Below are 57,671 nucleotides of genomic sequence, written 5' to 3'. Positions count from 1 at the left end.
TGTTCTGGCAATGGCGGCTATTTTTTCCGCAATAGCCTTAACTCACCGGGGCTGGCGATTTTTTGCCATCTGTCGATACAGCGTACTGCGCGAGATACCTAAATTTTTTGCCGCCAGACTGACGTTGCCGTTGGCGTGTTCGATGGCATCCAACAGCGTCTGTGGTGAACGGTACACGTTCAGTGTACTTTCAATCGGTTGTGGTGGTAGCTGAAGCTGCGCAGGTAAATCGTTAACGGTGATGACGGCGTGATCCTCCGCCAGAGCTAACAGGACTTTCAAGGTGCTGAGTAATTGCCGCACGTTCCCCGGCCAAGGATGGCACACCAATACTGCCATCACCTCTGGCGTCAACGAAATGCCACGCTGATCTGCGCCAAGTTCAGACCATAAGTGCTGGATAAAGCGGTCACGCTGTGGCCGATGCCGGAGCGGCGTGATGCAGATACTGAATTCTTGAATGCGATACAATAAATCCTCACGGAATACCCCCTCCGCCACCAACTGCGACAGTGACCGATGCGTGGCACAAATCAGCGCAAAATCCACTTTATACGCCTCTCGGCTGCCCAACGGCGTGACGGTTTTTTCCTGTAGCACTCGCAGTAATCGTGCCTGTATGCTGAGTGGCATATCGCCAATTTCGTCCAGAAATAACACGCCACCGTCTGCCTCACGGATTTTCCCTGCGTATCCCTTGGGATGTGCGCCGGTAAACGCGCCCGGTGCATAACCAAACAGTTCAGATTCAATCAACGACTCCGGTAACGCCGCACAGTTAATCGCCACAAACTGGCCTTTGTGCCATTTGCTTTGCTGGTACAAACAACGACTAAAATGCTCTTTGCCACAGCCTGTTTCACCGGTAATGCTCAAAGAAAGCCCGGCATTCAAAATACGTAATGCTTTTTGTTGCTCGAGTTCTTGCGCGGTAAGCCGTGGTGAATGGCGGACGGGCTTATCCCACTGAGCGTAATACTGGCGATTATTGGTGGCAACAGCCAGATGCGGTATCTGTAAGGGGTGACGCGGTAACGCGGGGAATAAATGCGTGAGGCTCGTCGCTCCTAATGATGCTGGCGTGAGTTGGAACTCCTGCATTGCCAAACGGTTAGCACTGATCAGCCGTTCATCGCTAAACACCAAGACTAACTCATGCACCGTACCCAAAATCCGGTAATCTTGATGTAAGCGCAGTACCCAATTGCCAGATGAAACCGTACTCGTCACCCAATGGTGCTCTACATGGCGTATGACCTGTAACAGTGTACTTCTGGCGTTAAAATACGGCGTTTGCACCGGCGTGGAAATATCCAGCACGCCGGCAATATGACCATCAGGCAGATAGATCGGGGCGGCAGAACACCATAATGCCGCGTTACGTTGTAAGTAGTGTTCGCTGCCGTTAACTTCACACCATTCTCCCAACGCTAACGCGGTGCCAATGGCGTTGGTGCCGCGCTGTTGCTCACTCCACTCATTGCCAGGCGATAATGACAAGTGCGAAGCCTGATGCAAAAAGCGGTTGTTACCGTACGTTTCTAAAATTAACCCACTCGCATCGGAAATCACCATTATCGTAGGCTGCCGGTGCCACGCGGCGCAATAACGCTCGAGCAATGGCTGAAGCCGCTGCACTACCCAATGGTTATGATCGCGCTGCTCTTTCAACAGCGCAGCGGAGGCGAACGCACTGCAATGGTCGCTACGATGGAGTCCATAGTGCTGGCTACGTTGCCATGAATCAGATAACTGTCTGGTGAGCGCATGATTCTCAGCATCGTTAACCATGCCGGTAAAGTCTGGCGATAGCTTCGGTAACATACTGTTTTCCTTCAGACAGAGTGTTGCGATTTTGTATCACGTAAGTGTCGCATGTGTTGCGATGCGGGACACAAAAAAGACTAAAGCAGCTCTGCGATGAGATCTGTTTACGCTGACTATTATCTAACATTTTGATTTTTAATTTATTATTTTTAAATTCTTTTATTCCCACAATGTGGCATGAGCAATGCTTATACCCTCTGTAACCGAGTGTTGAACACTCAGGTGCCCTACGTTTATCCAGAGAGGTACATAATATGAAATACATCCACCCTGGTTTACCCGGTTCGCGCGTTTCTTTTAAACAGCGATATGGTAATTATATCGGCGGCAAGTTTGTTGAACCGGTCAATGGCCGTTATTTCACCAACACCACACCGGTGACCGGTCATGCTATTGGCGAATTTCCCCGTTCAGATGCGCAAGATATTGAGTTGGCATTGGATGCCGCGCACGCCGCTGCTGCGGATTGGGGCAATACCAGCGCACAAGAGCGCGCTAATGTGTTATTGGCTATTGCCGATCGCATGGCGTCACAACTAGAACTGTTGGCGCTGACTGAAACCTGGGATAACGGCAAACCGATTCGCGAAACGTTGAATGCCGATATTCCATTGGCCATCGATCATTTCCGATACTTCGCCGGTTGCTTGCGAGCACAGGAAGGCAGCATGGCGGAAATCGATCCTAACACCGTGGCTTACCATATTTACGAACCGCTCGGTGTTGTAGGACAAATAATCCCTTGGAATTTCCCCCTGTTGATGGCCGCCTGGAAGTTGGCGCCAGCGTTGGCGGCCGGTAACTGTATTGTATTAAAACCTGCAGAACAAACGCCATTAAGCATCTGTGTGTTGCTGGAACAAATTGGCGATTTACTGCCACCCGGCGTCCTGAATGTGGTACATGGTTTTGGGGCTGAAGCTGGTGAAGCCTTAGCACGGAGTAAACGTATCGCCAAGATCGCCTTTACCGGATCAACGCCGGTTGGCCGCCATATTCTCTCTTGTGCGGCAGAAAATATCATTCCGAGTACGGTTGAATTGGGCGGCAAGTCGCCGAACATTTTCTTCGCCGATATTATGCAAAGTGAACCTGAGTTCATCGATAAAGCGATTGAGGGTCTACTGCTTGGCTTCTTCAACCAAGGTGAGGTGTGTACCTGTCCTTCGCGTGCACTGGTTCAACGTTCGATTTATCCGGCGTTTATAGAGCGAGTCTTGTCACGCATCGAGTCCATTCGTCACGGTGATCCGTTTGATACCGATACGATGATTGGTGCGCAAGCGTCACAAGCGCAATTCGACAAAATTTTATCCTATATCGAGATTGCCAAAAATGAAGGCGGCAAGATTATCGCTGGCGGCCAACGTGCTCGTCAGACTGAAGACTTGCAGCAGGGCTTTTATCTTTTACCTACGTTGATTACGGGCGATAACAGTATGCGTTTCTTCCGTGAGGAGATCTTCGGCCCGGTTATTGGCATCACTACATTTGAAGACGAAGCCGAAGCGCTGGCATTGGCTAACGATACCGAGTTTGGCCTAGGGGCAGGTCTTTGGACACGTGATACTAATCTGGCGTACCGCATGGGGCGAGCGATTAAAGCCGGCCGCGTTTGGACTAACTGTTATCACCTGTATCCGGCACATGCGGCTTTTGGTGGTTACAAAAGTTCGGGGGTCGGCCGTGAAACCCATAAAGTCGCCCTATCGCAATATCAGCAGGTGAAGAATTTGCTGGTGAGTTACGACAATAAACCGCTTGGATTGTTCTAGTCTTTTTAACGGATAGAAGCAGGATAGTCGTATCACGCTGCGAGCATGCCAAGACCCGTTCAGTAGCCGAAAACATGATTTATCGGTCATGACGTACATTGTCAACGTCTATGGCCGACGTTAGTGCCCCGCCCGATGAGAATGTCGGGTCAGGTTTCTTTGTTCACGGCGCTGCACTTGTTTATCGTTTTGCTGCTTCCATTCTTGCTGCCACATGTTTTGACAGCCGGGTTCGCTGGGTGTCAGGCAGTGGTGGCTCTCTTTGTGTTCTTGCCGCTGCTGTTCTTCACCCCAACTGAGCGTTTTTGCGGGCGGTTGCGGCTGGGCTACCACATCAGCATATTTAGGGATATTTGCATGGCGTTCTGCCGCGCTGGCATTCAGCCCGGCCAATAATATGCTACACACTAACCATCGATTAAACATAGGTTCCCCTTCCGTTGATGAACAACCACTCCAGATGATAACGACGGGATGTTCAACAAAATACAAATAGAGTGGTCATTATTGGCGCCTGAGTGTCGAACCCGAGGTGATTAGACAACGTTATTTAGGGTGTTTTCGACGCCGTTTATCATATCGCTTACCGTTAACGTGCCAGATAAAGGCAAATAACAGCAAAGAGCCGGAGAAAGTCAGCAGCGCGCTGATAACAAAATCGACATTGTCTGTGGTGCTGAAAAAGATTTCATGAATGCCAACGGAGAGCATAAGAATGGCGTACAGCAGAGCGAAAATGGAAATAGACATAATAGAGCCGCGCGGAATACCGCCTATTTTAATCGGTTATGGCGTCCTCCCCGAAATAAAGCCCATTATATCGGGGAGGACAGGACTGGGTGGATCATTAAGATTCATTTAATCATCCCATTTGGTGCTCATATACGCCGCCAGCAGCCCTAAGGTGCTGATGATGCCCAAAAATCCGATAAATACAGTCATGTTTCCCATTTCACTATCCTCAATTAATGATTTCGATAAATACCTCGCTTCGTCGCATTAAGGGTTTCAACCTCCTATTCATCCTACAGAATGGTTCTGCATCGCGATTATAACCGTAGGTCAGCCCGCATTGCTGAAGAATAAGCACATCGTTTATTAAACATTTAGATAACTTTTTATTAAGCTGAGCCTTTGCCGCTTTAAATCGGCGATAGCGGGTGGCATCGGCACACCGCAGCGTGAAGAGAACCCGTCCCGCCTAAATATTGCCTTAAGAGCCTGGCTCCGTCTTCAACGATACCACCACCGGCTCTGGCCGAATACGCATGGCATAAATGACCCCGCCGATCAGGCAGCCGATACCGCCTAGGGTCAGCAGCGGCGGCCACGTCTGGCGAAGAATGAAGGTATACGCCAGCCCTGCCAGAATTTCGAAAACAATCAACGGCCCGACCAAAACGGTAGGCAGGCGCTGGCTGGCTTCATTCCAGCACAGAGCACCAATCCATGAGCAACACACGCCAATCACAATCATCAAGGTGACAAAAACCCACGGCCTGGGGCCGAACGGTAAGGCGAATTCCGGCTGGGTTAACGCCAGTTGACCGCAGACGAGCAGATAGCCCAACAGAGCAATAGGCAATATCACCACACCTTGTGCCGTCGCCCAGGTAGTAGGCCGCTTATCTGGATTTTCACGCAGCCAACGCGCGTTTCGCAGTGGGAACCACGTCCAACAAGCCACGGCCAGCAGCGCAAGCGCCAGGCCACTGCCGTACCGCCATGCATCGACAGGCGCATCATTGCCTTTCAGTTCAGCGATGTTAACTAACAACAGACCGAACGCAATCAACACCAGCGCGGGAGTCAGTTTTCGCCAAGCGAGACGCCCCTCCTGTTGGCCATACAATAGGTTCGCGGTGACGGAAATCACCACCGGTAAGGTACCAATAATCATGGTAGACACCGGTGCCCCGGTTCGTTGAATTGCGCTGGCTAAGCACAGGTAATAGAGGAGATTGCCGATCGTTGTCAGTTTTAACGCCTCCAGCCAGTCTTTACGCTGTAACTGCTTCAAACGGCGTCGGTCAAGCCATGCCAGCGGTAATGCAATCAGGCCAAAGGCTAAATAGCGCCCGGTGGATTGCAAGGCGGCAGGATAATCCGGCACTATGATCGGCCCAACAAAAATTAGCCCCCACATCAGGCCGGCAAATAGTGCAAATATCACGCCAAAAAACATAAAGACTCCACATCCTGGTGCAGGTTTGAAAGGTGTCACTCTAAACGCTGAGGGCACGTGAAAATAGAAAAATTGCGCGGTTACCCAACGTACTGACGACCAAGTGTTACACTGTAACAACTAATTTATGCCATAAACATGAGGCGGTTAGGTCGAAACGAGCATCACGCAACGGTCGCTGCGCGATAAATTACTCTCCACCGCGCAATGTCCTCGGAATGCGTCACAATCAGTCATACTAGCCGCCATCACGGATTGCGTCTGCTTATCACAGCGAAAATGCCTACCGTTGTTCACGATACCAGCAAGTATTCACCTTATGTGCGGTTCATACATCACATAAAAACGCTAGGCTAGAATTAGTGTGGCGAACATGCCACTCTAATCGACTGGTCTAATTTACTTTGAAGGAACCCCATGATGAAAATTCTAATGGTGCTCACATCACACGACCAACTCGGCAATACCGGCAAGAAGACCGGCTTCTGGCTGGAGGAATTTGCTGCCCCCTATTACATCTTTAAGGATGCGGGCGCGCAACTGGTGCTGGCGTCCCCCGCCGGTGGCCAACCGCCACTGGATCCAATAAGCAATCAAGACGATGCCCAAACGGAGGATACCCGTCGCTTCGTTAATGATGCGACGGCTGTTGCCGCCCTATCTGCCACCCGCAAACTGTCGCAAATTGTCCCGCGCGACGTTGACGCGGTGTTTTATCCAGGTGGGCATGGCCCGCTGTGGGATTTGGCAGAAGATAAACATTCGATCGAATTGATTCAAAATACCCTCGCCAGTGGCAAACCGGTAGCGGCTGTCTGCCATGCGCCCGGCGTGCTGCGCCATGCTAAAACGCCCGATGGGCAAGCGTTGGTGAGCGGCAAAGCAGTGACCGGTTTCAGTAACAGTGAGGAGGATGCCGTCGGCCTGACCGATGTGGTGCCGTTCCTCGTCGAAGATGTTCTGAAGCAAAATGGTGCTAAATACAGCAAAGGTGCCGACTGGGCCCCTTATGTGGTGACTGATGGTCTGTTAGTGACCGGCCAAAACCCAGCGTCGTCAGCGGAAACCGCGCGCGCATTGCTGGCGTTATTAAAGCAATAATCCATCGCAGAATGGAGTCCGTTAACCCGAAAGTAAGAGGCAACAATGTATTCAAATACACAATTGTATATTGACGGTGAATGGCGCGATGCCATCGCGGGTAAAACCCTGGCGGTCAATAATCCGGCGACTGATGAAACCCTTGGCCACGTTGCCCATGCGGGGCAAGCCGATCTTGATTTAGCGCTGGCGGCAACCGAGCGGGGCTTTAACGTTTGGCGGACAACCCCTGCGTATGAGCGTGCTAACCTCATGCGTCAGGCCGCAACCTTGCTACGTGAACGTGCGCCGCACATTGCAACGCTGATGACTCAAGAGCAAGGCAAGCCGGTGGCGCAAGCGAAGATGGAAATTCTCGGTGCCGCCGACGTGATCGAATGGTTTGCCGGCGAAGCCAGCCGTACTTATGGGCAGATCATCCCATCGCGTCAACAAGATGTGCAACAGCAAACGCTGAAACTGCCGGTTGGCCCCGTTGCCGCTTTCACGCCGTGGAATTTCCCCATCAATCAGATTGTACGTAAATTGTCAGCGGCCTTGGCAGCAGGCTGTTCCATTATTATTAAAGGTCCAGAAGAAACTCCCGCTTCGCCAGCCGCATTGATTCAGGCCTTTGCCGATGCAGGTATTCCGAAAGGCGTCATCGCACTGGTGTATGGCACCCCCGCAGAAATCTCTGAATATCTGATCCCTCACCCCACGATCCGTAAAATTTCCTTCACCGGTTCGACCCGTGTGGGCAAACATTTGGCGGCTTTAGCCGGCCAACATATGAAAAAAGCGACGATGGAGCTGGGCGGCCACGCTCCCGTGCTGATTTTCGACGATGCCGATCTGGATAGCGCGGCTAAACAATTGGCAGCGGCCAAATTCCGCAACGCGGGGCAAGTGTGTATTGCCCCTACCCGCTTCCTGATTCAACAGGGAGTATATGAAGCGTTTATCGAAAAATTCACCGCGGCAGTCCGTGAAATTAATGTCGGTAATGGTTTGGAGGACGATGTCACAATGGGGCCGATGGTGCTTGGCCGCAGCGTTGATGCAATCGAAGCCTTTGTGCAGGACGCGATTGCACAAGGGGCGAAGGCCACCACTGGCGGCAAACGTCTGCCGGGTAGCGGTAATTTCTTTGAACCCACCGTGCTACGTGATGTGCCATTAAGCGCGCGCACCATGTCGGAAGAGCCGTTTGGGCCAGTGGCGTTACTGCGCTCGTTCAAGGATTACGACGAAGCCATCGCCGAAGCCAATCGCCTGCCTTATGGCCTGGCAGCCTATGCGTATAGCCGTAACATCGCCACGGTCAATGCGCTCGGTCGTGACGTGGAAAGTGGTATGTTGACCATCAACCACATTGGCTTTGGTCTGCCTGAAACACCGTTTGGCGGTGTAAAAGATTCAGGCCACGGCACCGAAGGCGGCAGTGAAGCGATCGAAGCCTACCTCGAAACGCGCTTCGTTACCGTTGCTGGCCGTTAACGTCTCGTTGACTCTAGAGGTTCCCCACCGGTCAGTAAAAACTGACCGGTATTTTTTATAGAACCATCAAAGCTAAGGATTACATTAATCAAAATTACTTACCTATGCATCCATGCTCAATTAAATCCCAAATAAGTAAAATATACTTTATAAACAGCGCACTACAATAAACAGGTAATACTTGCCTAACTCATCGGATCTCTTTTATCGTTAATCCTCCTATGCTGAAAATAACCTCACAGTAAAAAATCTTATTTATTTTCCTCTAGGATTTAACGATGACCCCACGTTATCCACGCCTAACAACGGCGACATGTATTTATCCCCAAGAATTGACAGCGGTTCCGATAATGCCAGCATTGAACAGTCCGAAAAATGTTGATGTTGTGGTGATCGGCGGCGGTTTACTCGGGCTATCTACTGCCGTACATCTTGCTGCGTGCGGTGTCGAAACAATGATAGTGGAAAAAAAACGCATAGGCGGGCGAGCATCTGGCCGCAATGGCGGCCAGTTAACACCTGGGATGGCACGTTGGAAAGCTCGCCAAATGCTGCAAACGTTACCGATTGAGACAGCACGATGGTTATGGCGATTTTCATCAACGGAAGCAATGCAACTGCTGGATAAATTACTAGACACATATCGTATTAACGCCAATCGTCGCCATGGGCATCTGACTACGGCCATACATCCTGCACATCTTGCGGCGCTGGCAGACGAACTGACTGCCCGCAATACACTCGGGGATCGCGGCGCTCATAAATTGAATCGACATGACTTGCAAAACCATCTGAATTCATCGCTTTATCACGGTGGGCTAATGGACAATCTAGGGGGGCAAATTAATCCATTGAAACTGGTTCGCGGTCTGTTACGTGCTTATTTGCGCTTGGGTGGGCAAGTTTATGAAAATAGCGAGGTTTTATCTTTAAAATCGACTGCGTCAGGCACAGCCGCTATCACTGCTGCCAGTCATATTGTGGCGCGCCGAGCCGTCGTCATGGCATTGCATACCGATACGCATAGTTTACAACCGGATGAGGGAGCCATGACATTACCGCTCTATTCGTATGTAGCCGCTACGCCGCCGGTTAAAGGGGGGATTCACTCATTATTACCGACCGACATGCCGGTTTATGACACGCAATTGCAAATCGATTATTATCGGCCCTATGAGCGAGAGCGGTTACTGTTTGGCGCGCTTGGCACCAGTTCTTTATTGCCTGATGTGTCAATCGTAGCGCGCCTACAGCAGAGAATGCGTCAGGTGTTTCCACATCGACAAGACTTAACCCCCGAATTTTTTTGGGCGGAACCTTTCGATATTACGCGCACAGGTTTGCCGGTATTTCGTAAATCGGCAGCTTCCGTACCGGTGTACAATGCTTATGGTTGGAATGGCCATGGTTTAGCGCAATCCCTGCGCGTAGGGAAAGCAATTAGTGATGATATTTTAAATTTAAATCAAGATTTTATGAAGCTCACTCAGTTCACTCCGATCGCTTTTCCTCTGTATTTTCTGCCTAGACGTTATATCGCTTCCCTAGCGATGTTTTCCGCACAAATGGTTAATTTCCTACAACCGCATAAAATGTTGTCTTCGTAATCACACTTCTCAATGACCGATTGGGAACATTTGCCCCAATCGGTTCATGGATAGCGTCGATAATCTGCATTACTGTAAATAACCGACTAATTTAGGCGATGGATTTATTACGATTGGCCATGTACTCGGCGCTGACGACCTCATAGCGCATTTTCATCTCTTGTGCCTCAAGGAAGTTGGTATACAACACTTGATAACGTTCGGCGCAGTAGATAGCGATGATCGGCAGTAGGCTGCAAAGATACAACGGCGTAAAGCTTGGCGTCATCCCTATGCCATTAAATATCAGACAGATCACAATGCTCCATATCGCGATCAACAACAGCCAAATCACCAAACGCCAAGAGCGTGATAATTTGCCGGTTACCGCCCAAGGGGTGACCGGGGCGAAATCGTCCTTAATGTTTCCAATCAATAATTCACCAAATATCACGTAACGCCGCGGACGGATCGCAAAGCAAAACATAAACAGCATCACAATCGTCAGCAGAATGATAAAGGCGACAATAAAGGCCGGGTTAGCATAACCGCCCGCTAGGCTAAACGCCGGTTTGCGTGCAATGGGTAACACCAATGCGAAGTTAATCAATAAACTGAGCAATAAATCTTCAGCCAAACAACTGGGTAACCGGCGCGGTTTCGCTTGATACTCATTGGGTTTATCATGAATTAGCAACGCATTGAGAATGCAAAATGGAATTGATTTATCTAATTGCCACAGCATCACAGCAGGCAATACTGCCCCCCCCAACAAACCGATCAGTGCGTAACGATAGGTTGGGCCGCACCACCAAATCGCCGTGCTGAGCAGTACTACCGCGCATAGCGTCAGTAAGGATGCCCAAAACGGCCGATAAAACAGCTTCGAGCGCCCTTCCAGCGTCAGTGAACGCATATAGCGCGCAATATCTTCCGGGCTTTCATACATCCGCATAGTAAAAACGCTGTAGACCCAATAGCCCCGGCCATCACGCATCATGCTCCAGACAATCGACAAACAGATAGCCCCAAGACCGGCGATGATTTCCGGCAACGTGATATTGATAACGTTACGAATCAACGATGACGTTAACAGCGCAGAAACGATCACCACCGGCAATACCGCCACGCGAATGTACTTGCTGCTGAAGGTACTAAAATTCGGAATCATGTGGCGTTACCCTACCTGCTGATGCGTGTCGCGCAGCAAATGATAATAATGCTGGATCTCTCTGCCACCTTCAGAGCCGTAATGTTCATGCAACAAATGGCTAAGCACTTTCTTATTACTGACCTCAAGAAAATGGCGATACCCCATGAGCGCCCACAGATCCATGCTTTCGCGCCAACGTACGGTATGGGTTAAGTGCAAGGCCAGATTTTCCTTGATCTGGGCAACACCGTATTCCGCTTTACCGCTGCTGTTCATGATCACCGGGCAGGTTGGTGAAGAAAACGGGAGATCCGCTAACGCTTCACGCATTTCAGCCACGCCTTCCTCCATCAACGGCGTATGCCAGGCACCGTTTACCGCCAGTTTAATAGTGGTTATGCCCTGTCTTGCTAAATGATTGATCACCTCTTTGAGTGCGTGCACATCACCACCGATGACCTGCTGCTGCTGCCCATTATCACAACTGATATTGAGCTTATCGGACAGCTGCATTTCAGCGATCAGCGTACGCAGCATCTCATGGCTACAGGGTTTGACGACGTACATTGCGCCTTTACGCTGTTCCGCTAACCGCTGCATGATGCCAGCACGCTGGGTAATGGCACAAAACAGGGTTTCTAAATCCATTACGCCGGCGGCATATAGCGCGCTGTATTCCCCAGCACTGTGCCCAGCATAACCGGTTTCGGCTGGCGCACAGCGCTCCCGCAACAGCGTTAGCATCGCCGTATTGACCGTGGTGATCGCCAGTTGTTGATAGCGCGTTTTTGTCAGGCGGGTCATCGGCCCCTTTTGGCACAGCTTTCGAACATCAATACCGGAAATATCGCTGGCACACTCCCAAACTGCCGTGGTACCCGGTGAAACATCGCACACATCGCTACCCATGCCGATCGCAGGCGCGCCCTGTCCGGGGAAAATCATCATCCAGCCATCTGCTAACGTTTGACTGATCATACGGTTACCAACTGATTCGCATACCTGCATATAGGTTTCCTTTTTCGCCGAAGGTGCCAAACTCACTCTCTTTGCTGCCGAAGCTGGCGGCAACGCCGGTATACACTTCGATATTGTGTTTTAACGGCGTACTGAGATGCAGATTGAGCACCGTGCTGTGATCGACCAGATTGGCCATGCCCGAAACAGACCAGTCAATGCGGCCGACCTGCTCCTTATTAGTACGGGTGTAAAGCGTCAGATAGTGTTTGCCGGACAGATGACCTGCACGGCCGACGTTATCCATTTCTGCCGCCATCATGCGTGAATATTGCTGATAGCCATCACGTAGCGCAGGGGTGATAAACATCGGTGGCAAAAGCGAGGTGTAACCGCCGTTGACGAACTTAATGGTGTCAAAATTATTACGCCATTCACTACGGCTATAGCCTTGGCTTTGGCCGTAATATTCCGCACCAAATTCAGTTTGGTCGTCGGTGGTATAACGCAGCCCAACGCCAATATCCCCCTCCACACCTTGCGAATGGGTACGATACGGTTCTGAACGGTAATCAAAGTTGCGCATTGCCCGCGCGGCATCGCTGTCTAAATGACGCCAGGTTTCCCCCTGCGACACCGAGCCTTCCACACTCAAGATCAACCGATCGGTCAGGTTGCCACTGGTGCCCAGCGCCAGCGTTTTCTGGCTGCCGGCCAGCAATGAAATGGTCGGGTTAAACTTATTAAGCCCGGTTGAGGTATAGCTGGCATAGTAACGATCGCTGCTGTTGGTGCGCAGTAAAGCATCCCATTCGGATGCCGCCTCACGGCGCTTATCATTACGTTTCAAACGCGGCAAGGCCGCCAGCGTATAGGTGCCTTCATCCCGATACAGCGTACTGCTGATGCCGAACGCCCCTTCGTCATACAAGTTGCGCCAACTGTCGCCCAAACCATAAACGCGAACGCTACGCATATTGCCGCTGGTATTGCGCAACAAATCTAGCGGAGCGACGGAAAATAAATACCCACTGGTTTTGCGCAATTTGCCCAAATCCACATATAAGTTATCCCGCGCCGCCCAACTGACTACCATTTCATTCAGGATGGCTAAACCTTGGTTTTGTTTATCTTCCAAGGTGCCGGGCTGATGCGCCTGAAAAGCATATTCGCCACTGGCTTGCGCTTTGATGCTCAGGCTATCGGTGAGGGTGCAACGCCCCACCACCGACGTATATAAATTCGCCACGCGATTGTTGCGAAATGCCGGATCGTCGAACGTCCATAGCGAATGGGTCGTGTGTGAGGCTATGCCTTCTATCCCGGCATAGCCACGTTGCATCAGACATTCGGCTGCCCAAGCGTTAGCACCATAGGCGCTGGCTAATAGCAGCATACCGGTAGCCGGTAAACGTTTCGTTGCACTCATCCATTGAGCCTCATGAGGTACTCTTTCTGGAAATTGCTTTCCGGCAACGACTCCAGCACTAAATTGCTGTAATGCATCGTCGTGTAATTATCTTTGCGCAAAGCATCTTCCACCACGATGGTTGCCGGGCGCATCTGCCCCAAGACCATCTGATAATCGCGGTAATACGAGCGTTTGATTAACACCCCTTCTGTCGAAAGGAAATCAACACGCACAGGATTACCGGTATCCTTTTCTACCCAATAATCGATCGCCGGATAGGTGACATACGGCCAGCGGCGTTTCAACGTCAGTTTGTAACAGGTTTTCTGCTCGCAGGCTTCTTCCCCCACCAGCGTTGAAATATACGAATAATCGAAATCTGCGGCGACAACGTCACCGTTAGAGACCTGCCCCATAAGCCGCTGTTGGCGTGAGATGGGAATTGGTCGCCGCAAATCCGGGGCGTAATACCACATTTTGTCCAGATCGGAGAGCAAGGCTTTGCCTTTGTCGCGCGCCGGAGAAACAAAGCGCACCAGGGCGCGGGCGTCACCTTTTTCTCGCTGTTCCGATGGTTTATAAAAACGCATCGAAATATCAAGCACCTGCTGATTTTCAGTCACGTCACGCCCGCCACGGTGCTCCACCAACGTCAAGGTATAGCGGAACGGTTGATCCGGCGCGCGTACCCGATCGGCACGACGAATAATTTCGCGAGCATGCTGATCTTCTTGGGTGATTTTATCCAGCTCGCTGCGCTCGAGAGAACGCGGTAGTGGTTCTGTGGCCTGTACTGCCAACGACAGGCCACCCAACACACAGAGGGCAATCAATGATCTTTTCATCGCAAGTTCTTCCCTGGTTTATGCGTTTAGGCTTCCAGCGACATGCCAAGATCGGCAATCAGCGTTGTTCCACGTAGCGCAGAGGCGCGATCGGAGATCAGGAAAGCAGCAATATTTGCCACTTCCTGCGGCTCCAGCAACCAACGACGTGGGGCATCTTCGTAACGATCGTGCAATTCTGGCCACAAGTCTTTCAAGAATTGCGCCATGTCGGTATTGACCATCCCGGCACAAAGACCGTTTACCCGAATGTTGCGCTCATACAGTTCCACTTCCAGATAGCGCACCAAATTCTCTAATGCGGATTTGGCAATACCGAGCGGATACTTGGGTAATACCCGCTGGCTCCCCATGCTGGAGATGGCACAAATACTGCCACCGGCGCTCATCATCGGCGCAATTTCCTGCACACAGGCAGTGTTGCCAATCAGGTTGGTATTGAGCAACAATTTCCAGTCGCTACGGGTCATTTCCATAAAGGTTTTGAACGGTGCAGCTGCTGCGTTCAACACCAAATGGTCAATGCGCTCGACACCATCAGCTTTCAGTTTTTTCACCATGGCTTGAATATCGCGCGGCTCGCTGATATCGGCCTTGGCCAGTTGCACATTGACGCGCGTCTCCTCTGCCACAAAGCGTTGCAGGTTGGCTGCGCTCTTCCCCTGATCTTTACGGTAATTAAGGATCAGGTCATAACCTTCATTGGCTAGCGTTTCGGCAATTGCCATGCCAATTCCACGCCCTGCACCGGTGATTAATACGGTCTGTCCCTTTGACATTACTACTGCTCTCCCTGAAGTATTAAACGAAGCGGAATGCTTCTGCGATAACCAATTTTGAAGCGCGACGCGCTGGAATAATTGAAGCAATCAACGCTGTCACCAACGGCAATGCGCAAGAGAACCAGAACAAATTAATGTCTTTATCCCACATGACGAATGCCAAATAGCCTTGGGTATAACCCGGTGACGGCGGCATGGGTATACCATTGATATTGATAATGGCGGCGATCAACATGCCGAAACTGATGCTGAGTACCGAACCAATCATGCCGATAATGATGCCTTCTAAGATAAACAGGCGGCCAATATAGGATTGGCTTAACCCTAATGCGCGTAACGTGGCAATTTCACGCGTGCGCTCCACCACGTTCATCATCAGCGTATTGCCGATCATGAACACCACGATCACGCTAACAATGGACTTGATAAACAGGAAAATACCTTCAAACAGGTTCACAACCTGATGATAGAAAATAGCCAGATCGTCCCAGGAACGCGCTTCTAATGGCAAATTGTGTTGCTTAATTAACTGGTTAATGTGCGCCAACACGGCATTAGTCTGCTCGGTGTCTTGCAACATAATGATAATCTTGCTGACGTCGTTGGTTTGCAGCAAACGCTGGGCGGTTTTCAAAGGCAATTTTATCGCCGTGTCATCATACTCCTTGATACCGGACTGGAAGACGCCACGCACCTGTGAGGAAATCGCGTTTTGTCCCCCTTCCGGGTTTACCACCAGCATATCGACCCAATCGTCATAACCGGCAGACAGCGCATTAGCAATACCAGAGCCAATGGTGATGCTCTGCTGTTCAACCCGCGACAGATCGCTGCCGGAAATAATTCGATCGAGTGACCCTAAGACCAATGACGTTTCCGGCTCAATACCGACACCGGTAAAGAAGGTCGACGAGCCAGTATCGTACTGCGAAATAATGCCGGAAAACGCCAGTTGCCCGGTAATGGTGGTGATCTTTGGTGCAATCTCTTCATCGGCCAACAGAATACGTTTCACTTCATCATAATTATTGATGGTGTATTGCAACGAATTATTGGCACCGCTGGTTAAATATCCTTTTTCATACAGCTGGATGTGCCCGAGGTTGGTACGAATGGTCTGTTCTCGCATCGCCCAGAATGAGTAATCAACAAAACCACCGAAGATAAACACCGCGACACCACCCAGCGTGATCGCCAACAACGTTACGCCAGAACGCCGCCGTTGGCGGAACAGGTTAAGGAAGGTATAGCGAATGTCGGTAGGTTTACTTAACGCCGTCACCAAAACTACCAACAATGCGTAGACGATGATGGCATTAGAAATCCAAAACAGAATATTCATCATAGCGGTGCCTCCGCCAGCGGGTGTATCAGATTGCTTAACTCTTCCGCCGACCATTCTGGTGCAGGTTTATCACGTAGCTGTGCCAAACGTTGGCCTTCATCCCCCTGTTTTTTCAACGTTGCCCAGGCGGCTTCTGCCTCCGGTTTTTTTTGACAGGTGGCCAACGCCCGTGCCGACATCAACATAATCATCGGCTGCAACGCGGTAGGCACTTGTGCATCTTGTTGCAGATAGGTGGTGTCTTTCAGCGCGACCACGCAACGGCCATTAGTGGCGGGCACAAACGCGTCCATACGTGCGCGCAGATAACGCATTCGCCAATCTTTTTCGTCGGTTTCCGCCGCTTCATCGATATAAAAGAACCCCAACTTTGACGCTTCAGCGGCGCGTAAATAGTTCTTTTTCGCTAAAAAATCAGTCGCGATGAACAGTTGTCCGTAGCCATAGAACATTTTGGCGACGCGATAGTCGGGATACTGTTCGAACAGGCTTTTCAATTGCGCCGTAGCGCTATTCAGTTCGCCAATCGGTGCTTTGGTGGTGATCGATAAAATCGTCTGCAATTGCGAATTACGCGGGGCTGGCTGTGGTGCCTGTTCCGGCGTCGTAGCTTGTGCATTGAAGACGCAGCATAGCGCTGCCACGATGCCAAGGCGTTTAAAGGTTGAGAAAATCATTTTTCAGCTCCCCGTCTTCAATTTCTAATACTCGGCGTGCCCGGTCGCGCAGTTGCAACGAGTGAGTGGAAATCACAAATGTGGTTTTCAATTCCTGATTCATGGTAAGCAGCAGATCGACGATCTCCTGGCCGGTGCGCGTATCGAGGTTCCCGGTCGGCTCATCGGCCACAATCAAGCGGGGACGCTTCACCAACGCACGGGCAATGGCCACTCGCTGCTGTTGCCCGCCGGAAAGCTCACCGGGTGGGCGCTTGTAATGCGCACTCAGCCCGACCTTCTCAATCATGTCCATCACTTGATCCTGTGCCACCCGACGGCTAAAACCATTGAGCATCAAGGGATAATAAACATTGTCAAACACGCTCAGCACCGGTAACAGATTGAAAAACTGAAACACGAAGCCAATAGCGTCAGCACGCAAGCGCGCAGTCTGCTTATCATTTAGCGTGGATAAATCGTTACCAAGCAGATAGATGTGGCCGCCGGTGGGGTAATCGATACCCGCCATCAGGTTTAACAGCGTACTTTTACCGCTACCTGATGGACCGCACAGTGCGATAAATTCGCCATCGTGAATATCAGCGGTGATCGCCCCCAGCGCAGTGATGGCGCCGGGGCCTTTACCGAAACGTTTGCTGGCCTGTTGCAGGGACACAACGGGCAAGGGTTGCGCGGCATGCAAAGTCATGGTCTTTTTTCCTGAACGTTGGACGGTAAGCGGGACGCCTCCGGCACCAGCCGTAAGCGATAATCCGCAGAAATTTCGTACACCAGATAGCCGTCGCGGTTGATCCACGCGCGGCGATTCATTTCTTTACGGTTGCCGGTGCTGACGATTTGGCATAAATCTTTAAGTGGCGTGGTGCTGTTGGGTAACAGCAAGTCACCGAAGCCAACGTAGTGACTGTTGCTGATCCCCACTTCACCGCTGACCGGGATCAACCAACGCACACGCGGGCGACTACCGATTTGCTCAGCCGTACATGGCGTCGGGAAGCGCAAGGCAAACAGCGACAAGTCGAAAGCACTTTTTTCCACCGCTATCGTCTGCGCGTGACCGTCGGTTTGCGAATCGATGGTCACCGCATAATCACTTGGGCGCAGCGTGCCGTCGACGAGGCGTACTTTGCCATCGTTGTTTTCACTAATGTGATAACTGAGACTGTTATCGAGGCCATAAAGCACTTCATCACGATAGTGGTACTGGTGCGTACTGAGCAGAATCTGCCAACTGAAATTGATGCTGGCACGCTGTTGATACACGAGCCGTTCCGGCAACCAGCGCTGGCTGATGCGATATTCACCAATCGGCTTGTCGCTCTTGAGCGGTAAGATCTGGTATACCGCCAGATAATCACGCATAGGTACCGCGGGCGACGCTTGTACGGATAATGTCAGTGCCACGGCACACGCTAGGGCGAAGCGTTTTAGCATGGTGGCACCTCCGTGAGCCAATTCTCCAGCAGCCATGCGCCGCCCTGCCCATCCAACACATTGAGCAAGCGATGCCCGGCCTGCGGTGCTGACTGTTGCAGATAGCGCCAGGCCAGTGCCGGATTCATGCAGCCGCTGTCACCGTAAATTTCACTCAACGATTGTTGCGCCAATGTGACGGGTAAATGCGTGAAGGCTTGCTGCTGCAGTTGGCGTAGCGCCATTGCGGGCGGCGTGACGCTCAAGACTTCGCGCGTATTAGCTCCCATGTGCTGCTGCCAGCGATCGGCCAATAATTTTGCACCTTGGCGCAGCGACGATGGCAGACGCAGGTAATCGCTGAGGTGCAGCGTAATGCCGCGCCCCGGCGCTTTTTTCAAAATCATGCAACCCACACGCTCAACGCTGACTTGGCTGTTCGACGGTGCACTGCCACGAGCGCGAGTAAATCGTGGGGTTTCTGAAAATGTCAGCACGGGAATGCTGCGGAACTGAGCGCAAATGATGACGTTATCGGCCATGCCACCATTGAGGCAGTCCTGCGCAACCCGAATCGCGGTCATCAAGCCATTGCGTTCACCACGCAGTTTGCAGGTAAAACCGTGGATGCCGTAATCACGAACGATATTCTTTGGCAGAATGTCGACGCTCAGGGTATCGCGCCAACTGTTAACCCCTTCAAACACCGAGATTTCGCCCCACGAATCGACGTAAAGCAACGCATTACGTTCATGCCGCAGACGGAACTCGCCTTTAGCGCCGAGCTGGGCGACGGCCTGCGTACAGGCGGCGCTCAGACCGTTCAGCCAATCACGGTAATTCGCTTTGCGTAACGCCTCTGTCGATAGCATGGCGTCGTCCACACCAAAACGTCGGAATAACCATTGGCGGCTGCCCGCACGCACATTGGCTTTCTTATGCTGTGACGCTTCCCAGACGTTGAACCAACTCGGCATAAATCGCCGCATCGGCGCTTTTGGCTCTAACAACGCGAACCCGACGAGATTAATGGCGTCGGCAGGAATAAGCCGATCACTTGGATTCATCCGTGTCCTCCTGACAGGCGGAAACCACCATCGCGATCACCGAGCCATCCAGCCCGATGCCAAATTTAAGAATGTGCTGTTTTTCTAACGGCAACGGTGCGCTATCGGCATGTACGGCCACTTGCAACCCCTCATCGATCGGGCTACGTGTGGTAACGGCCAACAGGCGGCGTTGTTGTAATGCATCCGCAGCCAGCATGAAATCAAGCGCGCCACTGCAGGTGGTGAGGTAACCCACTTGGCCTTTGTAACTGACCACCGGCACGCCCCGTTTACCCCATACTTTCTGCAATGCCATGGCTTCCGCTTTGTCACCGGCAACGATGCCGTTAGCATGGGGGATGGTGCAGGCGATGTCTTGCGGGGACACCTCAGCCGCCAGCAATGCGCTTTCCAGCGTTTGCGCAATGGTGCGAAAGTCGGCGGTAAAGGAACTGCTACCCCGACCACCGCTGCTCTGGCAGCACACAGAGCTGTCGATAGCAATGGACGGTGTGAACCCACGCTGGCGCGCGTGAGATTCACTTTCCAACACCAGCGCCACCGCGCCATTAGCTAACAACACGCTGGTATCATGGTTACTGAACGGCTGCGCCCGACCAGCACCAAGCATGCCTTGCCCCCCCATAAACACCACATCCTGCAACATGACTTCCATCCAACCGACCAGCAGCACCAAATCTGCCTGCCCGGCAGCAATGGTTGCCTGCGCTAAATGTAAGGCTGTCAGCGCCGAATTACTGGCGCTGTAAATGCTCGTGGGTGGCCAACAAAGGCCAAACTGCTCGACGAGTTGATGTGAAAAGCGATCCTGACCGTAGCTGTCGGCATGTAACCGTTTGATCGCGGGAAAGAACAACAGATCTTCAGCATCATTACGATCCTGATAACCGGCGAAATCGCCGATATCCGGCCGCACCCCGTTCCCCGCGACATAAACGCGTACTCGTTGCCCCTGCAAGGCGCTGGACGGCAAACTGGCCATCGCCAGTGCTTCGGCAATGACCGGTTGCACGCGTTGGAAAGGCGGTAAGCTTGACGATGCCTCCGGTACGAAGTGTGGATTTTCGTTTAACCGCAGGTCACGCCAGGATCTTTCGTTATCAAACCACGGCTGCCCGGCCACCATTTTCCCCTCGGCAATGGCGGCAGTCAGCGTAGGAAAATCAGCGGCCAGCGGGCTGACCTGCCCCCAACCGCTGGCGATGACCCGCTGGCTCACGCTACGTTCCTCAACACGATGGCATAATGGTTGCCACCTTCGGTTGAACCCAGTACCAGAGCCGTGCGTACGTCTTTGCGTAGCGGCGTAGTAACGAAATTAATATCGTCGGCACAAAACTGCTGCGTATACGGGATCGGCAAGATTTCACCGCGTTTCATGATTTCAGTCACTACCGCGATGTTCAGAATACCGATACTTGACTCCACCAGACCGAACCAACCGTTATAGTTGACAAATGGCAAGGAACGCCGCGCTTCGCCAAATGCAGACCGCATTGCTTCCAGCTCGATGGCGCTGCGCAACGGTGTGCCGTCGCTGGTGCCACATACCAAGTCCAATTCATCTGCCGCCAGACCCGCTTCCTGCAACGCTTGTGCGATCGCTGTCGCCATCGATGCCGCGCGCTCAGCAATATCTTCTGGTTTGAAGAAACAACCGTCGTTAGCTTTGCCGTAGCCGATAACTTCGGCATGGATCGGCGCACCGCGGTCTTGAGCATGTTGCATATCTTCAAGCAACAGCATCCCCGCCCCTTCACCGGGTACATAGCCACGTGGGTTTTCACTGTAAATCTGATAACCTGCGGGATCGCACGTCAGTTGTAATTCGCCGCTTAGCGCCTGTAGATAGGCGGCAAACGTACTCATGTTTTCATCCGCACCGCCGACGATCATTTGCGGCTGCAGAGACTGGCGAACGATTTCATAGCCATAAGTGAGCGCGCCAAGCCCCGCGTTAATACCGGTTGCCAGCGAGGTGTTATAGCCTTTGATACCTTCAGAGATTGAACAGAAGGTGGATATGGCGTTCATCAGCGAGCCTGGGAACTCGGAGGTACGTACTTTAGTTGGATCTGGGAACAGACTTTGCAAATAGCGGTCGACGGTGGCTTGTGGCCCTTTCGACATACCCAGGATCATCCCTAGCGTCTGGCCGTCACGCTTGATTTTCCGCCCTGCGTCATTCATTGCCTGCGTCATCGCCAACAGTGCGAAGGTACTGATGACGTTCGCCTTACGGGGATCAAAGCGGCGCAGCGTTTTACGCGGATCCAGATCGAGTATCTTATGAATGCCCGCCGACTTATCCAATTCGGCGTCAATATCGGTATCACCCAGGCGATGGCGCAAGAAGTCACGTGTCTCGTTACTTTTATTCAACGAGCCGAGAATATCGCTAAACTCCTGCCGGGTGGTTTCATCCAGCGTCACCTGATGGAGGTTTTCCAGCGGCTGGTGGTTCCACATACGTTCCAGCATCGTATGCAAGGTATGACCCACGGCCGTCACCGCGCCCATCCCGGTGATCGCTACGCGCTTAGGCTGATAGAGGCTTGGTGGACTTTGCTCTGCTTTGACACTGGCAATCACACAGCAGTTGTTACCACCAAAGGCATAGTTGTTCTTCATAAACAACTTGACCTCGCCGTCCTGGAAATCATTCGGCACGTAATTTAGATCGCAGTTCGGCCGCGGTGTCGTGAAGTTCAGCGTTGGCAGGATCTTATTTTCTGGCAACGTCAGGAAGCAGGCAATCAGCTCGATGATCCCCGCAGAACCGATATTGTGACCCACGTAGGCTTTGGTTGAACTGACCGGAATATCCATGATATTCGGGAACACTTTCTTCATCGCCAACGTTTCGCAACGGTCATTCGCTTCTGTGCCGGTACCGTGCGCGTTGATGTAACCAATATCCTGCGGTGTGATATCGGCATTGTGTAGTGCATGGCGCATGACCTGTACCGCGCCCTCTCCGCGCGGATCCGGTGCAGTTTCATGGTAGGCATCGCACGAGGTCGCGTAGGACACCATCTCGCCATAAATTGTCGCGCCACGTGCGACGGCATGCTCATACTCTTCCAGCAACAGCGCGCCGGCCCCTTCACCAATCGACATCCCCGGAGAACCAGAGAATGGGCTGGACGGCGTGCGTTTCATGGCATGCAGCGCGTAGAAGCCAGCAAAGGTCGGCAGGTAGATAGGTTCGGTTCCTACCACCAGCACCGTCGAGTTTTTACCATTCTGAATCTGGTCATAACCAATGCCCATCGCGTTGGTACTCGCGGTGCAGGCGGTTGCCACCAGCTCAAACCCCCCTTTCAGCCCTAACAGGGAGGAAACAATGGCACTGCATGATGCAAAGCTACCGGAGATAATCGCCTTCTTCAGCGAAAAGGCTTCCATACGATGTTCGAATAACGGAATGAATGCCTCTGTACCGGCGGAGGAAACGCCGATGATCAACGCCGTACGGTCACGCAGTTCGCCTGGCGGCAGTTGCCCTTGTTCCAGCGCTTCATGGCCAACTTTATAAGCCCATAGCGCAGCGTTATCCAAGGTGGCGACCATCTCATCTGTCAGATTCGGCCAGCTTAACGGCTGCAACACCTCTGAGGCGTTGGCGTCTTCAAACCATTCGAGATATTTCTCGCTCGGCTTGATGCCACACGTTTTATTGAACAGCGCCTGTTTGAACTCAGGCACATTGGAGGCGATGGAAGAGAGGTGACCCATCCCGGTAATCACCACTCGTTTGCGAGTAACTGTCATAGTGTCTTCCGTGTCGGCGAACCAGTATTAAACGCGCCATGCAGCAGCATGGCGCGTTGAGGCATCAGGCTTGCGGGGCGTTATTGGCCGCGTCCTGCTCTGCTTTCTCTTTTGCCGCTTTCTCTGCGGCTTCTTTCTCTTCTTTAATTTTTTGCCATTCGAACTGCTGCAACAGATCGCGTGGGCGCGTACTGTCAACGTAACTATGTTCTGATGGGTTCACCAAGAAGCTGTAGTTACGGGCAAACGGAACTGCCGCCGTGGTAACGGCCACTGCACCGTCGCAGGTTTCTACCTGATACGCATCCAGATCCGACCAGGCATAAGCGTCTTGCAGCATCAACCGACCAATGCAGGCATCGAGATCCTCGGAGTAACCACAGGTAATCACCTCACCGATGCACTCACCGTTAAACGTCACCTTATCGCCACGTTGTGGGATCTGCGCAGGCTTACCTGCTAACGTCATGCCAACCGCGCGCTGGGTTACGCCCTGTTCGACACGATTTACCATTGCCTCCTGGCCGGCGAATTGTTCCTTGTCGTAGCGCACTGTCCACTGCATTTGCAGTTCGATTGGGCAAGTGCTGTACGCGTTGAACATCTCCGGTTCCCAGCACGGGTTCTCCAACCGCACCTGCCGTTGGTAATCCAGCCCCCCAGTGCGCAAGTCGAATTTTTCGCCCGCTTCCACCAATTGATGCCAAACCTCTGCCAAGTCATCTCGTGGCCCCATCAGTTTGTAAGAATATTCACCATGTTTGCCGCTGCGCAGTAAGATAAGCTCATCAACGTGCATGTGTTCCTGGAACGGCAGGCCAATGACATCCATGCCGTATAATTCAGCCAACAACTCCCAGGCATACGGGCCTTCGACGTGAAGTACGCCCCATTCCGGCGTCAAGGATTCAATGGCGTCGATTTCGTCAAACTCTTCTTCGTTGCCAGCCAATTGGGCACGTAGCCGTTCGCACAACGCTTCGCCCGTCATCCATTCGGAGATCAGCAAGAAACGTTCATCGTCACAGGCGATATACAGATCGGTGACGATCTGGCCGTCCTCATCGAGGATCAAGCTGTACATGGCCTGTTCGTCACGAATTGACGATACATCGCCAGATACTACCCGGTTAAGCAACGCCCACGCGCTATCGCCGCTGATGCTGGCAATACCAAAGTGTGAATAATCGGTGAGTAGGATATTTTTACGTACCGCAGTGTGTTCCGCTTCAGCACCGGAATAGCGAAGGGGTACGGCGACGCCGTTACGTTCACCCATGATTGCGCCGTGTTGCTGATGAATGTCGGTCAGTTTCATGCCTTGTTCACCTCTTTTGCTGTTGCTGCGTTGGTTGCCGCCATTTCTGCCTGCTTGCCGACTACAAAGGAAGCGAGCGTGTTCACACTGCGCATGTAAGAAGGGTCATCGCCCTCATTCACCCGGATACCAAAGGTTTCATCCAGCAATACGATCACCTCAGTCGCGTCGACGGAATCCAGCTTTAATCCACTACCAAACAACGGTGTATCGTCGTCAATCTGCTTGACGTTCTGATACAAATTCAGTCGCTCAATCAAACCCGTTTTTATTTGCTCAAGCACCTGTTTACGCTGCTCGATCGTGGCGTTAAGCCCATTGCTATTCATGGTGGCACTTCTCCCTGTTAGTTAATCTGTATGCCTTTACTTTCTGCGATACTGCGATCAATTCGGAAATTGACGATGCGCCCGGCGCACGCGATATGACGCCCTACGCGAGCCTCTACTTCGTAGTGGTGGAAACCGTTAACATCGGCAAAGGCTAAACGGCTGTGCACCTCAATGGTGTCACCCGGATTGACCACATGACGGTATTTCACGTCTTGCGAAGCGAGGAACCCGATAATGCGGTAGCGTTCCGCGACGACGCGATCGACCCCTTCCGCGGTGCTCAACGAACGGGAAACCTCATCGAATTTTTTCAGTGTGACGCCGGTGTCACGTTCATGGCGATCGCAGTAATCACACAGCAGACTGAAATACTCGCTGGCCTGACCAAAGATCTCGGTGATCAAGACGCCCGGCATCACCGGATTGTCAGGGAAATGGCCGGGAATATAGGGCTCATTAAAGGTGACGTGTTTGATCACCGTAATTGAGCCTTTTTCTCCGGGCGTAAAATCTACAATGCGATCTACCATGAAAATAGGCGCTCGCCAGGCTCCCATCCGCAGCAATACTGAAGAAGTGACCAGGCTTTTGTTATAGTTAGCCATTCAACTTTCCTGTCGAATTAACGCATCACCAAACCACCATCTGCGATCAGGGTCTGACCGACGACGTAGCTGGAAGCGTCTGAACTTAAGAAGGCCACCACGTTGGCTATCTCGTCGACCTGACCGAGACGCTTGAGCGGGATGGCGGACATCACGGTGCGCACAATTTGGCGCGGTACTTTTTTAACCATACGCGATTCGATCATGCCGGGTGCCACCGCATTTACCCGGATACCTTTCGAGGCCATTTCTGCCGCCAGCGTACGCGTAAAACCGATAATGCCGGCCTTAGCGGCACTGTAATTCGTTTGCCCAAAACTAGACGTGACACCTGAAACTGAGGAAATATTGACCACGGTGGAATTACGAGCGTGACGTAATAAACGTAGGAACTGTTTGGTCATGGTAAACGTGCCATAAAGATTGACTTTAATTACCTGATCAAATTCCTCATAACTTAATGCCGAGAATAAATTATCTTTATATATGCCAGCGTTATTAATCAGAACATGAATAGCATGTGCTTCTTTCTCTAATTGGTCGGCTAATTTCGACACGGAATCAATATCGGCAACATCACATTGCCGAATATGCAAATGCTCACCCCGTGAATGGTTTTGCTTTAATTTATTCAACCCACTAGTGTCATGCTGATATATAGCATAAACCTCAGATTTTTGGTTAAGATACTTCTCGCAAATAGCCAAACCAATATCGCCGCTTGCACCGGTTACAAGCACATTCTTCCCGTCAAGATCAGGATACATTGACATACATATTCCTTTATAATAACAATCAACTGAATGCCGCAGCAGCAATAGCATGCGACTTGCAATGTGAAATACTCAGCGTTGCTTGGGTCAGATTATGTTGCTGCATTAATTTGGCGAATTCACCGTCAAAGAAATAATAAGGACGCCCCAATTCGTCGTGCCTGATTTCGATGTCATGGAAGGAAATACCAAAGCGGAAGCCGGTGCCAAGCGCCTTGACGGCGGCCTCTTTCGCCGCCCAAAAGCCTGCAACACGCTCGCAGTTTTCGCTGATATCACCCACCGTTAACTGCTCATGTTCAGTCAAAAGGCGCTGCAATAGTTTATCCCCGCTGCGGGATAATGCCGTGGCAACGCGATCTATTTCAATAATATCCACACCAAGATTCATACTGACTTCATCCTTAGTCATTAAATCCATCCCCTGCTCAAGGGATAATGTGATGATTATCTCACACTAAAATTAGCAATAAGCCATAGGCAGTCAGCACGAAGTTTTAAAATCAATAAGAGCGAGTCTGTTTTCTACAAAAGGGAATGTTAGCGCAAATTATTTCAAACAATCAATAAACTATAACGCAAAAAAGAGTGCAATGATCAGTTCAGCGCTATTAATCTGATAAACGCCACTATACCAGTGCCTTTTGCTTTTTCAAACGCATTTTATAGATTGATGTCGAAATTAAATGATAACGGTTGAAGTTTTCTTTTGTGAGAATATTCCTTGCGATTCAAAATTAAACGTATGGCGCAGGAAAGTGGTGGTGTTATTTTAAGAATAGACTTAATTATGTATGCAATCCATTATTACCAATAAGCAACGCTGCCAAATACCATGTCTGGTTTTAACGTAATTAACGTTTTCATTGATTTTAAAGACCGAGAATAATATGTGACGAATGCGATGAAATGCGGGCCAAATCACATTCGGCCCTGCGGTAACGAGCATGATTTCGTCATTAATTTATTGGCTAAGCTGCGTCGTGTAGTTAGCCGGCACCCACCGATAACCCTGCTCTTGCGCTTTTACATGGCCAAGCCCCGGAAACGAGATATGCGCCGCCGCAACCCAGAAACCTTCTTTGGTTGCCTGCGCCAAAATGCGTTCTCGCGTGGCGACTGCCTGTGGACGGTCAACATCAAAATGAATCGCGACTGCTGGTTCCGGCATTTGCACCGCTTTAGCATGAATAATATCCCCCCACAGCATCAGCGTTTGCCCTTGGCTCGTTATCCGATAAGTTACACTGCCCGGCGTATGACCGTACGCAGCCTGCGCCTGAATGCCTAAGGGTAAGGTTGTTGGAGCCGTAAAGGTTTTGAGTTTACCTGCCGCGATCAGCGGGTTTAGCGCGTCGGCCGACTCTTTAAAAGTGTGGCGCTGCCCCACTTCGACCTTATTCTGATTGTCGTTATTCAGCCAAAATTGTGGGTCGTGCTTATCGACATACACCACAGCATTGGGGAACGTCGGTTTACCGTTCTTCACAACACCGCCCGAATGGTCGCCGTGCACATGCGTTAACAATACCGCATTGATACTGCCTGCCGGATAACCAGCGGCCTTAAGATTTTCCAATAAATGACCGCCATGCTGACCGAACAATTTCCCGGCACCGGTATCCACCAAGACCCGTTGCTTGCCATCGTCAATGACAAAGGTGTTGATGGAGGTTTCCGCCTGCGGCGTCATGGCGTCATCGGCCATCCGTTGCGTTAACTTATCGGGATCGATGGGCACCAACAGTTGCTCAAGCGGTAACGTGACCGTGCCATCAGATATCGCCGTGATCGTCAATTTCCCCAACGGCATCCGATAAAAGCCCGGGGCTTGGCGTTGTATATCGACGGCAGACGCCGCCGTGGTTGCCAACAACACACCGGCTGCGAGCATAACATCTCGTTTCATAATCATCCTGTATAGTCAAAAGCGTCGCCTTTAACGTTGGCAGATATTTTCGCCTTGTCCAATTACATCACTCAAGGTAATTGAGTTGGAGATCATAATCACGGATAGTTATTTACTACAGGTGTAACAATAAAGCTTATCGCTCGCTTTTAGCCTTCTTTAGTTGGTACATCACGGCATCACCCGCAGCGATCAATTCATCCAGACTTTGAGGTTGCTGCGGATCAAACTCAACAATACCGTAGGAAAAAACCAGCTCATATGGGGCAGATCGCGTAGCGTTAATTGCTGTTATCTGGTGTTGTAAGCGGCTGATATCTCGCTCGGTATCAGCCAGTTTTTTCCCTGTCGTCAACACCACAAACTCATCGCCACCAAGCCGTGCAATAGCGTCAACGTGGCTGAAAACGGATTTCAACAAACCTGAAAATGTGGCTAAAGCCCTATCACCCGCACTGTGGCCATAGTTATCATTAATCTGCTTGAATTTATCCAGGTCAATAAATACCAAACTCGCGCTGGTTTGATGGTACAAACAATCATTCAAGCTGAACTGCGCGAGGATCTGAAACCCGCGGCGGTTAGAAATGCCCGTCAAAACATCCGTCGTTGAAGCTTGAAACGACCGCAATTCATCTTCCACCATCGCAGCCAGATCGCGAAGCGTGTTGGCATCGTCTTCGTCAAAAGAGCGGGGTTTATCATCGATTAGACACAATGTTCCCAATCTAATATCGCGGGCATAACTCAGCGGGCAGCCGGCGTAAAAGCGTATATGGGGTGTACGTGTTACCAGTGGATTATCAGCGAAACGCGCATCTTCTAACGTATCGGGGATCATCAAAATTTCATCACCCAAGATCGCATGACCACAGAATGAAATGTCGCGCGGAGTTTCTTGCGCCGCCAGCCCACAATTGGCTTTAAACCATTGTCGATTGCCATCAACCAGCGTCACCAAGGCGATCGGCACACGAAATAAACGTCGCGCCATACGGGTAATAGCAATGCGCCGCGCCAGTTACGCCATATCATCCTAACGTTGCCGTCCGCTATGCCCAAACCGGAACGCGAACTGTTTCGCCGCAGGATGGAACACGCGATTGGTCTGGTCTGGAAGGCGCAGGAATGGCACCCGGGCGATGCTCCGTTTACAACGTCTGACGAGAAAAATGCCGGTATATGGCCCGTACCGCAGGTACAGATGGAGTGGGACGAAGCCACCTGTGGCCAAATGGTGTATTTATACAATGAAACCCAACTGAATTTTGCGGGGCACAGCGCGGCATTTTTTGCCAGCATGGCACGGCCCGATCGCCCTGCTGAGCAGCACGCCAGCGCATTACGCATCGCGTCGATTGACATCGGCGGCGGAACCAGTGATTTATCGATTACCCAATATTCACTCGACGACGGTATCGGTCATAACGTAAAAACTCTGCCTAACTTGTTGTTCCGTGAAGGGTTTAAAATGGCAGGTGACGATATTCTACTCGACGTGATCCAACGTTATCTGCTGCCCGCTGTACAACAGGCGTTGGAACAGGCGGGTATCACCCAGCCCGCCGCACTGATGGACAGACTGTTTGGCAATCAGGGGAGCTTAGACGGTTTTTCTGCGCGCCGTCAGCAGACCGCCCTGCAAGTGTTTATCCCGCTTGGCCGCGCTATTTTGCAAGCGTACGAACATTATGACCCGCTCGACAGCCACGCTGAATTGGCGGCGACGTTTGGCGAGATATTGATACAATCACCAATGGCAGACATGTTGGCGTTTATCAACGGCGAAATTCAACGTGAACTGCCAGCCGATGCCACAACCTTTGATATTCTGCAAACGCCCCTGTTGCTTCGCTTAAGCGATCTGCACACGGCGTTTTTAACCGGCCATATCCGCATCACCTCGTGCCTGCGCGCACTAGCGGAAGTGGTGGCGCATTATAGCTGCGATGTGCTGTTACTGACCGGACGCCCCAGTCGCCTACCCGGCGTACAGGCGTTGCTACGCCATTTACAACCGCTGCCCGCTAATCGCATCGTCGCGTTAGCCGGGTATCACACTAGTCGATGGTATCCTTTCCAGAGCGACGGTCGTATCGAGAATCCCAAATCTACCGCGGCAGTCGGAGCCATGCTGTGTCTGCTAGCGCTCAACTTGCGATTAGGAAGCTTTTATTTCAAGGCCGGGGATTTCCAACCCTATTCCACTATTCGCTATCTTGGCATGCTTGATGCGCAACAGACGCTGAGTGCCGATAACGTTTATTACCGCGATATCGATCTTGACCGGCCCGAATTCACGCTTGATGGCGCAACATTCCCGCTGCGTGGCCCGCTGCGGCTGGGTTTCCGCCAGCTCGATAATGAGCGCTGGCCAGCAACACCGCTCTACACGCTAACGATTCATGATGCGCAATTGGCACGCAGCCTGGCGAGCGACGGTATTTTACACGTTCAACTGCGGGTAGTTGAGGGTGAGCGGTTTGAACTGGCCGCCGCCACATTGGCCGACGGCTCGCCCGTTCCTGTGGAGCAGTTACAGCTCAAACTGAATACGCTGGCTGCCGGAGGTGACGGTGCCACACATTATTGGATCGACAGTGGGAGCGTATTCAGCAAATGAATGCATTAACTGACAGCGCCTTGTCACAACAGGCGCAACGTATCACGCACGCTATCAATAACACGGTTGAGTGGCTGGCAGAGGCGCGGCAGTGCTCAACGCGGCTGGAACGGGAAGCCGAACGCCTACATCGGGAGTTACAACGCTGTAAGATCACCGCTCATCGCCTGACTCACGCAGCATCGGAGCCTTTCAGCATCGGTCTTTACGGCCATGCTTTAGCGGTAAAAACACAGCTTGTTACCTTATTCGGCCATCAGCCGCTGACGGTCGATAACGCAATACTCGCAATCCGTTATCGCCCCGCTGCCGCCGCCACTGCACCGTGCATCACGCTGTTAACTGAATCCGATCTCATCAGGTTGTTATTTAACACTGCCGGGAAGCCTCCCATCGATGACACGCGGCTGAATGCGCAGCGGGTTACGCTGATGCGCCAGCGTCAAACCGAGATCATTGCAGGAATGTGCGCCGAACAGGTGATGGCACTGTGGGATACGCTGGCGCGTTATCAACCCCATACCGATGATGCCGCAGCATTTTGGTTCACCGCGGCCGAACTCGCGCCCTATCTCAACATCGATCAACGTGCGCAGCTCTTTTCGCCCTTGTGGAATGAACAAGCCGAATTCACCGCGCTATATCGTCAATTGGCGCATGCATTACGGCATTTTGGCGATACGCCGCAATGCTACCTGCCTGCTGATGAATTGTGCCACCTTAACGGGCTGATCGACGGGAGCCTGGCACTGCACCTTAACCTGCCAACGGACACTGATGTACAACTGCAACTGTTGAATGAACGCCATCACCAGCAATGCGATTTTTCTGGTGCAGAACTGGCGTTGTTGGCGACAGAAGTCTGTTTGACGCAGTGCCCCCACGCCAGCCCGTTTAATGAACCGATTGAGTTGTTAGATATTCCTGCTGACGTTAGCGGCAATGACCATGACAATCTTATTATGCGGGTGTTGCAAGCCAAACGTGCCTGTCTGTTGGACGAGTACAGCGCGCGTCGCCAGCCACAACGTCTGCTGGTTAACGCGGCGGTCAAACAGCAGCAAGATATCGTTCGCGTCGGCAAGGCGTTGACCTACTGGCTGCAATGCCAACGGGGGGCGCAATTGCCGCGAAGTGACGCAGACAAACCCGATTTGATTTGGCTGTTAACCGCCGATCGTCACGCAAGCGTTAATCAATCATGGGATGAGGCGGTACAGCGTTACGTTGGCACGCCGGGGATTGAATGGGGAGCGTTATTAGCCATCGATAACCAAGATATTCAACGGATGCTGGCTTACCTGACCGCGAACGCAAATGGGGCGGCACAGCGCCAGCGCCTCGCAGGACAGTGGCAGGCGTTGCAACGCCATTTGAGCGACACGCTGATGATCGGCTGGTATCAGCCGAATCCGGTCGATGAACCCGCGCTTAAACAGCAAACGGCGCAGCGTTTACTGAAAGCATTACAGGCCAGAACCGGTGTTCACGGCGAACTGCTGGAACGTCTGTTGCCTAGCCGTGACGCGTTGCGCCGTGTGCACCAGCGCACGGTCCCCCCCCCTCAGCCAGATGCCGATACCTTCAGCATTGGCATTGAGTTAGATTTGCTGAGCGAAAACACGCCGGTTTCACGCACCACAACCGGTGAAAGCCACTTTGCCCACGCCGTGTTTCAGTTCTGGATCGCGCATTTACGTACTCTTGCCAACCATAGCGCGTTGCTTCAGTTGATCGACGTTGATCAAAGCACGCTGAATTTACTGGTCGAGGAGTTGATTACTGCGGCATTTCGTCTGGAACTGCCGCAGCAATTGCAACAGGCCGTCTGTGCGGCAAAAGAAGTAGAGGAACGCCAGATTTCGCAGGCGCTCAGCGTGTTGGGCGATTTCGTCGCCTGGTTAGGCTTTCAGCAACGGCCGCTGGCACAACGCCCCGCAAGCCGTATTCACCACGGCCAAGCGATCTTTGTGATACCGGCGATGACGGATGTTGCCAACACAGCGCGCCTGACACACTTGGCGGCAACGCCGGTCAACGGCGCCGCGTTTTATATTTACGATTGGCTGGTGGGGTTAAATGCCTTGATCGAACAAAATAGCGGTTATTCTGCGGCGACAACGTTAGATGCCAGACAACGCGCGCGTCTGGCATCTATATTATCGGCATGAGGCGCGATGCCCATGCCATGGCGATCAGAAGCGGTCGATGCTGACAACCTGCTCAATTGGCAGTTTACCGATGCGTGGGTATGGCTGGCTGATGCCTTTCCCGATCGCAACCATTAACGCGATCTGGTATTGATCCGGTTTATTAATGATGCTTCCCACCGCATCAAAATCGAAACCGTCCATTGGGCAAGAGTCATATCCCTGTGCTTTTGCCGCCAACATTAAGGTTTGGGCAAAGATACCGCTGCTACGCATGATTTCATCACGTTGCACCTGCGGTTTATCACGATAATATTGATCGATAGCCGGATACATGAACTGCTGTACCGGCTCTGCTGCTTCATGCCAGATCGTTTTGACCTGCGATTCCCAACTGGATAAATCCCCGCATAAAATGACCAGCATCGATGCATCCGTTACCTGTGCCTGATTCCAAGCCACTTCGCGGATCGCGGCACGCTGCACCGGATCTTCCACCAGCAACGGACGCCAATGTTGCAGGTTAAAGGCGCTCGGCGCATTTTGTAGCGCGATATTCAACAGCGCTTTTTTCTCTTCAAGCGTCATCACATGTTGCGTATCAAATTGTTTGGTAGCCCGGCGTTGGGTAATAGCATCAAGCGTATTCATGATATTCCTTTAATTAAAATGGATTCGCGGCAGACATTATGCCTCAAAACTGGCCCGATGAAAGTGGTGTTCTGACAGCGACACACGGCTTACGCCTGCGTCAGATACGCCGCCATCTCCGCCTGCGGTACCATACCGCCACCGGTGGCCCAAACCACGTGCGTTGCATTCGCCATTTTTTGCGCATCAATACCGCGGTGCGCCAAAGCAGATTGGTTTGCGCTAACGCGCCATGGCCCCGGCATACCGGCCAGCGCGGAAGGCTCCAACTGAATGTGTTCCTGCTTATTCAACATCGCCAACAAACGGTACATTTCACCGTCGCTCAAGGTGTAGAAACCATCCAACAATCGTTCCATCGCCCGCCCGACAAAACCGGATGCGCGACCAACGGCTAGCCCATCGGCTGCGGTCAGGTTATCGATGCCCAGATCCTGTACCGCGATTTGATCGTGCAAGCCGGTATGCACGCCTAGCAGCATGCAAGGGGAATGGGTCGGCTCAGCAAAAAAACAGTGTACATGATCGCCAAACGCCAGTTTCAAGCCAAACGCGACGCCGCCAGGCCCTCCGCCGACGCCGCAGGGTAAATACACCAACAGAGGATGTTGTTCATCAACCGGGATGCCTTGTTGAATAAATTGCTGTTTCAATCGACCACCGGCCACGGCATAGCCGAGAAACAGCGTTTGCGAGTTTTCATCATCAATAAAGAAACATTGCGGATCGTTGGCCGCTTGTTTACGCCCTTCCTCGACGGCAACACCGTAATCTTGCGCGTACTCCACCACGTTAACCCCATGCTCACGCAGCTTTTGCTTTTTCCAGTCGCGGGCGTCAGCCGACATATGCACAGTGACCGAAAAACCCAGTTTGGCGCTGATAATACCGATCGATAGCCCCAGATTACCGGTCGAACCGACGGCAATACGGTATTGGCTAAAAAACTGGCGGAACGTATCAGAATCTATCTTGCCGTAATCGTCGCCCGGTTGCAGCAAACCGCCTCCCATCGCCAAAATCTCTGCGTGGGTCAATACTTCATAAATACCGCCACGCGCTTTGATCGACCCTGAAATCGGCAGATGGCTGTCTTTTTTCAACCACAGGCGACCGGTGACATCCTGCCCATAATGCGCATTCAGCGCCTGCTGCATCGCTGGGATGGCGACCAGCTCGGATTCAATCATGCCATCAGCCGCACGGGTTTCGGGAAACGCGCGGCGGATATAGGGCGCAAAGCGCGCCAGACGTTGTTCAGCCTGCGCCACGTCCTTTTCCGCCAAACCGACGAAAGGCAATCCTTCCGCCAACGTGGTCGATCGCGGGTTAAACCAATTGACCGGCTCGAGCGCAATCAGCTTGGCAACCAACGGATAGCGGGCGATCAACGCTTTAATATCACTTTGCTTCATTATTCGCGTCCTGCAAGAAAGGGTAGGTTTAGCATGGCGCAAAGCCCCAACCCGCGCAATACGCTGTTTTCCCCTCTATTATTTATCAGCCACCCATCACAGGTTGGTTAACCAATATCCACCTGCCCACGCTATCTGCGGCCGCTCGTGGCAGTTGTATGGCTGTTAGCGGCTAGCCTACACTGTAGAGCGTGTGGCACATCTTTCGCGCCGCAGCTAATGCCCGGCGACACCTTGCCAGGCCAATGAGGAGGATGTTGTGCCAAAACGCGCCCAGAGTGACTTACTACACCCGACCGCATTAACCGTTGCCATTAATCTTGGCAACAGTGTCTTAGCCCGGCTTGATGACAAAGGCCAACCCGATGGGATTACCGTGCAATTGGCGCGTAAGATTGCCGACCAGCTTGGTGTCTCAGCCCACTTTATCACCTATCCCACTGCGGGCAAGGTAGTCGATGACGCCGATAAACATCGTTGGGATATGGCCTTTCTGGCTATCGATCCTAAACGACAAACGGTACTCAGTTTTACCGAACCGTACCTCAGTATTGAAGGTACGCTACTGGTTAATGCCGCCTCGCCATGGCAAAGCGTTAAACAGATGGACCGGCCTGACGTCGTGATCAACGTAGGAAAAGGTGCCGCCTATGATTTATACCTCAGCCGAACGTTAACGCAGGCAACGCTGAATCGCTTACCGTCCTCACAACAGGCGATTAGCGCGTTTTTACAAGGCGAAGGCGATATGGCCGCTGGCGTACGCCAACCGTTGGCGCAGGCGGCAAAAAACCATCCGCAGTTTCGCGTGTTAAAAGACAGTTTTACTCAGATCAATCAGGCCATCTGTGTGCCTAATGCAAAAATGGCATTGCATGCTTACCTTTGCACCCAGATTAAGCAATGGCAACAAGACGGCACGATCACCGCGATCGTGGCCGCCGATCGTCCGGATACGTGAGCGACGTATCGTTTGACGCGGCGATGCCGCTGCGCTGAAAAAATGTTCAACAACATGGTTGAATATCTCCAAGGCTGTTCTATATTTAACCACATGGTTAAATTATCTTCCTCTCCGTTGGACACCATCTTTCATGCGCTGTCTGACCCCACACGACGTGCCATCTTGCGCACGTTAGCTGAAGGCGACCACAGCGTCGGCGAGCTGGCTGCGCCGTTTAACATGTCATTTGCCGGGGCTTCCAAGCACATCAAAACGCTGGAACAAGCCGGGTTGGTGCAACGAACCGTGCAAGGAAGAAACCATATTTGCCGACTCGACCCTGGGCCGATGGCGCAGGTCATGCAATGGCTGCAAACCTATGAACAGTTTTGGACGGAGCGGCTCGACGCATTGGAAAACACGTTGCGTCAGGCCGCTTCAGATCCCCCAAGGAGTGAACCATGAATGACTACGGTATGATGATAGAAACGGGCACGCTGCGTATTCAACGTCTGCTACCGGGCCCCATCGAGCGCGTGTGGGCCTATTTGACCGAGTCCGACAAGCGAGCAACCTGGTTGGCTGCCGGCGACATGGAACTGGAAGTCGGCGCGCCGCTGGCACTAGTGTTCCACAATGCCGAACTGGCAGGGAAAAACGAGCCACCGCCGCCGGAATTTAAAAAATTCAGCGGCAGCGTCACCAATCTGGGGCGCATTACCTGTCTGTTTCCCCCCCGCGTATTGAGCTTCACGTGGGAAGAGCAAGAGAATAGCCGCCCGTCAGAGGTCACCTTCGAGCTGACCGAACAGGGTGAGAACGTGTTGCTCACCGTCACCCATCGCCGTTTGGCAAACCGCGATCAAATGCTCAGCGTTGCCGGCGGCTGGCATACGCATCTGGATATTTTGGTCGACCGTCTGCACGATCAACCGGCACGTCCATTTTGGGCGACATTGGTTCGCGTGCAGGAGGCGTATCGCAGCAAACTGTAAGCATGATAGGCAAACCACGCCAGCATAAATCTACAACGTCGCAAGGGGCGAGTAACGATCAATCGCCCCCTGCGGCTGATTACTGTTGGCGTTGTTCTGCAACCTGTTTAGCGCTCACCGTACCCTGTTTATCTCCGAAGTGGCTCACCACATAATTTGCCACTGCCGCCACTTCTTCATCCGAATACTGTGCGCCAAACTCCGGCATAAAGGCGCGCTGGCCGCCGATGGTAATGTGTGTTCCTTTTAAAATCGCCTGCACTACGCTGCGCCCTTGGGGATCATTCACCGCTGTGCTGCCAACCAGCGAGGCATATTTGGTCTGACGACCTTCACCATCCCATTGATGGCAGCCGCTGCAATCACCGGCAAATAACCGACGCCCCAGCGTGTTGTCCTGCCCTGCGGGCAATACCGCGCTAGAGGCCAACGCCGCTTTGGGCTGCAAATTGACTGCGCTGGCACGATCACCGGCAATGGGTTCAATATTGCGCAAATAGTTCACTAGCGCCTGATTATCCGCCGGCGTTAAGAATTGAAGGCTGTGTTCCACCGCCTCCGCCATCGGGCCAGAGGCGCTGCTACGGCCGGGTGCATGGCCGTTTGCCAGATATTGTGACAGTTGCGCGTCGCTCCAACTGCCAATACCGGTCTGTTCATCCGGGGTGATATTGGCGGCAAACCACCCCTGGATCACCGCGCCGCTCAAATGCTTACTCTGCTTGAGGCCAAACCCCAGATTGCGCGGCGTGTGGCATTCACCGCAGTGCCCTAACGCGGTAGCCAAATAGGCCCCTCGATTCCACTGCTCATCGTGTTGGCGGTTTATTTCAAAACGTTTGTCGTCAAAGAACGCCAGATTCCAAAACGTCATGCCCCAGCGCTGATTGAACGGAAAAGGCAACGCGTTTGGCGGGTTAGCTTGTTTTACCGGCGGCAAACTGAACAGATAGGCCTTAATGGCGAGCACATCCTCTAGGCTCATTGCGGTATACGCGGTGTAGGGCATCGCTGGGTAAAGATTGCCATGCGGAGCAATACCCTGCCTTACGGCACGCACAAACTCCTCATCACTCCAATTACCAATACCGGTTTCTTTATCTGGCGTGATATTCGTACCATACAGCGTGCCAAACGGCAGTTTAAACGCTAAACCTCCGGCGTAGGGCGTGCCACCGGGTGCGGTATGGCAAGCCACACAGTCGGCAGCACGGGCTAAGTATTCGCCGCGCGCCACGCTACCGTTGATGCCGACAGGCGCACCGGCAATGGGGGATCTCGGTTCCGGCCCCTGTGACCGCAGCAGGGTATACACCGCAAAGCCCCCTACTATCACCACGCCAGCAATCGCCAGCCCTAATAACCCCTTCAGGAGTTTGATCATTGGTTTCCCCTTAGTCCAAGGTTTTGGCGGCCTGATGAATAGCGGCACGAATGCGCACATAGGTCGCGCAACGGCAGACATTGCCACTCATCGCCGCGTCAATGTCTGCATCGCTGGGCGTGTGCGTTTGTGACAACAGTGCGCTGGCGCTCATAATTTGGCCGGACTGACAATAACCGCACTGCACCACATCAAGGTTAACCCAAGCGTCCTGCACCGCCTTACCCTCCGGGGTTTCGCTGATGGCTTCAATGGTGGTGATTTTCTTCCCCACTGCCGATGCAATCGGTGTGACACAAGCCCGCACCGGCACACCATCAAGATGTACCGTACAGGCGCCGCACAGTGCGATACCGCAACCAAATTTGGTGCCGGTTAACCCCGCTTCATCACGCAAGAACCATAACAGCGGCATCGTCGTGTCACCGTCAAACGTCAGCGATTGTTCATTCACCATTAAGGTAATCATGTTGTTCTCCTTATTCAGACGTCGGCAGGTGAGCCGTGGGGACGATGTAATGGCAGATTCAACGACGAGCGTGGCCGCCCCAGCAGCGCGAGCGCATTCGCGACGGCTGGGGCAATGGTCGGTACACCCAGTTCGCCAACGCCGGTCGGTTTTTCATTAGAAGGCACGATGATGACCTCAATGTCTGGCATTTCATCCATCCGCAACGGGCGGAAATTGTTGAAGTTAGATTGTTCTATCAATCCATCCTTCAGCGTGATGTTGCCGTACAGCGCCATGCTTAAGCCATAGCCGATACCGCCCTCAATTTGCGCTCGAATCACGTCCGGGTTTATCGCTACGCCGCAATCTACCGCGCACCACACTTTATGAACGCGCGGAATGCCCCCTTCCCCGATCGACACCTCCGCGATTTGCGCCACATGGGTATCAAACGCTTTGGCGACGGCCACGCCACGCGCCCGTCCATCACTCACCTTCGCCCCTTGCCAGTTAGCGGCACGCGCCACCGCGCGTAGCACGCCAGCGCCGCGCGGCGTCCCCTGCATCAAGGCCAGACGTCCTTCAACCGGATCTTGGGCTATCTCCTGTAACAGTTGATCGATAAAACACTCCACCGCGTGGCCAGTATGCGTGCTGGCAACCGATCTCAATGACGTCGTCGGCACCTTGCCCGGCACAATGTGCGCATCACAGCGAAAGTTTTCAACACCATAAGGAATCACGCTGGCACCCTCGATCATCAGCTGATCAACGCCCTTATTGACCATTGATGACAGCGCACTGTTGACGGTGAATGAGTGGCCGACGATGGTGTTGGTCCAACTCACAATGTTACCGTCCCGGATCGCCGCACGCAGGCGATGTAACACCATCGGCCGATACCAGCCATTACGGATGTCATCTTCGCGCGTCCAGACCACTTTCACGCCATGTCCCGGCCCCAGCGCCTTGGCAGCGGCGGCCATATCGGCAACCAGATCGGGTCCCAATACCGGATTACCCAGATCGATACGTCGGCCAAAGCTGCCGCCGGCTAACAGGGTTTCTATGGTGACTTTTTCCGCTGGTAGTTTGAACAAATCACACAGTTGGGCGTGATCCAGCGTCTGAATTTGGCAGCCGTAGCGCGCCTTGACGCTTTCGCCATCCCAGAACAGGTAACCGTCCAGCGGTTCCATCGGCGCATGAGCCACATAGGGAAAGGTATATTCTGCTTCAATGATTCTGTCGGCATCGGCAAATGCCGCATCCGGCTTGCCATGGCTGGCGGCGACCACGCCAGGCTGCTGCGCTTTTTGCCGAAACTCGGCAAAGATCTGCGCCGTGCTGCGTTTTTCCGCCTGCGTGTCATCCCATTCGGCGCGCAGTTTTTCACGCCCTTTAATCGCCGCCCAGGTGTTTTTGGCATACACCGCAATGCCGGTATCGGTCTGTTTAACCATCACCACATCAGGGATGCTGAGCGCTTCGCTGGCATCAAATGACACCAGTTTGCCGCCAAAACGCGGCGGCTTAAGCAGCGTGACGGTCAGCATATCTGGCTCATGAATATCTTGCGCAAACAACGCGCTGCCGTTAGTTTTCGCCACGGAATCTACCCGATGTAACCCCGTTTTTTTGCCAATCAGACTGAAGTCTGCGGGGTCTTTCAGCGTTAATCGGCTGGGATCCGGGGGCGTTAACCGGGCCGCCAACGCGGCCAACTCACCGAAGCCGGTTTCCCGCCCACTGGCCGCATGGCGAATCTTGCCTTGATGAACGCGAATGTCTTGCGGGTTAACCTGCCACTGACTGGCCGCAGCCTGCACCAGCATCGCCCGCGCCATTGCGCCCATGCTACGCATCTGTTGATAAGCATTGGCGACCGAGCTCGAGCCCCCCGTGCCCTGAAAGCCAAACGACAGATTTTTATAGATGGCGGTATCGACCGGGGCGGCAATCACCCGCACCTGTGCCCAATCGGCATCCAACTCTTCCGCGACTAACGTCGCCATGCCGGTATAAACGCCTTGCCCTACTTCGGTGTGCTTACTCAGTACGGTCACGATACCGTCCTGGCTTATCTGCACGAAAGCATTAGGTTCAAAGATGTCGGCTGACGCCGTGCCAGCACGCGCCAATGCACCGCTCGCCGGCAGGTAAGCGCCGATCACTAATGCGCCGGAACTCACGATAAACCGCCGCCGCGTCAGCGGGAGTGAAGGTAGTTTCATTGCTCATCGCTCCTGAAATGCCGATCGTTAGGTTCATAACGGCAACGGAATTTTTATAGTTTAGGGTTTACGCCACGCCCACGGGCTTAAGCGCAACAGTTTTAGCGTAGTCGAATTATTTAACGGCGGTGGAATAGCGCGCGGAATGCGTTATCGCGGTTCAACGGCGCGTTTTTTGCACCATCATCGCGCTACTTGTTACCGGGTTTATGCCGTTGATAGACGGATTGCCGCATATTTGGGCCCCTGGTATGGAAATTGCTTTTCCTCACTATCACGTAAGGAGATGCAAACAATGAAAGCAATCATTATTGGTGGGGGCATTGGCGGCCTGTGCAGCGCCATTGCATTAAAACGTTGTGGTATTGAAACCGAAGTATTCGAAGCGGTTAAGCAGATCAAGCCGGTTGGCGCCGCCATTTCCCTGTGGCCTAACGGCGTAAAGTGCCTGAATTACCTCGGAATGAAAGAACAGCTGCGGGCGTTAGGCGGCGCGATGCAGTATATGGCTTATCAGGATGCGTGGTACGGCCAAACGTTGACGCGTTTTAGCCTCGATCCGTTGGTAGAAAGCGTGGGAGAACGCCCCTATCCGGTCGCACGTGCCGAGTTACAAACTATGCTGCTTGAAACCTATGGTCATGAACAGATACATTTCGGTAAGCGAGTCACCCACATCGACTCATCCTCGCAGGGCGTTACTGCCTGGTTTGACGATGGTTCACAGGCCAACGGCGATTTTTTGATCGCGGCTGACGGCACACATTCGGTGATCCGTCCTTATGTGTTGGGGCGTCGGGTTGAGCGTCGCTATGCCGGTTACGTTAACTGGAACGGCTTGGTCACCCTTGATGCGTCCCTTGCACCGGCCAATCAGTGGACAACCTTTGTCGGTGAAGGTAAGCGCGTGTCGCTGATGCCGGTTTCCGGTAACCGGTTCTATTTCTTTTTCGATGTGCCACTGGCAAAAGGGCTGGCAGAAGATCGTTCAACGGTACGCCACGACCTGCAACGCTATTTCAGCGGTTGGGCTGAACCGGTGCAAAAACTGATTGCCGCCATCGATCCGCAAACCACTAACCGTATCGAAATCCACGATATTGAACCGTTTGAACAACTGGTGCGCGGACGCGTCGCTTTGTTGGGGGATGCCGGCCACAGTACCACGCCAGATATTGGTCAAGGGGGCTGTGCGGCGATGGAAGATGCAGTGGTTTTAGCCATCGCCCTGCAAACCAACTCGTTAGGTATCGAAGACGCGCTGCTGCGCTATCAAGAAAAACGCAGCTATCGGGTGAAAGATCTGGTACTGAAAGCCCGTAAACGGTGCGACATCACGCATGGCAAAGAAATGTCCGTCACGCGTGGCTGGTATGAAGAGCTGAAAACCGAAACCGGTGAGCGAATCCTGTCGGGAATGAAAGAAACGATCCTCGGTGGCCCCTTGGCCTAGCGGTTAATACGCCGACCGCACCGAACGCCATAGCGTGACAATTGAGGCGCGAATGTTCGCGCCACGTCAGATTTACTTATTGACTCTGGTCTTTCAACCCGCGGTTGATCAACATCGGTTCGATGTTGGGCGCTTTGCCGCGCCAATCAACGTACAGTTTTTCCAAGTCCTGACTGTTACCACGTGACAATATTCCGTCACGAAAACGTTGACCGTTTTCCGCCGTCAAGCCACCGTGTTCGCTGAACCATTGAAAGGCATCATCCGCCAGCATTTGTGTCCACAGATAGGCGTAATAACCGGCTGCATAGCCGTTCCCCCAGATATGTTGGAAATAACTGGAGCGATAGCGCGGAGGAACTTGGCTAAGATTAATGTGCTCTTGTTGCAACGCGCCGCTCTCAAACCGATCGGCATCCTGCTGCGGCTGCCCTGCCGTTAGGCTATGCCAATGCATATCCAGCAGTGCGGCGGCCAATAGTTCGGTCATGTCATACCCTTTGTTGAACTTATCGGCTTTGTTAATCTTATCAACCAATGCCTGCGGCATCGCCTCGCCGGTTTGGTAGTGCTTGGCAAAATGAGCAAACACCTTGGGATCACGTGCCCAATGTTCGTTGAACTGCGACGGGAACTCGACAAAGTCGCGGGCGGTATTCGTGCCGGATAGGCTTGCATAGCGTTGTTCGGCAAACATGCCGTGCAGTGCGTGGCCGAATTCGTGGAACAGCGTGATCACATCATCATAGGATAATAGCGCTGGCTGCCCCGGCGCCGGTTTAGTGAAGTTAGTGACATTGTAGATTACCGGCTTAGTGCCATTGAGCTTGGACTGCTCGACAAAGTTGCTCATCCAAGCGCCGCCACCCTTGTTGTCGCGCTTAAAGAAATCGGTATAGAACAGCGCCAACGATTCTCCATCTTTATCAAATACTTCATAAACCCGCACGTCAGGCTGGTAAACCGGCAGATCGTTACGGGGTTTAAAACTGATGCCGTACAACAAATTCGCCGCGTAAAATACACCGTTATTGAGTACGTTATTCAGTTCAAAATAAGGTTTGATTTGTGACTCATCCAAATCATATTTAGCCTTACGCACGCTGCTCAGCGTAGAACGGCCAATCCCAGGCCGCCAAGGTAAACCCGCCTTGCTGTTGGTCGATCATTTGTTGCATATCGTTGGCTTCACGTTGCGCACGCGCGGTGGCTGCCGGCACAATATCTCGCATAAAGCTCAGCGCCGCTTTCGGCGTTTTCGCCATCTGATTTTGCAGTTTCCAGGTGGCATAATCCGGGAAGCCCAACAAACGAGCCTGTTCCGCACGCACCTTGGCCAAACGGGTGATAATGTGACGGGTATCGTTAGCGTCACCTTGCTCGGCACGCGTCCAAGACGCATTAAACAGCGCTTTACGGGTATCCCGATTGCTTAGGCTTTGTAACCCAGGTTGTTGCGTGGTGTTGTGTAAAACCAGCAACCACTGGTTTGCCAGATTGCGTTCGCTGGCAGCCTGCGCCGCGGCGGCAATCTCCCCGGCGGAAAGGCCGTCTAACTTGGACGGTTCTCTGACTGCCAGCGCCCCGTTTTTGGTCGCCGTCAGCAGTTTATTGGTGAACTGGGTGCTCAACGTGGCCGCTTCTTGATTCAATGCCTTCAGTTTGGTTTTATCCGCATCAGACAAATTAGCGCCAGCCAGTTCAAAACGTTGATAGGTCACTTCCAGTAGCCGACGAGATTCCGCATCCAGATCCAGCGCATCACGCCGTTGGTAAATGGTGTTAATACGCGCAAAAAGCTTGCTGTTGAGCATCACGGCATCATCCAGCGCCGCCAGCTTCGGTGAGGTTTCCTCATCTAGCTGTTGTAGCGTGTCGTTGGTATTGGCCGAGGTCATGGCACCAAATACGCTCATTACCCGCGTTAACAGCGCGCCGGTGCGTTCCAACGCCACCACGGTATTGTCGAAAGTTGGCGCATCAGGATTGTTGGCGATGCGCTCCACCTCTTCCCGTTTTTGTTGGATACCGGCGTCGATGGCGGGTGCGTAATCGGTATCTTGGATGCGATCGAACGGCGGGGCCTGAAACACCAACGGGCTGGGTTGGTAGAACGGATTACGGTTTTCTTTGGCTCGCGCGGTGGTATTTTGCGCCTTTGCCTGCTCACCCGGCACCACGGTGTCAGATTCCTGTTTGCTGTCTTCGGCTTGCGCCTGGGCGCTTAGCGCCATCCCCATTGCCAATACTAAAGCGGATAATCGCATCAATCGTAACTCCTCCATGTTGAATCCGGGAAAGCACGTGTTCCCAACCATCCCCAAGCTTAGGCTCAGTTGGCAGATTGAACAAAAACAATTGGATAGCCGCTTTTTGCCCAATAGGTATTAACCCGTATTGGTGTGATAACAGGCGATCACTTCTCCCGCCACTGCTACCGCGATTTCAGCAGGGAGTTTCCCTTTCACATCGGGCAATCCCAAGGGGCAACGCATAGTGGCAATGCGCGGTTGGGCAACGCCGCGTTGGGCAAGTTGATATTCGAAGCGTTTGCGCTTCGTCACTGAACCAATCAAACCGAAATAACCGGCATCGCCCCGTCTTAATATCCGTTCCGCCAACGCTAAATCCAGCGCATGGTCGTGAGTCATCACGATATAAATGCTATTGGGTGGCATGGCATCGACGGCGTCGAGCAGATCGTCTTCAACGTATTGGCAAACGTTGTCAGGTAGCCGCAGCGGAAACTGCTCCACACGGCTATCTATCCAGCGCACATGTAGCGGTAAGGTCGCCAAGATCTGCACCAGCGCCCGTCCGACGTGCCCCGCGCCAAACAACGCGACTTCCTGCCGGGGTGGAATCAGTGGTTCAAACAACAGACGGGTTGTTCCACCGCAGCACTGCCCCAGTCGAGCGGCCAGCGGAAAACCTTCTACACGCAGCGTTCTTTCGTGTTGCTGCAGCATTTCGCGGGCGATGGCTAAGGCACTGAACTCCAAATGCCCACCACCAATAGTGTCGACCGCGTGGTTCACCGTTACCAACATCTTTGCACCCCGGTTGCGTGGGGTAGAACCGTGTTCATCCACCACCGTGACCAGTACACAAGGTTCACCGCGTTGCCGCAATGCTGCCAGCTCATCAATCCACTCGTCCATCGCCGCTCTCCGCTGCATTATTTGTGACATTGTCACTATTGAGTATGTGCTGTACGCCCCACAGTACCCGCTCAGGCGTTGCCGGTGCATCAATCTGCGGCTGAATGCGGTAATCCGCCAAGCTGGCCACGGCATCGTTAATTGCACACCATACGGCAATCCCCAACATGAATGGCGGTTCACCCACCGCTTTGGAATGGAACACCGTATGTTGCGGATTCTTGCGGTTTTCCAACAACGTCACCCGTAGATCTGCCGGTACATCGCCAATGGACGGGATTTTGTAGCTGGCCGGGCCATGAGTCAGCAGCTTTCCCTGCGTATCCCACACCAGCTCTTCGGTCGTCAACCAGCCCATTCCTTGAATAAAGCCGCCTTCTATCTGACCAATATCAATCGCTGGGTTAAGCGAGTCCCCTACGTCATGCAAAATATCTGCACGCAACAGGGTATATTCGCCGGTTAGCGTATCGATCACCACTTCGGCGCAGGCTGCCCCGTAGGCAAAGTAATAAAATGGATGCCCCGCCGCCTTGTCTCGATCATAGAAAATCTTTGGCGTTCGATAGTAACCGGTACTGGCAAGCGAAACCTGATTCAGGTAGGCCGTTTGCACGACCTGTTCGAAACTGAAATAGCGATCGCCGACGCGCACCTGACCATTACTGAACACAATCTGCTCGGCATCAACCTCATGCAAGCGCGCCAACATCGCGATCAGCCGTTGTTTGATAGTCAGCGCCGCATTTTCTGCCGCTTTGCCATTCAAATCGGTACCGGATGACGCCGCAGTCGGCGAGGTATTCGGCACTTTACCGGTATCCGTGGCGGTGATCTGAATGCGTTCTATATTCACTTGAAACACGTCTGCCACGATCTGCGCCACCTTGGTATTTAATCCCTGCCCCATTTCAGTGCCGCCGTGGTTGAGCTGAATACTGCCATCGGTGTAAATCAGCACCAACGCCCCCGCCTGATTAAGAAAACTGGCGGTAAACGAAATCCCAAACTTCACCGGTGTTAGTGCCAACCCCTTTTTTAACACCGGACTGCGCTGATTAAAGCCGCGGATCGCTGCCCGCCGCGCTTGGTAATCGGCGCTATGCTGCAATTCTGTCGTGATCTCATGCAACAAATTCTGCTCGATCGGTTGCTGATAATGCGTCACGTTTCGCGTTTGCTTGCCATAATAATTGGTTTGACGAACGGCCAAAGGGTCAAGCACCAGATGGCGCGCGATATGATCCATAATGCGCTCAATCGCCATCATGCCCTGTGGGCCGCCAAAGCCGCGAAATGCGGTGTTCGAGGCAATATGCGTTTTACAACGATGACCGGTTATCACAACGTCTTGTAAAAAGTAGGCGTTATCTGCGTGGAACATCGCGCGGTCGACAATCGAACCGGATAAATCGAGTGAGTAACCGCAGTTCGCGGCCAAATCGATCTTTACCCCGTGCAGCCGCCCTGTATCGTCAAATCCGACGTCATAGCGAATATAAAAGGGATGGCGCTTGCCAGTTATCAGCATATCGTCGTGCCGATTCAGGCGCATTTTGGCGGGTCTACCGGTGAGATGTGCGGCCAGTGCGCACAAACAGGCCGGCACGCTAGCCTGAGTCTCTTTACCACCAAACCCGCCCCCCATGCGACGCATGTCGACCACTACTTTGTGCATTGGCACATCCAGCACCGACGCCACCAATTTTTGTACCTCGGTCGGATTTTGTGTAGAAGAATAGACCTGCATGCCATCGTCCTCCGTAGGCAACACCGAGGCTATCTGGGTTTCCAGATAAAAATGCTCCTGCCCACCAACGTGCAGTTCTCCCTGTAAGCGATGTTTGGCTTGTGCCAGTGCGGCATCGGCCTGGCCGCGCCGATGACAGTGGCTTTCCTGAACCACGATGCCCCGTTGCAGTGAGGTGACCACGTCCAACTGGGTGGGCAACGCCTGATAGCTCACCTTCACCACCTGCGCGGCACGCCAGGCCGTTTCGGCATCAGTCGCCACGACCACGGCCACAATTTGGCCGATGTATTCCACTTTATCCTTCGCTAATAACGGATCGCCCTCCGTTAACGGTGCAATATCCAATTGCCCCGGTACATCTTGCCAAGTTAATACCCGAACCACGCCGGGAAACTGATAGCAGGCGGAGACATCCAGCCCCGTAATATGCGCATGGGCATATTCGCTCAGCTTAGCGGCCAAATGTAACTGATTCGGGAACTCCAGCCTGTCATCAATGTATTGCGCTTCTCCGCTGACGTGTTTAACCGCGCTTTCATGTTTGATGCTACGGCCAGCGACGCTGGTCATCGGCTGGCGAAAGCGAGCGGCTAACGCGGCCTGATGGATATTTTGCTGCGGTTTATGACTCATGATGCATCACCTCGATGGCCGTTTGCGGTGCCGTAAGCGCAATGAAATAGCGGCGCAGCAAATTTTGTGCAACCAACATGCGGTAAGCGCTGCTGGCTCGAAAATCGCTTAATGGTGTGAAGTCCTGAGTTAGCGCCTGCGCGGCACGTTCAACACTCGCGCTATTCCACAACGCACCGACTAACGCCTGCTCGCATGCCGCTGCTCGCTTGGGCACCGCCGCCATACCGCCGTAAGCCACCCGTGCCTCGCGAACGACACCGCCTTCAATTTTTAGGTTGAAGGCCCCGCACACCGCAGAAATATCGTCCTCAAGACGTTTCGACACTTTCCACACCCGCAAATCGTCCGGAGCCTGCGCCGGTAGCAAAACTCTCTCGATAAACTCACCAGGCTGCAATGCTGTCTGACGATAATCGAGGAAAAACGCACTCAATGGCAGTTCACGTTGTTGCCCGCCACGGCGTAGCATCAACGTGGCATTCAACGCTAACAGCACCGGCGCAATGTCACCGATAGGTGAGGCATTAGCGATATTGCCCGCTAGCGTCCCCTGATTGCGGATTTGCTGGGCGGCAAAGCGCTGTAGCAGTTCGCCAAAGGCGGGATGATAATCCGTTAACAGCGGATAAAGTTGGCTGAGCGTTGCACCTGCACCAATACATAACCGGTCGCCAACCTCAACCTGCTGCAACGCGGCGATTTGACCGACGGCAATCATCAGCGGTATAGACTGGTGGCGCTGGGTCACCTCCAGCGCTAAATCAGTGCCCCCCGCCAATAATTTAGCCTGCGGGTATTGTTGATACAGTTCGGCCAGTTGATCGACGCTATGGGGGAACAGGCAGCGTTTGCCATTAACACGCAATTCGTCAGTCGGCGCAATTTGCCGTAGACGCTGCACGGTCAGTTGTTGTTGCCGATCAAAGCTGTCTGGCACCTTATTATCGCAAGCCTGTTGTGCGGCGGAGGTAATCGGCCGGTAGCCCGTGCAGCGACACAGGTTGCCTGCCAGCGCCTGTTGCGCGATTTGCCGTTGATAGTGATGGCTATTTTTTTGCAAACAGAACATCGACATCACTACACCCGGCGTACAGAACCCACACTGTGAACCATGACACTCAACCATGGCCTGCTGTACACTGTGCAACTGACCGTTTTGCTTCAAATCCTCTACGGTAATCAACTGTTTACCATGCAATTCGCTGACAAATGTCAGACAAGCATTAATGCTGCGATAGCGCAACACATCACCGTCTACCTCTGCCAATACTACCGTGCAGGCACCACAATCGCCCGAGGCACAACCTTCTTTGGTGCCACACCGCCCCAAGTGACGGCGCAGGTAATTCAGCACCGTGGTATTGGGGTCAAGTTGCTCTTCACTGTGCAAAGTCTGGTTCAGTAAAAACTGGATCATGCGGCCTCCTGTTGTGTCGAGGAGGAATACACCACTTTGCCATCGACATAAGTACGGTAAATGTTGCGATCGTCACCTAAAGTGATCAAGATAAATAGCCGCTCCGTTAGGTCACGACTGTTAGCATCGCGTAACTGCTGCAAGGGTGAAACTGCGGGGTCGATCACCACGAAATCCGCCTCCTTGCCAACGTCAAAATTGCCGATATGATCGTCAAGCGCCAACGCCCGCGCACCGCCAAGCGTGGCGTGATAAAACGCTTCACAGGCCGACAAGGCATAACGCTGCAACTGTGCTACTTTGTAAGCTTCCCCTAACGTTTTCAGCATGTTGAACGTTGTTCCTGCGCCAACATCCGTGCCGATACCCAGATTTACTCGCTTGCGCCAAGCTTGATTGAGATTGAATAACCCGCTGCCAAGAAACAAATTAGACGTGGGGCAAAAAGCAATCGAGGAGTGGCTGGCGTACAGGCAATCCCATTCTGGCTCTTGCAAATGCAGGCAGTGGGCAAATACGCTTTTTTCCCCGGTGAGTCCGTAATGGTGATAGACATCCAGATAGTGGCGGTGCTGTGGGAACAGTTGTTTCACCCACGCAACTTCATCATGGTTTTCACTCAGATGGGTGTGTAGCCAAACGTCAGGGAACTCGCTGCGTAACCGTTGCACCTGTTCCAATAACGCCGGCGAACTGGTCGGTGCAAAGCGCGGTGTGATGGCGTAACCCAAGCGTTGTTTGCCGTGCCAACGCAGGATCAGTTCTCGCGTTTGCTGATAGCTTTGCTGCGGTGTTTCCAGTAATTCCTCCGGCGCATGGCGATCCATCATTACCTTACCCGCAATCAGCCGCATGTTCAGCGCGATTGCGTGGCTGAATAATGCTTCGACCGATTCTGGATGCACGGTGCCAAATACCAAGGCCGTAGTGGTGCCATTGCTCAACAATTGTTGCAGAAAAAAAGATGACATTTTGTTGGCATAGTCGGCGCAACCAAATTGAGTTTCAGTTGGAAAAGTATAGTTTTTCAGCCATGCCAACAGTTGACTGCCGTAAGCGCCGATCATTTCCGTTTGCGGGTAATGAATATGTGCATCGACAAAGCCGGGCACGATCAATTTATCGCTGTAATCGGTTACGGGAAATCCATCGGGCAACAACTCTTCCCCCTGCTGCCAACGGCCAAACCATACGATACGGCCTTGATCTAATAGCAATAGGCCATCAGGAATATGCCGCAGTTGTTCATTCAGTTGCTCTGGTTGTTCAACACAGGCAGCGATATCAAAAAAATTGCCACGAATAGCCGTGGTAAATTGCATGCTCATAATGCCAGCCCTATTCTAGCCACCAAATTTTATGGCGGTTTTATCATCAATTGCAGGTAATAATTTAAAGATAGCAAGCGTTATGCCAGACTGAAGTTTTATATTTTTTATTATTTATAAACATACACTTAAATAATAAAATCATACGAATAATAAAATAAAAATAACCTTCCAAAAATAGCAAACGTTTGCCTGGGTGTTGTTTAATGTTGGCTGCACCTTCAGCGTGCAATCAATAACGCTGGTTATTTTTGCCTTAACTTCTCCCTATCGTGTGACGAAGTTTTAGTCGGTGGAGCAATGGAGGATATTTATTGTATGGGCCATCAGCAAACGCTATTGATTTGTCCCTGTGGTGGGCATTCGTTAATTTACTGAGGGTTATTCAATCAAAAATAAAATTCAGGAAGAAAAAATGTCTACTTTAACTAAAACAAAATCGCTTTATACATTACCCAATCCAGAATGGTTCAACGCCGCTGGATTAAACAAAGGCATTGGCCACGATCGCCAACATCTTGGCATTATTCTCGCAGCTGGACAAACGGTGAGAGTTCGCCAGATTAATACCGCGTTCACTGCCACTCTGAGATTACGCTTGCTGAATGATGATAATCGAACAGAGGCTGAATTCAGCGTCGATAATAACTGGGTTGAGGCCAATATCAATGCGGTATCCGTACCCTTTATCGATACGCCCTACGTGGAAGGGGAGCCTGTCGTGGAGTTTGAATATCCCGACACGGCAAAAATATTGCCGGTGTATCGTAAAGGAGAGAGCGAAAATACATTCTTTAGCCGTTGGGATGCTCAAGACGCCGAATTTGGTTTTATTGAGTCCGATTATGTTAATTTGTTGATCCCGAAAATCAGTAAGAACACGCTAAAATCACTCGGTGAGGTTAAAAATATTGATGGGTTAATCGCCTATTACGATCGAATTTTCACTTTCTATAATGCGCTCACAGGTATTTCATTTGAGGCGGAAAGAGCATCTGACCTCAATATTAACAACCGCTACTTTATCAAAGCTGATAAAAATGGTGCTGGCGCGGCGTATTATGGTCGAAATTGGACGGCAGAAACCAGCAATTCCGTCAGTAGCTTTTGGCTAACGCCAGAAGATAGCAACTGGGGAAGCCTGCATGAAATCGCGCATGGCTATCAAGGGCACTTTATGGGAGATAGGTATTTCTCGACAGGCGAAGTCTGGAACAATATTTATGCCGCCTGTTATCAGGATATTATGCTCGGCGAGCGTAAATATAAAGAAGGCTGGCTCTATGACTACGGTAATAGGGACAAAGTCGAAGGAAAAATCATTGATTTAATCGCGCAGTCCACCCCACTTAACCAATGGGATTTACGTTCTAAGCTGTACTTTATCGTGTTAATGGTAGATAAGGCAGGCCAAAAAGCATTCACGCACTTTAATCAACGCTACCGGGAAAAATGTAATACCCCAGAGTTTGTTCCGTCCGAACAGCTACTTTTGGATATGTTATCGGAAAGCTTCACAGAGGCTGGAGAGCAAATAGATGTAACGCCGTTTATCGATTTGGCTGGGGGTTATGTCAGCCAATCACAACGTGAGTATAATATGTTCAGCCATGCTCACGCGGTGTATCCGCTATATCAATTGGTCAGTGCATCACAATTAGAAACGGTGAAAGCGCAGCTAAAGCTTGAGTCATCTTTGAGTCTGGTCGACGCCTTACAATTGAAACGCTGCGGCCTAAAAGGCAATGTCACCATTAATTTTACTATTGACGATTTTGCCCAGATTTACGGCGAGGATATAATCCTGATGGAAGGTGCACGCTATGCCTATAAAACGCAGATCAACAACCCAACAATGGAATTGAATGATTTGCCGATTGGTATTTACACGCTGCGCCTTCCTACTGGTAAAGACCAAAAATATCGATTATCATCTAATTATCTTATTGTTAAACAAGGTGAAAACATTATTGATCTTGATTTCATCAAAAAAGATGCGTCATCGCTCGCCTCCCAAGAAATAACCCTATTAGGGTTGGGCGATGCTGCATTTGCTTATCTTACGATTGATCGGGCTCAATCCAAGCTAATCATTGACGTCACTACGACCACACCGCACGTCTACTATCCGAATGTCACTTATGCAAAAATTATCGTCCGCGATGCACAAAATGTAGTGTATTACAGTAATGATATACAGGGTACCCAAGCAAGCCTCACGCATGATGAAGTCCCTTTCTATGAGGACGACCAAATTGAAATTTATCATGCGGAACCACAGCGTGTGAAAGTAAACCCAGCTTATCCGAATCTCATTGACCACAACAATCAAACCAACCTGTTAACACTCATGCCAAGTGGGCTAAAAAATGTGGCACTGCAAGGCGATCCTGAACAAAATTTATTGGTTACAGTAGAATCGGCAGTAGCACAGTTACGCAACTATCAACAGGCCTATTACGCCCCCTTCTCCTCTTTCAAAGATGAGATTTATTTGGCGATTAATGCCTTTGCTAGCCCTCTGCGCGAGCAACTGCTAGTGCGCTATCAAGATTGCCTGCCGGCCAATAACGAACAACCGGATGACAGTATCGGCAATGCGTTCACACTGGTCGGCAAAGGGTTTAGCGATCGACAATTTTTAATCGGTGTTGTCGATTTGGTGAATAAAACCTTGACGGTGAAGATTAACGCAGGGATTGCACATCAATACTTCCCTGACATTTACGCCTCGATTGCTTACGAGGACGCAGACGGTAATTCGCTATACTTCGATGAGATTAACGGTAGACAAGTGCAGCAAGCTCGTTCCGCGGTGTTGCCCATTTCCGGTTATGGTGGCGAAATCATTCACTTGCGCCATGAAGAACCTGAAAACAGATTGGTGGTCACCAATGAGATGCAACAACGGCGGTTACAGCATACAGGCAAGTACCAGAGTTATTGCATCACAACGACAGGGCTAAAACGTATCACGGATTAATCAGCAAGTGGGTGCGGTGGCAAAGCTCGCCGCACCTTGTCGCCTTCTTACTGCTAACTTTTCGATACAGGATCATTGTACCGATCACCTCTCCTGAACGCACAATATAGCGGTTAGGGAAGTCACCCATTTGGCGACCTGCACAAAAATATTCGCATCTGCCAACAATCAACGTAGTATCGACGATCCGCCCCAGAAAATAGGAGGGGCAGTTCTTTGCCGTTTTGGCCTGAAAAGTGAGGTAATAATGAATCATAGTGACCTTTCTCAGTGCCGCGTGAACAGTGACCGGTTGTTGATGGCTCCCTTTACCGCCGCTGATGCTGATGATGTTTATCAGGCGATTACTCCTACGCTGACGCGTTTCATGAATTTCGAACCGGAGCCCTCGCCTGAAGCCTTTGCCTATGTTTGGCAAGGTTGGCTACCGCTATTACAAGAAGGGAAAGAAATCGTTTATGTTGCCCGTTTGCGCGACAGCAAACAGTTTGTTGGCATGGGCGGCATTCACGATTTAAACAGCCAAACACCGGAAATCGGTATCTGGATAAAAGAAAACCTGCACGGCCAAGGCTATGGCCGCGAAATGGTACAGGCGATGGCCATTTGGGCCAGTGAGCGTTATCACCCGCAGCACTTTATTTACCCCGTTGCCGAGCAAAATCTACCCAGCCGGCGGCTGGTTGAGGCGCTGGGCGGTGTCATATGCGGCCGCCGAGAGAATATAAAGTACGATTGTGTGGTTTATCGTCTGCCGGTAATGCAGCGATGATCTTCTTTGCGCCATGAGATTATGTTAATAATCTAGACAGGCATTGGGTAAAAATACTTGAGGAACAGCACGATGATCATTTTCGTTACCGGCGCGACGTCAGGTTTTGGCGAAGCAATAGCCCGTAAATTTATTCGCGAAGGCCATCAGGTGATCGCCACAGGTCGTCGCACTGCACGGCTTGAAGCATTAAAAGATGAGCTGGGCGACGCGTTGCACACCGTTTGTATGGACGTGCGTAACCGCGCCGCCATTCAGCAGGCCGTTGCTGACTTGCCCGTTGGGCTACGAAACATTGATGTGCTGGTGAACAACGCTGGGCTGGCGCTGGGGCTGGAGCCTGCCCATAAAGCGAACGCTGATGATTGGGAAACCATGATCGATACCAACACCAAAGGTCTAGTCAATATGACACGGGCGTTGTTGCCAGAGATGGTTGAACGCAATATCGGTCACGTAATCAATATCGGCTCGACCGCCGCCAACTGGCCCTACGCAGGCGGTAACGTCTACGGTGCCACTAAAGCGTTTGTCAAACAGTTCAGCCTTGGTTTACGCGCCGATCTACAAGGCACGCGGATTCGCGTTACGGATATTGAGCCGGGGCTGGTTGGCGGCACCGAGTTTTCTAACGTGCGCTTCAAAGGTGATGACGGCAAGGTGAATAAAACCTATGACGGTGCCAACGCGCTAACGCCGGAAGACATCGCCGAGTCCGTTTTTTGGGTGGCCACGCTCCCTGCACACGTCAATATCAACACGCTAGAGATGATGCCTGTCAGCCAGTCGTTCGCTGGGCTGAGTATCCATCGCGAATCTTGATGCCTTTGGCGGGCTGCGCCCCGCCGCTATCAGCGCTATGCAGTACGCCAACCGGCAACAATAATCACCATCCCCGCCAGCGCAACGCCCGCGCCTAACCAATCGAACACCGTCAGTTTCACGCCATCAACCACCCGTAACCATACCAGCGCCGTGGCAACATAAACACCGCCATAGGCGGCGTACACGCGTCCACTGGCTGCCGGGTGTAACGTCAGCAACCAAACAAACATCGCCAAACTGGCGGCGGCGGGTAACAGCACCCCTACGGAAGCGCCCTTTTTGAGCCACAAATACGGTAGGAAACACCCTATAATTTCTGCCAATGCGGTAGCAAAGAACAATAAGCCGGTTTTTAACATAACGCGGTTTTCTCTCCGAAATATAAACGAAATAGCACTCGACTGGCATGCGACAAATCAGCAGTGGTATAATCTTCACACGAATTATTCAAAGTATATATGCCCGTGTTGCGGCAAGACGCAATACTCTGATAAGGAAAACACCATGAAATTACTTTCCCTCCCACGCCTGCTGCCCGCAGCGCTGTTGCTGGTTCTGGGAAGCTGGCAGTTGCCAGCCGTGGCCGCCAACTGCACCCAAGGCAGTACCTGTATTACCGTCGATGGTCAAGATGGCGGCAGCGTAATGTCCAATGAGCGCGCACGCCAAAGCAAAGAGCAGTGGAACGATACCCGCTCTTTGCGCCATAAAATGAATACCCGCGTTGAAAAGAATTTTGACAAGCGTGACAAAGCCGTCGATGACCAAGACCGCTGTAACGAGAGCTTAAACGCAAACGCCTATTGGGAACCTTCGTCATTACGATGTCTCGACCGCACCACGGGTCGTCGGATTTATCCTTAATCTGCCGCCGTTGCGCCGTTAACATTAATCTTAATAGCGCGAACTGTTATTCTGACCAAGAAGATTGGTTCTCAACTAAGGACTGAATGATGAAACAAGCGATTGCATTAGCTGCATTACTGCTCGCTACCGCGCCACTGGCGGCCGTTGCCTCCTGTGATAGCGTGAAAGCGCAGATTTCGCAAAAAATCATCAACAACGGCGTACCGGAATCCGGTTTCAAACTGGATATCGTCCCTAACGATCAGGTCGAGCAAGCTGGGGGGCAGGTTGTTGGGCATTGCGAAAATGACACGCAAAAGATTGTTTATACTCGCCTGAGTAACAATGATGACGCGTCCCCTGCTGACATCGAACACGATCCGCAATAATCGGCAATCAGACGCAGTCCCTTGCGCCTGCTCTCACCCTTTCACATCTGTTCTGCTTTTTCACTTTCGTCCTGTGGACGATGACGCGCTGGTACCAGCATCGCCGCCGCTAAAGCCAATAACGACACCAATACCGATACGATAAACACACCGTGCAGTGACGCCGCAACCTGTTGCGTTAGGGTGACCAAGACATCCGGTGCCAAGGCGCTGCGAAGTGAGGGCTCCATTAATTGTTGTACGGGATCGGCCGTGTGGGGCAATCGTATTTGCAAATTGATATTGAGCGTCGCACCGAGAATCGCCGTACCGATGGCCGACCCCATCATCCGCGTGAATACCGTACAAGCCGTCGCTATGCCACGAATACTGTGGTGTGCCGCATTCTGGACGGAGACCAAGAAGGTGGTGTTGCATAATCCCATCCCCGCCCCGACCATCAAGGCAGCAACCCGCCCCCACAGCAACCCACCGTGCGGTTCCAGCAATAGCAGCGTCAAACAACCGCTAACCAATAGCATCGCCCCCAGTAACGCCGTAGTACGGTAAGAAGTCCATAACATGAGACGCCCACTCAACGCGCTCGCCAGCGGCCAGCCAATGGACATTAATGCCAGCGTCGTCCCCGCCTGTAACGGTGTTCCCCCCATGGTGCCTTGGATAAAAGTCGGTAAAAAGGCGCTGATCCCCATCATCGCCGCGCCAATCGCCAACCCACCGATGTTCCCCGCCACGATCACCTTACTGCGCCATAGCGCCAGCGGGAATAGCGGTTCCGGCGCACGACGCTCCTGGCGTACTAACATCACCAGAGACGCGGCTGCCAGCAGTAACATCGGAACGATCCACCACCCGAGATTCTCCGCCTGCAACAGTGCTAACAACAGGCTGGAAACAAACAGCGTTAGCCAAGCCGTTCCCGCCAAGTCCAGCGCATGTTGG

General features: G+C 52.2%; 50 protein-coding genes and 2 pseudogenes (2 of these 52 running past the window's edge). 16 read left to right on the top strand and 36 right to left on the bottom strand.

The features are described from left to right. Positions 1-35: the 3' portion of a pyrroloquinoline quinone biosynthesis protein PqqF gene (gene pqqF, locus ACQKDS_RS08325; RefSeq protein ID WP_399668150.1), read on the top strand. The gene continues 2,296 nt to the left of window position 1, outside the view; the window shows 35 of its 2,331 coding nt (coding positions 2,297-2,331); its start codon lies beyond the left edge, outside the window; its stop codon occupies positions 33-35. A gap of 7 nt (positions 36-42) precedes the next feature. Here the strand turns inward: pqqF and ACQKDS_RS08320 are convergent, their stop codons facing one another. Beyond that, complete coding sequence (locus ACQKDS_RS08320; protein WP_399668152.1) at positions 43-1,824, bottom strand: sigma-54-dependent Fis family transcriptional regulator; 1,782 nt, start codon at positions 1,822-1,824, stop codon at positions 43-45. 257 nt (positions 1,825-2,081) lie between these two features. Here ACQKDS_RS08320 and ACQKDS_RS08315 point away from each other — a divergent pair, with 257 nt between their 5' ends. After that, positions 2,082-3,602, top strand: coding sequence for an aldehyde dehydrogenase family protein (locus ACQKDS_RS08315; RefSeq protein ID WP_399668155.1), 1,521 nt, complete (start codon positions 2,082-2,084; stop codon positions 3,600-3,602). A gap of 120 nt (positions 3,603-3,722) precedes the next feature. Here the strand turns inward: ACQKDS_RS08315 and ACQKDS_RS08310 are convergent, their stop codons facing one another. From ACQKDS_RS08310 to ACQKDS_RS08295, 4 genes are all read right to left on the bottom strand, one after another. Next, positions 3,723-4,028, bottom strand: a complete 306-nt coding sequence (locus ACQKDS_RS08310; RefSeq protein ID WP_399668157.1) for a hypothetical protein — start codon at positions 4,026-4,028, stop codon at positions 3,723-3,725. 120 nt (positions 4,029-4,148) lie between these two features. Next, positions 4,149-4,352, bottom strand: coding sequence for a hypothetical protein (locus ACQKDS_RS08305; protein WP_399668159.1), 204 nt, complete (start codon positions 4,350-4,352; stop codon positions 4,149-4,151). A gap of 108 nt (positions 4,353-4,460) precedes the next feature. Beyond that, positions 4,461-4,553, bottom strand: a complete 93-nt coding sequence (gene mgtS / locus ACQKDS_RS08300; RefSeq protein ID WP_399668162.1) for a protein MgtS — start codon at positions 4,551-4,553, stop codon at positions 4,461-4,463. Between the two features lie 262 nt (positions 4,554-4,815). Further along, the gene (locus ACQKDS_RS08295) at positions 4,816-5,787 is read right to left on the bottom strand and encodes a DMT family transporter (RefSeq protein WP_399668165.1); all 972 of its coding nucleotides are present in this window, start codon (positions 5,785-5,787) and stop codon (positions 4,816-4,818) included. A gap of 420 nt (positions 5,788-6,207) precedes the next feature. Here ACQKDS_RS08295 and ACQKDS_RS08290 point away from each other — a divergent pair, with 420 nt between their 5' ends. The 3 genes from ACQKDS_RS08290 to ACQKDS_RS08280 all read left to right on the top strand — a co-directional run bounded on the left by ACQKDS_RS08290 (position 6,208) and on the right by ACQKDS_RS08280 (position 9,974). Beyond that, entirely contained in the window at positions 6,208-6,888 is a 681-nt protein-coding gene (locus ACQKDS_RS08290; protein ID WP_399668697.1) for a type 1 glutamine amidotransferase domain-containing protein, read from the top strand. A gap of 45 nt (positions 6,889-6,933) precedes the next feature. Beyond that, positions 6,934-8,367, top strand: coding sequence for an NAD-dependent succinate-semialdehyde dehydrogenase (locus ACQKDS_RS08285; protein ID WP_399668168.1), 1,434 nt, complete (start codon positions 6,934-6,936; stop codon positions 8,365-8,367). Between the two features lie 278 nt (positions 8,368-8,645). After that, positions 8,646-9,974: an NAD(P)/FAD-dependent oxidoreductase gene (locus tag ACQKDS_RS08280; protein ID WP_427673878.1), complete on the top strand. Its 1,329-nt coding sequence runs from the start codon at positions 8,646-8,648 to the stop codon at positions 9,972-9,974. A 91-nt stretch (positions 9,975-10,065) separates the two neighbouring features. On the opposite strand, the gene ACQKDS_RS08275 is transcribed toward ACQKDS_RS08280, so the two are convergent. The 19 genes from ACQKDS_RS08275 to ACQKDS_RS08185 form a co-directional block, all read right to left on the bottom strand. After that, positions 10,066-11,124, bottom strand: coding sequence for a hypothetical protein (locus ACQKDS_RS08275; protein ID WP_399668173.1), 1,059 nt, complete (start codon positions 11,122-11,124; stop codon positions 10,066-10,068). A 6-nt stretch (positions 11,125-11,130) separates the two neighbouring features. Next, complete coding sequence (locus ACQKDS_RS08270) at positions 11,131-12,084, bottom strand: ACP S-malonyltransferase (protein ID WP_427673877.1); 954 nt, start codon at positions 12,082-12,084, stop codon at positions 11,131-11,133. Positions 12,085-12,088: 4 nt separating this feature from the next. Further along, a complete protein-coding gene (locus tag ACQKDS_RS08265) occupies positions 12,089-13,492 on the bottom strand; it encodes a hypothetical protein (protein ID WP_399668179.1) in 1,404 nt (467 codons plus the stop codon). Continuing rightward, a complete protein-coding gene (locus ACQKDS_RS08260; RefSeq protein WP_399668181.1) occupies positions 13,489-14,319 on the bottom strand; it encodes an outer membrane lipoprotein-sorting protein in 831 nt (276 codons plus the stop codon). Before ACQKDS_RS08260 ends, ACQKDS_RS08265 begins: the two co-directional genes overlap by 4 nt. A 26-nt stretch (positions 14,320-14,345) precedes the next feature. Then, positions 14,346-15,098, bottom strand: coding sequence for an SDR family oxidoreductase (locus ACQKDS_RS08255; RefSeq protein WP_399668184.1), 753 nt, complete (start codon positions 15,096-15,098; stop codon positions 14,346-14,348). Positions 15,099-15,120: 22 nt separating this feature from the next. Further along, positions 15,121-16,446: an ABC transporter permease gene (locus ACQKDS_RS08250; protein WP_399668187.1), complete on the bottom strand. Its 1,326-nt coding sequence runs from the start codon at positions 16,444-16,446 to the stop codon at positions 15,121-15,123. Then, positions 16,443-17,123 (bottom strand): hypothetical protein, encoded by a 681-nt coding sequence (locus ACQKDS_RS08245; RefSeq protein ID WP_399668189.1) that lies wholly within the window; start codon positions 17,121-17,123, stop codon positions 16,443-16,445. The genes ACQKDS_RS08250 and ACQKDS_RS08245 overlap by 4 nt, the downstream gene beginning before the upstream one ends. After that, a complete protein-coding gene (locus ACQKDS_RS08240) occupies positions 17,104-17,814 on the bottom strand; it encodes an ABC transporter ATP-binding protein (protein WP_399668192.1) in 711 nt (236 codons plus the stop codon). The genes ACQKDS_RS08245 and ACQKDS_RS08240 overlap by 20 nt, the downstream gene beginning before the upstream one ends. Then, entirely contained in the window at positions 17,811-18,560 is a 750-nt protein-coding gene (locus tag ACQKDS_RS08235) for a hypothetical protein (protein WP_399668195.1), read from the bottom strand. The genes ACQKDS_RS08240 and ACQKDS_RS08235 overlap by 4 nt, the downstream gene beginning before the upstream one ends. Then, positions 18,554-19,606: a hypothetical protein gene (locus ACQKDS_RS08230; protein WP_399668197.1), complete on the bottom strand. Its 1,053-nt coding sequence runs from the start codon at positions 19,604-19,606 to the stop codon at positions 18,554-18,556. Before ACQKDS_RS08230 ends, ACQKDS_RS08235 begins: the two co-directional genes overlap by 7 nt. Further along, positions 19,593-20,828 carry a beta-ketoacyl synthase N-terminal-like domain-containing protein gene (locus ACQKDS_RS08225; RefSeq protein WP_399668199.1) on the bottom strand — a complete coding sequence of 412 codons (1,236 nt, stop codon included), beginning with the start codon at positions 20,826-20,828 and terminating at the stop codon, positions 19,593-19,595. Before ACQKDS_RS08225 ends, ACQKDS_RS08230 begins: the two co-directional genes overlap by 14 nt. Further along, entirely contained in the window at positions 20,825-23,383 is a 2,559-nt protein-coding gene (locus tag ACQKDS_RS08220; RefSeq protein ID WP_399668202.1) for a beta-ketoacyl synthase N-terminal-like domain-containing protein, read from the bottom strand. The genes ACQKDS_RS08225 and ACQKDS_RS08220 overlap by 4 nt, the downstream gene beginning before the upstream one ends. Before the next feature lie 64 nt (positions 23,384-23,447). Then, complete coding sequence (locus ACQKDS_RS08215) at positions 23,448-24,701, bottom strand: aminomethyltransferase family protein (protein ID WP_399668205.1); 1,254 nt, start codon at positions 24,699-24,701, stop codon at positions 23,448-23,450. Next, positions 24,698-25,030, bottom strand: a complete 333-nt coding sequence (locus ACQKDS_RS08210) for an acyl carrier protein (RefSeq protein ID WP_399668208.1) — start codon at positions 25,028-25,030, stop codon at positions 24,698-24,700. Before ACQKDS_RS08210 ends, ACQKDS_RS08215 begins: the two co-directional genes overlap by 4 nt. 17 nt (positions 25,031-25,047) lie before the next feature. After that, positions 25,048-25,638, bottom strand: a complete 591-nt coding sequence (locus ACQKDS_RS08205) for a 3-hydroxyacyl-ACP dehydratase FabZ family protein (RefSeq protein ID WP_399668211.1) — start codon at positions 25,636-25,638, stop codon at positions 25,048-25,050. Between the two features lie 17 nt (positions 25,639-25,655). Next, a complete protein-coding gene (gene fabG / locus ACQKDS_RS08200; RefSeq protein ID WP_399668213.1) occupies positions 25,656-26,411 on the bottom strand; it encodes a 3-oxoacyl-ACP reductase FabG in 756 nt (251 codons plus the stop codon). A 22-nt stretch (positions 26,412-26,433) separates the two neighbouring features. Beyond that, positions 26,434-26,823: a holo-ACP synthase gene (acpS, locus tag ACQKDS_RS08195; RefSeq protein WP_399668216.1), complete on the bottom strand. Its 390-nt coding sequence runs from the start codon at positions 26,821-26,823 to the stop codon at positions 26,434-26,436. A gap of 552 nt (positions 26,824-27,375) precedes the next feature. Further along, entirely contained in the window at positions 27,376-28,320 is a 945-nt protein-coding gene (locus ACQKDS_RS08190) for an MBL fold metallo-hydrolase (RefSeq protein ID WP_399668219.1), read from the bottom strand. A 136-nt stretch (positions 28,321-28,456) separates the two neighbouring features. After that, positions 28,457-29,314 carry a sensor domain-containing diguanylate cyclase gene (locus ACQKDS_RS08185; protein WP_399668222.1) on the bottom strand — a complete coding sequence of 286 codons (858 nt, stop codon included), beginning with the start codon at positions 29,312-29,314 and terminating at the stop codon, positions 28,457-28,459. 6 nt (positions 29,315-29,320) lie between these two features. Between ACQKDS_RS08185 and ACQKDS_RS08180 the strand changes: the two are divergent. Both ACQKDS_RS08180 and ACQKDS_RS08175 read left to right on the top strand, forming a co-directional pair. Further along, positions 29,321-30,943: pseudogene (locus tag ACQKDS_RS08180) on the top strand (virulence factor SrfB); the annotation flags it as partial. After that, positions 30,940-33,114: a virulence factor SrfC family protein gene (locus ACQKDS_RS08175; protein ID WP_399668224.1), complete on the top strand. Its 2,175-nt coding sequence runs from the start codon at positions 30,940-30,942 to the stop codon at positions 33,112-33,114. The pseudogene ACQKDS_RS08180 and the gene ACQKDS_RS08175, both read left to right, overlap by 4 nt. 24 nt (positions 33,115-33,138) lie before the next feature. Here the strand turns inward: ACQKDS_RS08175 and ACQKDS_RS08170 are convergent, their stop codons facing one another. Continuing rightward, the gene (locus ACQKDS_RS08170; RefSeq protein ID WP_399668227.1) at positions 33,139-33,744 is read right to left on the bottom strand and encodes a nitroreductase family protein; all 606 of its coding nucleotides are present in this window, start codon (positions 33,742-33,744) and stop codon (positions 33,139-33,141) included. An 89-nt stretch (positions 33,745-33,833) separates the two neighbouring features. Next, entirely contained in the window at positions 33,834-35,159 is a 1,326-nt protein-coding gene (gene dsdA / locus ACQKDS_RS08165) for a D-serine ammonia-lyase (protein ID WP_399668230.1), read from the bottom strand. A gap of 259 nt (positions 35,160-35,418) precedes the next feature. Here dsdA and ACQKDS_RS08160 point away from each other — a divergent pair, with 259 nt between their 5' ends. From ACQKDS_RS08160 to ACQKDS_RS08150, 3 genes are all read left to right on the top strand, one after another. After that, positions 35,419-36,120 carry a transporter substrate-binding domain-containing protein gene (locus tag ACQKDS_RS08160; protein ID WP_399668233.1) on the top strand — a complete coding sequence of 234 codons (702 nt, stop codon included), beginning with the start codon at positions 35,419-35,421 and terminating at the stop codon, positions 36,118-36,120. 93 nt (positions 36,121-36,213) lie between these two features. Further along, positions 36,214-36,567, top strand: coding sequence for an ArsR/SmtB family transcription factor (locus ACQKDS_RS08155; RefSeq protein ID WP_399668700.1), 354 nt, complete (start codon positions 36,214-36,216; stop codon positions 36,565-36,567). Further along, on the top strand, positions 36,564-37,097 hold the full coding sequence (locus ACQKDS_RS08150) for an SRPBCC family protein (protein ID WP_399668236.1): 534 nt from the start codon (positions 36,564-36,566) through the stop codon (positions 37,095-37,097). Before ACQKDS_RS08155 ends, ACQKDS_RS08150 begins: the two co-directional genes overlap by 4 nt. Before the next feature lie 79 nt (positions 37,098-37,176). Here the strand turns inward: ACQKDS_RS08150 and ACQKDS_RS08145 are convergent, their stop codons facing one another. Genes ACQKDS_RS08145 through ACQKDS_RS08135 form a run of 3 tightly spaced genes read right to left on the bottom strand, consistent with a single transcriptional unit; the run spans position 37,177 to position 41,166 of the window. Further along, positions 37,177-38,481: a c-type cytochrome gene (locus ACQKDS_RS08145; RefSeq protein WP_399668239.1), complete on the bottom strand. Its 1,305-nt coding sequence runs from the start codon at positions 38,479-38,481 to the stop codon at positions 37,177-37,179. 10 nt (positions 38,482-38,491) lie between these two features. Continuing rightward, positions 38,492-38,950: a (2Fe-2S)-binding protein gene (locus ACQKDS_RS08140; RefSeq protein WP_399668242.1), complete on the bottom strand. Its 459-nt coding sequence runs from the start codon at positions 38,948-38,950 to the stop codon at positions 38,492-38,494. Between the two features lie 14 nt (positions 38,951-38,964). Continuing rightward, complete coding sequence (locus tag ACQKDS_RS08135; protein WP_399668245.1) at positions 38,965-41,166, bottom strand: xanthine dehydrogenase family protein molybdopterin-binding subunit; 2,202 nt, start codon at positions 41,164-41,166, stop codon at positions 38,965-38,967. 295 nt (positions 41,167-41,461) lie between these two features. Here ACQKDS_RS08135 and hpxO point away from each other — a divergent pair, with 295 nt between their 5' ends. Then, complete coding sequence (gene hpxO, locus ACQKDS_RS08130; protein WP_399668248.1) at positions 41,462-42,619, top strand: FAD-dependent urate hydroxylase HpxO; 1,158 nt, start codon at positions 41,462-41,464, stop codon at positions 42,617-42,619. A gap of 76 nt (positions 42,620-42,695) precedes the next feature. Here the strand turns inward: hpxO and dcp are convergent. From dcp to guaD, 5 genes and pseudogenes are all read right to left on the bottom strand, one after another. Continuing rightward, positions 42,696-44,886: pseudogene (dcp, locus tag ACQKDS_RS08125) on the bottom strand (peptidyl-dipeptidase Dcp). 120 nt (positions 44,887-45,006) lie between these two features. Continuing rightward, a complete protein-coding gene (xdhC, locus tag ACQKDS_RS08120; protein ID WP_399668251.1) occupies positions 45,007-45,780 on the bottom strand; it encodes a xanthine dehydrogenase accessory protein XdhC in 774 nt (257 codons plus the stop codon). Beyond that, entirely contained in the window at positions 45,764-48,166 is a 2,403-nt protein-coding gene (gene xdhB, locus ACQKDS_RS08115; RefSeq protein ID WP_399668253.1) for a xanthine dehydrogenase molybdopterin binding subunit, read from the bottom strand. Before xdhB ends, xdhC begins: the two co-directional genes overlap by 17 nt. After that, positions 48,156-49,586, bottom strand: a complete 1,431-nt coding sequence (xdhA, locus tag ACQKDS_RS08110; RefSeq protein WP_399668256.1) for a xanthine dehydrogenase small subunit — start codon at positions 49,584-49,586, stop codon at positions 48,156-48,158. The genes xdhB and xdhA overlap by 11 nt, the downstream gene beginning before the upstream one ends. Next, the gene (guaD, locus tag ACQKDS_RS08105; protein ID WP_399668259.1) at positions 49,583-50,914 is read right to left on the bottom strand and encodes a guanine deaminase; all 1,332 of its coding nucleotides are present in this window, start codon (positions 50,912-50,914) and stop codon (positions 49,583-49,585) included. The genes xdhA and guaD overlap by 4 nt, the downstream gene beginning before the upstream one ends. Before the next feature lie 415 nt (positions 50,915-51,329). Between guaD and ACQKDS_RS08100 the strand changes: the two genes are divergently transcribed. From ACQKDS_RS08100 to ydfG, 3 genes are all read left to right on the top strand, one after another. Next, positions 51,330-53,897, top strand: coding sequence for a putative mucin/carbohydrate-binding domain-containing protein (locus tag ACQKDS_RS08100; RefSeq protein WP_399668262.1), 2,568 nt, complete (start codon positions 51,330-51,332; stop codon positions 53,895-53,897). A 247-nt stretch (positions 53,898-54,144) separates the two neighbouring features. Beyond that, a complete protein-coding gene (locus ACQKDS_RS08095) occupies positions 54,145-54,669 on the top strand; it encodes a GNAT family N-acetyltransferase (protein WP_399668265.1) in 525 nt (174 codons plus the stop codon). A gap of 72 nt (positions 54,670-54,741) precedes the next feature. Next, positions 54,742-55,491 carry a bifunctional NADP-dependent 3-hydroxy acid dehydrogenase/3-hydroxypropionate dehydrogenase YdfG gene (gene ydfG, locus ACQKDS_RS08090; RefSeq protein WP_399668268.1) on the top strand — a complete coding sequence of 250 codons (750 nt, stop codon included), beginning with the start codon at positions 54,742-54,744 and terminating at the stop codon, positions 55,489-55,491. 35 nt (positions 55,492-55,526) lie between these two features. Here the strand turns inward: ydfG and ACQKDS_RS08085 are convergent, their stop codons facing one another. After that, entirely contained in the window at positions 55,527-55,853 is a 327-nt protein-coding gene (locus tag ACQKDS_RS08085) for a YnfA family protein (RefSeq protein ID WP_399668271.1), read from the bottom strand. 145 nt (positions 55,854-55,998) lie between these two features. Between ACQKDS_RS08085 and ACQKDS_RS08080 the strand changes: the two genes are divergently transcribed. Together ACQKDS_RS08080 and ACQKDS_RS08075 are read left to right on the top strand one after the other, a co-directional pair. Continuing rightward, the gene (locus ACQKDS_RS08080) at positions 55,999-56,358 is read left to right on the top strand and encodes a DUF1283 family protein (RefSeq protein WP_399668274.1); all 360 of its coding nucleotides are present in this window, start codon (positions 55,999-56,001) and stop codon (positions 56,356-56,358) included. Between the two features lie 89 nt (positions 56,359-56,447). Then, on the top strand, positions 56,448-56,729 hold the full coding sequence (locus ACQKDS_RS08075) for a DUF1161 domain-containing protein (RefSeq protein ID WP_399668703.1): 282 nt from the start codon (positions 56,448-56,450) through the stop codon (positions 56,727-56,729). 41 nt (positions 56,730-56,770) lie between these two features. Here ACQKDS_RS08075 and ACQKDS_RS08070 read toward each other — a convergent pair whose 3' ends face one another. Next, positions 56,771-57,671: the 3' portion of an MDR family MFS transporter gene (locus ACQKDS_RS08070; RefSeq protein WP_399668277.1), read on the bottom strand. The gene runs 587 nt beyond the window's last position; the window shows 901 of its 1,488 coding nt (coding positions 588-1,488); the start codon falls outside the window, past its right edge; it ends in the stop codon at positions 56,771-56,773.

The sequence above is a fragment of the Serratia sp. NPDC078593 genome, assembly GCF_050268245.1.
In the GTDB taxonomy this organism is placed as follows: Bacteria; Pseudomonadota; Gammaproteobacteria; order Enterobacterales; family Enterobacteriaceae; genus JBNNGK01.
The sequence above is the reverse complement of the archived record's forward strand: the minus strand, read 5'-3'. Positions and strand labels throughout refer to the sequence as shown.

Coding starts and splice junctions, on each gene's coding strand:
- ACQKDS_RS08320 (WP_399668152.1), bottom strand. CDS start 1,824: ATGTTACCGAAGCTATCGCCAGACTTTACCGGCATGGTTAACGATGCT.
- ACQKDS_RS08315 (WP_399668155.1), top strand. CDS start 2,082: ATGAAATACATCCACCCTGGTTTACCCGGTTCGCGCGTTTCTTTTAAA.
- ACQKDS_RS08310 (WP_399668157.1), bottom strand. CDS start 4,028: ATGTTTAATCGATGGTTAGTGTGTAGCATATTATTGGCCGGGCTGAAT.
- ACQKDS_RS08305 (WP_399668159.1), bottom strand. CDS start 4,352: ATGTCTATTTCCATTTTCGCTCTGCTGTACGCCATTCTTATGCTCTCC.
- mgtS (WP_399668162.1), bottom strand. CDS start 4,553: ATGGGAAACATGACTGTATTTATCGGATTTTTGGGCATCATCAGCACC.
- ACQKDS_RS08295 (WP_399668165.1), bottom strand. CDS start 5,787: ATGTTTTTTGGCGTGATATTTGCACTATTTGCCGGCCTGATGTGGGGG.
- ACQKDS_RS08290 (WP_399668697.1), top strand. CDS start 6,208: ATGAAAATTCTAATGGTGCTCACATCACACGACCAACTCGGCAATACC.
- ACQKDS_RS08285 (WP_399668168.1), top strand. CDS start 6,934: ATGTATTCAAATACACAATTGTATATTGACGGTGAATGGCGCGATGCC.
- ACQKDS_RS08280 (WP_427673878.1), top strand. CDS start 8,646: ATGACCCCACGTTATCCACGCCTAACAACGGCGACATGTATTTATCCC.
- ACQKDS_RS08275 (WP_399668173.1), bottom strand. CDS start 11,124: ATGATTCCGAATTTTAGTACCTTCAGCAGCAAGTACATTCGCGTGGCG.
- ACQKDS_RS08270 (WP_427673877.1), bottom strand. CDS start 12,084: ATGATCAGTCAAACGTTAGCAGATGGCTGGATGATGATTTTCCCCGGA.
- ACQKDS_RS08265 (WP_399668179.1), bottom strand. CDS start 13,492: ATGAGTGCAACGAAACGTTTACCGGCTACCGGTATGCTGCTATTAGCC.
- ACQKDS_RS08260 (WP_399668181.1), bottom strand. CDS start 14,319: ATGAAAAGATCATTGATTGCCCTCTGTGTGTTGGGTGGCCTGTCGTTG.
- ACQKDS_RS08255 (WP_399668184.1), bottom strand. CDS start 15,098: ATGTCAAAGGGACAGACCGTATTAATCACCGGTGCAGGGCGTGGAATT.
- ACQKDS_RS08250 (WP_399668187.1), bottom strand. CDS start 16,446: ATGATGAATATTCTGTTTTGGATTTCTAATGCCATCATCGTCTACGCA.
- ACQKDS_RS08245 (WP_399668189.1), bottom strand. CDS start 17,123: ATGATTTTCTCAACCTTTAAACGCCTTGGCATCGTGGCAGCGCTATGC.
- ACQKDS_RS08240 (WP_399668192.1), bottom strand. CDS start 17,814: ATGACTTTGCATGCCGCGCAACCCTTGCCCGTTGTGTCCCTGCAACAG.
- ACQKDS_RS08235 (WP_399668195.1), bottom strand. CDS start 18,560: ATGCTAAAACGCTTCGCCCTAGCGTGTGCCGTGGCACTGACATTATCC.
- ACQKDS_RS08230 (WP_399668197.1), bottom strand. CDS start 19,606: ATGAATCCAAGTGATCGGCTTATTCCTGCCGACGCCATTAATCTCGTC.
- ACQKDS_RS08220 (WP_399668202.1), bottom strand. CDS start 23,383: ATGACAGTTACTCGCAAACGAGTGGTGATTACCGGGATGGGTCACCTC.
- ACQKDS_RS08215 (WP_399668205.1), bottom strand. CDS start 24,701: ATGAAACTGACCGACATTCATCAGCAACACGGCGCAATCATGGGTGAA.
- ACQKDS_RS08210 (WP_399668208.1), bottom strand. CDS start 25,030: ATGAATAGCAATGGGCTTAACGCCACGATCGAGCAGCGTAAACAGGTG.
- ACQKDS_RS08205 (WP_399668211.1), bottom strand. CDS start 25,638: ATGGCTAACTATAACAAAAGCCTGGTCACTTCTTCAGTATTGCTGCGG.
- fabG (WP_399668213.1), bottom strand. CDS start 26,411: ATGTCAATGTATCCTGATCTTGACGGGAAGAATGTGCTTGTAACCGGT.
- acpS (WP_399668216.1), bottom strand. CDS start 26,823: ATGACTAAGGATGAAGTCAGTATGAATCTTGGTGTGGATATTATTGAA.
- ACQKDS_RS08190 (WP_399668219.1), bottom strand. CDS start 28,320: ATGAAACGAGATGTTATGCTCGCAGCCGGTGTGTTGTTGGCAACCACG.
- ACQKDS_RS08185 (WP_399668222.1), bottom strand. CDS start 29,314: ATGGCGCGACGTTTATTTCGTGTGCCGATCGCCTTGGTGACGCTGGTT.
- ACQKDS_RS08175 (WP_399668224.1), top strand. CDS start 30,940: ATGAATGCATTAACTGACAGCGCCTTGTCACAACAGGCGCAACGTATC.
- ACQKDS_RS08170 (WP_399668227.1), bottom strand. CDS start 33,744: ATGAATACGCTTGATGCTATTACCCAACGCCGGGCTACCAAACAATTT.
- dsdA (WP_399668230.1), bottom strand. CDS start 35,159: ATGAAGCAAAGTGATATTAAAGCGTTGATCGCCCGCTATCCGTTGGTT.
- ACQKDS_RS08155 (WP_399668700.1), top strand. CDS start 36,214: ATGGTTAAATTATCTTCCTCTCCGTTGGACACCATCTTTCATGCGCTG.
- ACQKDS_RS08150 (WP_399668236.1), top strand. CDS start 36,564: ATGAATGACTACGGTATGATGATAGAAACGGGCACGCTGCGTATTCAA.
- ACQKDS_RS08145 (WP_399668239.1), bottom strand. CDS start 38,481: ATGATCAAACTCCTGAAGGGGTTATTAGGGCTGGCGATTGCTGGCGTG.
- ACQKDS_RS08140 (WP_399668242.1), bottom strand. CDS start 38,950: ATGATTACCTTAATGGTGAATGAACAATCGCTGACGTTTGACGGTGAC.
- ACQKDS_RS08135 (WP_399668245.1), bottom strand. CDS start 41,166: ATGAAACTACCTTCACTCCCGCTGACGCGGCGGCGGTTTATCGTGAGT.
- hpxO (WP_399668248.1), top strand. CDS start 41,462: ATGAAAGCAATCATTATTGGTGGGGGCATTGGCGGCCTGTGCAGCGCC.
- xdhC (WP_399668251.1), bottom strand. CDS start 45,780: ATGGACGAGTGGATTGATGAGCTGGCAGCATTGCGGCAACGCGGTGAA.
- xdhB (WP_399668253.1), bottom strand. CDS start 48,166: ATGAGTCATAAACCGCAGCAAAATATCCATCAGGCCGCGTTAGCCGCT.
- xdhA (WP_399668256.1), bottom strand. CDS start 49,586: ATGATCCAGTTTTTACTGAACCAGACTTTGCACAGTGAAGAGCAACTT.
- guaD (WP_399668259.1), bottom strand. CDS start 50,914: ATGAGCATGCAATTTACCACGGCTATTCGTGGCAATTTTTTTGATATC.
- ACQKDS_RS08100 (WP_399668262.1), top strand. CDS start 51,330: ATGTCTACTTTAACTAAAACAAAATCGCTTTATACATTACCCAATCCA.
- ACQKDS_RS08095 (WP_399668265.1), top strand. CDS start 54,145: ATGAATCATAGTGACCTTTCTCAGTGCCGCGTGAACAGTGACCGGTTG.
- ydfG (WP_399668268.1), top strand. CDS start 54,742: ATGATCATTTTCGTTACCGGCGCGACGTCAGGTTTTGGCGAAGCAATA.
- ACQKDS_RS08085 (WP_399668271.1), bottom strand. CDS start 55,853: ATGTTAAAAACCGGCTTATTGTTCTTTGCTACCGCATTGGCAGAAATT.
- ACQKDS_RS08080 (WP_399668274.1), top strand. CDS start 55,999: ATGAAATTACTTTCCCTCCCACGCCTGCTGCCCGCAGCGCTGTTGCTG.
- ACQKDS_RS08075 (WP_399668703.1), top strand. CDS start 56,448: ATGAAACAAGCGATTGCATTAGCTGCATTACTGCTCGCTACCGCGCCA.